The organism is uncultured Phascolarctobacterium sp. (genome assembly GCF_937920985.1).
GTDB lineage: Bacteria > Bacillota > Negativicutes > Acidaminococcales > Acidaminococcaceae > Phascolarctobacterium_A.
Genome location: NZ_CALDXR010000019.1, coordinates 57,672 through 103,274 on the forward strand (window position 1 = coordinate 57,672; position 45,603 = coordinate 103,274).

Sequence of the window (45,603 nt, forward strand, 5' to 3'; positions counted from 1 at the left end):
ATCTATGGCAACTGTCCATGTAAACAAAAAGCCGTCCTTCTTTCGAAGAACGGCCTTAAATTCGTGGTGATCCACCCGAGACTCGAACTCGGGACACCCTGATTAAAAGTCAGGTGCTCTACCAACTGAGCTAGTGGATCATTGGCTGGGGCGGCTGGACTCGAACCAACGCATGCGGGAGTCAAAGTCCCGTGCCTTACCGACTTGGCTACGCCCCAAGCTTATTAGTGGTTATTCAGATTCATCCAAATCTGAAAAGGTGGGGTGACTGGTGGGAGTCGAACCCACGCGTAACGGAGCCACAATCCGCCGTGTTAACCACTTCACCACAGCCACCATCTTGTTTCCAAGCTGAATAGCTTGGCGACGAATAGTATTATACTATATTCCCGGCACTGCGTCAATAGGAAAATTTAATTTTTATAAAAAATTTTACGGCAATCACCGGACATAGTCAAAAATTGCTTTGCAGCAGTTAATTAGCGGCGGGCAATAACTTCAATTTCTACATGAGCGCCTTTAGGCAGAGCTGCTACCTGTACAAAGGAGCGTGCCGGCGGCTCAATCTTAAAGGTTTTTGCATAAACAGCATTAATAGCATCAAAATTCTTGATGTCATCTACAAAAATAGTAGTTTTTACAACATCCATGAATCTGAAGCGTGCTTCCGTCAGGATAGCCTCAATATTGTCTAAAACCTGCTGAGTTTCAGCTTCGATAGAGCTTTGAACCATTTCACCTGTTTCCGGATTGATAGCAATCTGACCGGATACAAACAGAATAGAACCTGCCAATACAGCTTGAGAATAAGGACCTAAAGCTTTGGGTGCATTTGTTGTTGCAATAACTTCCATGATTAAAGTCTCCTTTGCTATTTTTTATTTACGGGCAAAGTATTTTGCTGCCCACTCTATAGCCGAAGGCGTTGCGGCCATACCGCCGCCTGCGGTTTCCTTCAAAGCACAGGGAAGTGCATCCCCCACGCTCTTCATGGCATCAATTGCTTCATCAGCATTAATAAAGCTGCTGATTCCGGCCAACGCCAGCTCTGCTGCCAACAGCGCCTGCAAAGCACAGGCTCCGTTACGTTTAATGCAAGGTACTTCTACCAGGCCTGCCACAGGATCGCAAACAAGGCCCAGCACGTTTTTAAAAACGACTGCTACTGCCGTACCTACCTGCTGCGGTGTGCCGCCCAGCATAGAAACCGCAGCACCTGCTGCCATCGCTGCAGCACTGCCGCATTCTGCCTGACAGCCACCCATAGCACCTGCCAGAGAAGCGCGCTCGTTGATTACCATACCGATACTGCCGGCAACCACCATACCGCGCTGCAAGGTTGCAGCATCCAGTCCGCAGTGCTTTTTCATGGTGAAGAACACTCCCGGAAGTACGCCGCTGGCACCTGCGGTAGGAGCAGCAACTATACGGCCCATAGCCGCGTTGCATTCACCAACTGCTGTAGCATAGATAACGGCGTCCAAAGCCTTCTCGCCCAAAAGATTGACAAAGCCTTCGGCGCCTGCAGCTGCAGCCAGCTTTTTGGCATCACCGCCGGTCAGACCACTGTGCGAGCGGACACCTGATAAACCATGCTCTACTGATTTCTCCATGACGTCCAGCATTTCCTGCATCTTCGCCAATAAATCTTCCTGACTGCATTCCAGCTCGCGCATATTGTAGTCTATGAGAAATTCGTCTAATGGTTGCTGCCATTCAGCAGCCTCTTTAATCCAGCTGTTCAAAGACAGCATTTCTTTTTTCATGCTGCACCCCTTACAAAACACTGGCGATAAAACGCACCGATTCTATCTGCTGCAGCGCGCTGATAAGATTGATAATCTCCTGCGGCACTGCCTCATCACATTCAATAACCATAGATGCCATGCCACCCTTGTCGCTGCGGAACAAGCGCATTGTAGCGATATTTACGCCGGCATTGGCCAATGTACTGGTAACCAGCGCAATAACACCTCTGGTATCAATATGCACTGTCAAAATAGCAGGCAGGCGTCCAGTGAGCTCCACAGGAAAGCCGTCAATTTCCGTAACCTGTACCTGACCGCCGCCAACAGAAGAACCGACGATATCACAACGGGCACCATTTTCTGCAGTCAGCTTGAAAAGTACAGTGTTGGGATGAGCCTTATTGCCCAAATCAATTTTATGATAAGAATATTCTAAGCCATTTTTCTCCGCATAGCTGTCAGCCTGCGGAATGCGTTCATCATCCGGCAGCCAGCCCATCAGGCCGGCAAGCAGCGCCATATCCGTGCCGTGTCCCTTATAGGTTTCGGCAAAGGAGCCATGCAGATAAATTTCTGCCTTTACCGGCTTATCGCCAAGAATACTGGCGGCCAAAAGTCCCAGACGAACAGCACCGGCAGTATGCGAGCTGGAGGGACCTATCATCACCGGTCCGATAATATCCAAAATACTCATAAAGCACCTCTATTCATCACTGGCCAGCGAACGATGCGCCAAACCGACACACAGCTCATTGAGATTCAGCACGCCAACGCCCATATAAATAGCAACACAAAGATGCTCTCCGGCGCGAGCAATACCGATTTTGCCACCGACGTTGAAGCCAAAGGCCTTAACCTTCACCTGTTCCAATGCTTCGTGCGCCGCACCCGCCACAGCACCCGCACCTACATGTGATTCGGTTACAAGTCCCTGACGCTGCGCAGCCACTACGGCGCGCTCGACAATTTTTACAATAGAAGGAATAAATTCACCGCCGAAATCAACAGCTGTCGAACGGATACCATGCTCCGCTAAGCGTTCCTTTACCTTCGTTTCCTCCACGCGACTGGAGGTAAGTGCAATACGCAAGGCAGCACGGCCGATTTCGATGCTGTTGATGCAGCTTTTACCACATTCATGCATGTTAGTCACACCCCTCACAAAACATTTTTCTATCAGCAGGCGCAGAAATTATTCCTCTTCTTCGGGAACCTCTACAACCTCTTTGATTTTATTTTTATCCAGCATTGCTACCAGCAGGAAGGTAATAATGCAGATAGGCCATTCAAAGTAAATTACTTCGTTGGCAAAAAGCGGTTTGATGCCTGCCAGCGGGCTGCCGGGAACAAACCAGAGAGCAATGCCGATAAGGCTCACCAATGTAGTCCAGAAAGCAGAGCTGCGACGGCACAGGCCGGGAGCGAACATCGTAAAGAAGAATACACAGGTCAGGCCGCAGGTCATAGACAAACCGGCAATCATCGTCTTAACAATACCCGCTGCATTGAAGGCAAACCACAGAGTAATCAGGCCGACAGCAAAAACAGACAGACGATTGATGATGACAAATTTATTTTCCGCAACAGCAGGATTAATAAAACGTTTGTAAATATCATTACTGAAGAGCGTAGCCGCACCCAGCAGAATAGTGCAGGCAGTAGATACATCCGCAGCCCACAAAGCAGCCAGAGTTACACCGCCGGCAAGAGGATCCAGAGTCATAACAACCTTAGGCATAGCAAGTGCAGCCTGCGCCACCGGCATTTCCGGATACATTGCCTTGCAGACAACACCCAATACAGCGCAGATGAAGCCTACAGGGAAAATCATCAGGCCGGCCAGAACATAACCGTTGCGGGCAGCCTTGGCATTTTTCGCACCGCAGGCAATCTGTACAGGGCCCTGCGCAGTAATAGTCTGGGTAATCATAACGATAATCCAGCCAAGAATAGTAGCAAAAGCCAGGCCTGCTACCGGACTGCCCATAACCTCGGGGTTAGGCAGCTTACTGAGCACTGCGTCCCAACCACCTACGTTGGATACAGATTGGATTGCAGAGTAGATAATACCGATATAAATCAAGGTAACGCTGACAATATTTGCCAGACCGCTGGACCAAAGACCGCCAATCAGCGTAATGCCGATAAATACCACGGCACTCATAATCATACCGCCATGGAAGGAGAAAATCTCCGGCAACAACGAGGATAAAATCGCACCGCCTGCCATATACTGCAAAGCAGTAATAACGCACATAATGATAACAAGACCGATTGCAGCGATTGCACGGCCTTTAGTATCATAATAGAACTCAAAGAATTCCGGGATAGTAGAAACCTTCATGGAACGCAGCTTACCTGCTGCCAAAAGGCCCATAACCAAAGCACCGATAGACCAGGCGCCGTTATACCAGCCTGCTGCCAGACCAACACTGAAAGCACGCTGAGCTACACCGACTGTAGAAGCAGCGCCGACTGCCAGACCGGTAACGTTGACCGCTACCAGAATTGTGTTCAGCTTACGTCCGGCCAGCAAAAATGCTGTCGAACCAGAATCAGCCTTGTGCTTCACCCACAAGCTGATGCCAAAAAGCAACGCGATGTACACTACGACAATTACCAACTGAATAGACATAAAAACTACACTACCTTTCTTCCATGCTACAAAAGCATAATACTTGTGCTGTAAGAATATAAACCATGCTACCATCCTACAACGTACGATAATTTGTCTTATATTATACCAACTTTTTTTAGTAAATTAAAGCTCCCGTCAAAACTTTTCTGCAGTGGGAAAATTTTTGAAATAAAAATTACGTAAAATCTTTCTTGCGCAAGCGTAAGAAAAAGGATTTTATTTATTTTTGTCGAATTGTCTAATGTATGTTGTAATACAATGGAGGAAAGAAATATGTTTACTTATAAAACCAGCGGAGTCTGCTCCCGCGAGATTCATTTTGATATAGTTGACGGCAAGCTGCACAATGTAAGCTTTGACGGCGGCTGCCCCGGAAATCTGGCTGCTATCGGCAAGCTGGTAGAAGGCCAGGATGCCAAAGCAGTTGCTGATTTGCTCAAGGGCAATGACTGCCGCGGCCGCGGCACCAGCTGCGCCGACCAATTGGCCAAAGCTATCGCCGAGCATCTGTAAATAATATATAAAGATCGTTGTGACGCAGACGGTGCTTTGTCGCAATGTTAAACAAACAGGCGTGAGAGAAAGTGCCGGATGCCAAGCAATATACTAATCGTACGTCTAGGAGCTATTGCGACGCAGACGGTGCTTTATCGCAGTGCCAAACTTATATAGGCGTGGGAGAAAGTGCCGGATGCTAGGCAATGGCGACGACGGCGTACTTCTTGTACGTCTAGGAGCCGTTGTGACGCAGACGGTGCTTTATATCACGCCTGCCAGGAAAGAGGAAAGGAGGAACCCTACTATGTACAAAATTTTAAAAAGTACCGACCAAGGACTGGACGAGCTGGAGCTGGAACATCTGGAAAAGGGCTACTGGCTTGACATAGTGGCTCCTTCTGTAGAAGAGCTGCAGGAAATAGCAGCAGCGACAAAAATCCAGATGGATTTTTTGAGTGCCGCACTGGACGAAGAAGAAAAATCCCGTATCGAAGTGGAAGATGACCAGATTCTGATTTTGGTCGATATTCCTTTTTTACGCAGCAATAAAGATTACGACACGTTGCCTTTAGGCATCGTAGTAACCGAAGAAGGTATTGCCACTATCTGTTTGGAGCCAAACGCCGTAACTGCAGACTTTGGCACGCACAACAGTAAAATGTTCAGCACCTTCAAAAAAACGCGCTTTTTGTTCCAGATTCTTTATAAATCCGCTACTCTCTATCTGAAATATATCCGTATCATCATCCGCCGTACGGATGAGCTGGAAATTCACCTGCGCCAGTCCATGGAAAACAGCGAGCTCTTCAACCTGCTTGATCTGCAGAAGTCCTTAACCTACTTTTCTACCTCTCTGCGCAGCAATTCCATTGTACTGGAAAGATTGCTGCGTCTGCGTAATGCTACGCAATCCCAGCATCTGATAAAGGTGTATGAGGAAGATGAGGATTTGCTGGACGATGTTATTATCGAATATAAGCAGGCTGTAGAGATGGTTGAGATGTATAGCCACATTCTTAACAGCATGATGGAAGTTTTTGCCAGCATCATCAGCAACAACCTGAACCTGGTCATGAAATTTTTGGCATCCGTCACCATTATTTTGGCGATTCCTACACTTATCAGCGGTTTATGGGGCATGAACGTACCTGTTCCCTTTGCAGAAAACCCCTTCGGGTTCCTTATCGTCATCAGTCTGGCGGCATGTATTGCCATCGGCACTGCCTTCCTGCTGTGGAAGAAGAGAATGTTCTGAGGTTAGAAAATGTCTAAAGTTACGCAAGAAAAACTGCTCGCCGGAATTATTTTCGGCGACAATGATAACGAAGAATATATTTACCTGCCCGGCGGAGAGGTTGGCAGCGAAGCGCCTCTTTGCGTGCTGGAACGCGGCGGCAGCCGTGAGGACCTGCCTCTTGAAGAAGCGGCACAGCAGGTTCATCGTCTTGCGCTGCGCCCCTGCGCTCATCCTCTGTGGGGCAAGCGTTCATACTAAATCTTAATGCCGCGAGGAGGAATGCAAGATGTATATCCCTAAACTGCATAAAATCTGGCTTTGTCAAAATGACAAGGGCGGTATCTATATGTATCCCAAAATGGCAAATCGTCACGGCCTGATTGCCGGTGCTACCGGTACAGGCAAAACCGTTACGCTCAAGGTACTGGCAGAAAGCTTCAGTGAAATGGGCGTACCTGTTTTTCTGGCTGATATCAAGGGCGACGTTTCCGGTATGTGCCTGCCCGGTGAGGACAGCGAAGGCTTCCGCAAGCGTTTGAGAAATAAGCTTGGGCTGGAAACAGAATGGAAATTTGCCGGTTATCCGGTACGCTTCTGGGACGTTTACGGCAAGGGAGGCATTCCCGTGCGCGCAACCGTTTCGGAAATGGGACCGGATCTGCTCAGCCGTCTGCTGGAGCTGAACGAAACTCAAAGCGGTGTAATGAATATTGTTTTCCGCGTAGCAGATGACCAAGGCCTGCTACTGTTGGATTTTAAGGATTTGCGCAGCATGGTGCAATACGTCGGTGATAATGCTGCCCAGTTCAAAACAAGCTACGGCAACATCACTCCCGCCAGCATCGGTGCTATCCAAAGAGCTTTGCTGCGTCTGGAGGACCAGGGTGCGGATATCTTCTTCGGTGAACCGGCACTCGATATCAAGGACTGGTTTGCTACGGCAGAAGACGGCCGCGGTGTTATCAACCTGCTGCACGCTACCGAACTGTTCCAACGCCCGCTGCTCTACTCCACCTTCCTGCTGTGGATGCTTTCCGAGCTCTACGAAATGATGCCGGAAGCAGGCGATTTGGATAAACCCAAGATGGTTTTTTTCTTTGACGAAGCACATCTGATTTTTAAGGATGCGCCGCAATCCCTTTTGGATAAGATTGAACAGATTGTCCGCCTCATCCGTTCCAAGGGCATCGGTATTTACTTTATCACCCAACAGCCGACCGACGTACCGGAAAGCGTACTGGCACAGCTCGGCAACAAGCTGCAGCATGCACTGCGCGCCTACACTCCTAAAGAACGCAAGAGCCTTAAAGCTACCGCGCAATCCTTCCGCGCAAACCCGGCATTAGACGCCGAAGCTGCCTTAAGCGAGCTTGGTACAGGCGAGGTGCTTGTTTCCACGTTGGACCCCGAAGGTATTCCTTCTATCGTACAGCGTGCCTATGTTATGCCGCCGCGCAGCTATCTTGGCGTGTGCGACGATGCTAAACGCCAACAGCTGATTAAAAACTGCCCGCTCTACAGCAAATATGCAGAAGCTGTTGACCGCGAATCCGCCTACGAGCTGCTAACACAAAAGGCAGAAGAGGCACATGCGGAAGCCGAAGCGGCAGCGAAGGCTAAAGCTGAAGCCAAGGAAGCAGCGCTGAGAGCAAAAGAAGAAGCCAAGCAGGCCAAGGAAGCAGAACGTGCCGCCAAAGCAGCGGAACGCGAGCGTATGACAGCAGAACGTGCTGCACAAAGAAGCAGCGGCCGCCAACCTAAAGGCATATTGGACAAGGTATTTGACAGCGCCGTCAATTCCGCTACCCGCACAGTCGGCAGCCAAATCGGCAGCAGGCTGGTACGCGGTATTTTAGGAAGTCTTTTCAAAGGTAAATAAAAAATATAGGACTGACGCACAGCCAAGGCGTCAGTCCTTTTAGTTTAGACATAAAAGCTATAATTATTTTTTGATTACCAGAGCCTGCAGCAGCAAATCCTCGGCAGCATCTGCCGGATTGCCGATAGCATGACCTTCGCCGCTGGGACAATGCACCTTGTCACCTGCGTGCAGCGTTATTGCCTGACCGTTATCATTGTAGTCGGCAGTTCCCTGCAACACCACGATAGTTTCACTGTTGCCGTCATGGATATGATAGCCAAGGCTGCAGCCAGGTTTAAGAGTTACCTTAGCGTACATTACTACGCTGTCATTAAGCATGCTTTCGTCAAGATAATGTTCAATAATTACGTCACCATTGCCACCGAAGCGGTTGGCGCAGATATCTGTTTTGCTGTTCGTTATTTTCATAAGCGAATCCCCCTCTTTTTTTACTGCTTCCATTATATGCCTATTTCGTGCTGCAGGCAAATATTTCTCTGCCAGCATACATAAGTTATCTCCTTGACACTTACTGACAAAAACATTATACTTATGCTAACAACTTCATAAACAAAGCTTAGAGTGAGTCTGAAATTTAGCTCATGAAGGGGTACACCACCACGGGTGTAGCTTTTTCATGAGCTTTTTTATTACCCGAAAGGAGAAAATCATGCTTATCAACGGAGAAGAAAAGGCTTTAGCCTGCCCCACCGCTCTCAGCGAGCTGCTTACGCAGCTTGGCTATCGCACTGCGTTTGTTGCCGTAGAACTTAACGGCAATATCATCAAGCAGGCAGACTTTGGCAGTACAACAATTACCGACGCCGATAAATTGGAAATCGTCAGCTTTGTAGGAGGTGGCTGAATGATTAGCAAGGAGGAAATCAATGCCGCACTTGGCAAAGGACTGACACAGGCGCAGCTTGACGCTCTGCATAACGCGCGCGTTGCTGTCGTCGGACTCGGAGGACTCGGCAGCAATATCGCCGTCGCCTTAACCCGTCTTGGCATAGCTCATCTTTATCTTTATGATTTTGACAAGGTAGAGCTCTCCAATCTCAACCGCCAATATTATTTTCTTGACGATATAGGACAATACAAAGCAGACGCCCTTGTGAAGCATTTGCGCCAGATTAACCCCTACGCAGCTTTGCATTCGCAGGTAATCAAGGTAACAGAGGATAACATCCCCACGCTTTTAGGTGACTGTGACATCATCTGCGAAGCGCTTGATGATGCTGCCAGCAAGGCTATGCTCGTGAGCACCGTATTGAGCACCTGGAGCGACATAAAGGTTATCGCCGGCAGCGGCATTGCAGGCTTCGGCAAAGCAGAAGAAATCACCAGTAAAAAAATCACAAAAAATCTTTATCTTTGCGGCGACGGCAGCAGCGATTTTCACGATTTACCGCTCTGCGGCGCGCGCGTCGCACTCTGCGCCATGCAGCAGGCACTGCTTGCCGCACGCATTATTTTAAACTTGGAGGAGAATTAAGATGACTAACGATACATGGACTTTAGGCGGACACGAATTTCATTCCCGTTTTATTTTAGGCAGCGGCAAATATTCGCTGAACTTAATCAAAGCAGCCGTAGAGCAGGCCGGTGCGGAAATCCTTACTCTCGCTCTGCGCCGCGCCAACAGCGGTGCTCTTGCCAACATTCTTGATTATGTGCCGGAAAACGTTACTTTACTGCCCAACACCAGCGGTGCGCGTAATGCCAAAGAAGCAGTGCGCATTGCCCGCCTTGCACGCGAGCTTTGCCACACCGACTTCGTAAAAATCGAAGTAATCAAAGACAGCAAATATCTGCTGCCCGACAACCATGAAACCCTCAAGGCAACAGAAATTCTTGCCAAAGAAGGCTTCATTGTTATGCCCTATATGTACCCTGATCTGCAAAGTGCACGTGACATACGTGATGCCGGTGCTGCCTGCATCATGCCGCTGGGCGCACCGATTGGCAGCAATAAAGGCCTTTGCACCAAGGACTTCATCCAAATTTTAATTAACGAAATCGACCTGCCTATTATCGTCGACGCAGGCATCGGCAAACCGTCACAGGCCTGCGAGGCTATCGAAATGGGCGCAGCGGCAATTATGGCCAACACAGCGATTGCCAGCGCCGGCAACCTTCCGCTTATGGCAAGTGCCTTCCGTGATGCTATCAACGCCGGCCGCAAGGCTTATCTTGCAGGCTGCGGCAGTGTCCGCGACACTGCCAGCGCCAGCTCCCCGCTGACAGGCTTTTTGCATGATTGAGGTGGCCGCATGAAGAACGAAGATAAATTTTTTAACAACAGTATTTATGATGAGCAGGCAGCAGCCTTCAGCGAAAAACAGCTGACCGATCCGATGCAATATCAGGAGGGCATGGAAATCATCGACTCCGATATTTTTGATAAGGTGCAGACTGCCCGTGCCGCTTATGATTACACAAAATATACAGAAGCAGACGTGCGTGCGGCACTCGCTCACAGCGAGCGCACGCCCGAGGACTTTGCCGCCCTGCTTTCGCCTGCCGCTCTGCCGCTTCTGGAGAAAATTGCCCGCGCCGCACAGGTCGAGCGCCAGCGTTACTTCGGCAATAACGTCACCTTTTTCACGCCGCTGTATATCGCCAACTACTGCGAAAATTATTGTATCTACTGCGGCTTCAACAGTCACAATAAAATTCAGCGCGCCTGCCTGAGCAGTGAGCAGATTGCGGCCGAAATGCAAGCTATTGCCGCCACCGGTCAGCAGGAGATTCTTATTCTTACCGGCGAAAGCCGCAAGATGAGCGACGTGCATTACATCGGCGAAGCCTGCAAGCAGGCACGCCAATACTTTAAGGTTGTAGGCGTAGAAATCTATCCTCTCAACAGCGATGAATACGCTTATCTGCATGAATGCGGCGTAGATTACGTAACTGTTTTCCAGGAAACCTATAACAAGGATAAATACGCTCAGCTGCATCTGGCAGGCCATAAGCGCGTTTTCCCCTACCGTTTTTACGCGCAGGAGCGCGCCCTGCGCGGCAAAATGCGCGGCGTCGGCTTCGCCGCTCTGCTCGGTCTCGACGACTTCCGTCGCGATGCCCTCGCTACCGGCCTGCATGCCTACCTGCTGCAAAAGAAATATCCGCATGCGGAAATCGCCTTCTCCTGCCCCCGCCTGCGCCCCATCATCAACAATGACAAAATTAAACCGATGGACGTGCACGAACGCCAGCTGCTGCAAGTTGTCTGTGCCTACCGTCTGTTCATGCCTTTCGCCTCGATTACCGTTTCCAGCCGTGAATGCGCGCGCGTGCGTGATAACCTGATGCTTATTGCCGCCAACAAAATTTCCGCCGGCGTCAACACCGGCATCGGTGCGCACAGCAAAAAGCAGGAGCTGGGTGACGAGCAGTTTGAGATTGATGACAGCAGAAGCCTGCAGGAAATCTACGATGCTCTGCTGAAAATCGGCCTGCAGCCGGTAATGTCGGAGTACGTTTATGTCTGAGCTGCCGCTGATTGCCGTTACGGACAGCGCCACCTGTCCCCGTCCGCTGGCGGAGCAAATTGAGCGTCTGGCAAAGCTTACGGAGCTGCGGCCGCAGGCTGTTATTCTGCGTGCGAAGTTTTTAGACAAAGCAGCCTATCGCACGCTCGCGCTGCAAGCACAGCAAAGCTGCGAAGCTACAGGCATACCGCTTATTTTGCACAGCGATTGGCAGCTGGCACGCGAACTAGGCATAAAAAATTTGCATCTGCCGCTTGCTCTGCTGCGCCAACTGCCAACTTGCGAGCGTGCGCATTTCACCTGGCTTTCTACATCTGTTCACAGCGTAGACGAAGCAATCGAAGCACAAGCGCTTGGTGCTACTGTGCTCATCGCCGGACACATCTACACTACACAGTGCAAGGCAGGCCTTGCGCCGCGCGGCCTTGGCTTTCTGCAGGCTGTCTGCAGCGCTGTAAGCTTGCCGGTTTACGCCATTGGCGGCATAGGCTTAGATGCTGCGCAGCACGCCGAACTCAAAGCGAATGGAGCACGCGGAGCGTGCGTAATGAGCGCGTATATGAGATTGTAATAACGTTTGGTAAAAGTTATGCAAAATCACCCTGCAAAAGTTGACATCGGCCTCCATAACATCTATGATTAAGAGAGGAATTTGTGAGCAACATATTTATTTCTGTCCCAAAGCACAAGAGGAGGCAAAAACGAAATGACTATGAATATCTGGCATGACATTGATCCCAAACGTATCTCTCCTGACGATTTTATTGCAGTTATCGAAATCCCCAAAGGCTGCAAGGTTAAGTACGAGCTGGACAAGGAAACAGGTCTGCTCAAAATGGACCGCATCCTGTACACCGCAACTCACTATCCTGCCAACTACGGCTTTATTCCCCGTACCTACGCAGCAGATAATGACCCGTTGGATGTATTGGTTTTATGCTCCGAAAACGTTGTACCGATGACCTTGATGCGCTGCTACCCCATCGGCGTTATCATCATGGAGGACAGCGGTGATATGGACGAAAAGATCATTGCGATTCCTTTCGGTGACCCGATGTATAATTCCTACAAATCCATCAGCGAGCTGCCGCAGCATATCAGCGATGAAATGATTCACTTCTTCAGCGTGTATAAATCGCTCGAGGGCAAAAGCACCGCTCTTGAAGAGGCACATGATGTAGACAAGGCAAAGGAAATCATCAAGCAGTGCCAACAGCGCTATAAAGATACCTTTTGCTGAAAAATAACCATGTAAAAAAAGGCTATTGCGTAAAATTGCTTACGCAGTAGCCTTTTTAGGTTGGGTTAAAATGGATTTTGCCAAGGCATTACTGTATTCCAGTCATCGCTTTCTTCATATGGTCCTAATTCCCTTCCTTCATGCCTTATCTGTATTCTTTGACCATATTCATTGGTTGCATTCTCATAGATTGATGTATTTCTAGGAATATACTTATAACCGTTAATCCAGATTCCCAAAACATTTCCAGACTCTTCCGCCTGCATTGTTATACGAATATTTGCCGGTAATTCCAATTGCCTTGCTTTAGCACGATTCTCCGAAGAAACAATCCTATCGTAAACAACTTCATAAGAAATTTTTCCATCAAGATTTTTGGCGGTAGGAACTTTTTTACGTGCAAAATTCAGCTTATAATATTCATGCATAATATCATAAGGCAGAAATGTTTTCGTTAAAGCTATAGCTTCAGCTAAAGATACCTGTTTTTCATCTCGCAACTTAGCTAAATCCAGGAAAATGACAAAGACATAATTACTTTTATCTGCACGACTCATGCTTTCTATAGACAGCAAACATTTTTTGCCATTTATACCATATTTTTCATTTGTACTCGTCTTATTAAAATAAACAGCTTCCTCAATGAACTTCTTGCCAAAGGTCAGCATATCATCATAATTGTCTAAAAGCCGCGGATGTTCAGAAGCCGACAATAACTCCCAGCTTTTTTCTAAATACGGTGCTTCCTTAGGTGATTGATGCCAATTTGCAGGTTTCCATTCCGTAAATTTATAGTTATTGTCCAATCGTCCGCCTAACTGATTCAGCAGTATCGCAATGCGTATATTCTTTACTCGGTTGTTTGTATCTGCTTCAAATCTTATCGTTATACTTCCCGGATAGCCATGTACCATATACTTAGATTGATATTTTTCTTTTAAATGATATCTGATATCATAATACCTTTTATTATTTGCAGCACTCAAATAATCTGCACACTTGGTTTCAGCAAGCTCATAATACTCGTCCATGATTTCCCAAGGGATAAATGTTTCCGCTATATCTACTGCTTCATCAATCTTAATATTATTTGTTTCCTGCGCATTAGAAAGATAAATTTGAATATCCCTTACTTTAGCATCGTCATCTTGAGAATCTGTAAATATATTCTCAGGCACTGTTTCAAAACAAAGAACAGTCTTATCATCGTATTTTGAAGAATCTAGCTTAACAATCCGTCCCTGTCCCTCGTAAAATCTTTTCACATCAGCTCTGGAAGAAAATAGTTTAGGATGATTGGCTTTAGTAATTAATTCCTTTACTTCATTTTTTGGAGGCACAACAGATGACGAAACATCTACCTTGTTTGCCAAAAACATACAACTGCTAAATAACATAATAAAGCCAACAAAAACAAACAGCAGATTTCTTAAGCACCCTCCTTTGGCCTGAGGAGGCTCTTCTTCATAATCATTTGTATAATACATCGAATCATCGAAATTAATATTATAGTTATAGATAATATAGTTTCCATCATTTGCAAGAACATATTTTGTTCCGCAATGTCTGCAGGTGTATATATTGTCCTGATAACTAAAATCACTGCTGCCGCAGTTTTCGCAAACCAGTTTTTTTAATTCCATCTCAGCACCTCAAACCTTAGCATATAAGCATCTATCTCTAACTTATTACCATGCCTTACACTATTATTATACAACGTCAAGCATCATAAATCCTCTTCAGAAAATATTTATATGCTACAGCTCTTCCACCCACAAAAAAAGGACTGCCTTTCGCAAATGCGTCCAGCAGCCATAAAATAAGGGAAAGCGTATTTAGTTAAGAAGCAGCGGCTCACGCCAATGCTTCTTTTTTAGTTGCCGCGTACATACTCGCGCGGCACACGCGGGCTCACGTCGCAGATAATTTCATAGCAGATAGTATCTGCCCATTCCGCAACCAGCTCCATTGGCAGCTCACGACCGCCAAACACGATGACCTCACTGCCCAGCTTGACGTCCGGAATATCCGTCACGTCCAGCATCGTCTGGTCCATGCATACGCGTCCGATAATCGGCGCCTTTTTGCCGTTGACCAGCATATACCCGCGGTTAGACAAGCGGCGGCTCACGCCGTCAGCATAACCGATAGGCACAGTAGCAATAACACTAGGTCTCGTCAATGTATAGGTTCTGCCATAGCCGATGGTTTCACCGGGTGGCAGTGTTTTCACAAAAGCAACCTGCGTCTTCACAGTCATAACAGGCTCAAAATCCTTGTAGCAGTCAATCATATGCGCCGGGTGCAGGCCATACAGGGTGATTCCCTGACGCACCATATCCAGCTGATATTCCTGCAGCTCCGTCAGCGCAGCACTGTTGGCGATATGACGGATAGGGATATGCACTCCCTCCGCTTCAATCAGGCGCAGCGCCTCCTGAAAGCGTTCAAATTGATAGGCAGCATACTGCTTATCATCGGCGTCAGCAGTCGCAAAGTGACTGAATACGCCCTCGATATAGATACCGGGCAAGGACGCTGCCAGCTTGGCAAACCTGCCGGCATCACGCACATGCACACCGATACGATGCATACCTGTATCAATCTTAATATGTATTTTAGCCTTCGTATGCAGCTTCAAAGCCGCCGCATTCAAAGCATATAAGCGTTCTTCATCAAATACTGCATGGCTGATATCATAGCGCACACAGATTTCCGCAACCTCCGGCAGCATTGAGCCAAGCACCAGAATCGGTTTTTCAATACCGGCCTCGCGCAGCTTCACGCCCTCCTGCAGGAGAGCTACCGCAAAAAAGTCTGCACCATTACGCGCTGCCTCCTGCGCTACGCGCACAGCGCCATGACCATAGGCATCTGCCTTGACGACAGCACATAATTTGGTTGTCGGCTTCAGATTGGCCTTAGCCATCTGCACGTTATGTGCAATTGCATCTAAATTTATTTCTGCCCACGCACCACGTTGAATATGCACAATGGCATCCTCCTAAGCTTATCGTCCATAAAATAAGCCGCAGGCAAAGCATCGTTGCTGCGGCATCAAACTTACCCTGGAATTTTGTTTAGCATACATTATATTTTACAAAACTCTAGTATTAGCATATAACCAACAGGGGATTTTGTCAATATTTTATTTTTTTATCGAGGTACAGTTTTTAGCATGCGGACAGCCGGAACAGCCGTTACAGCCGCCACGATACTTTTTGCCAAAATAACTGCGCACCGCCAAAATCACCAGTACCACTAACAAACCACCAATAATATAGGTTGCCATCAGTCTGCTCACTTTACAATTATCATTATTCACTATATTAGCCAAGAATTCTAGCTATAGTGTAAACTAAAATTGCCTTTTTTACAAATGAATTCTTTGTGAAAGAGTGACACAGACAGTAAGAATTTTTGCCTGCCTTTATTTTGCTGTAATGGTTGGTCAGGTCTTTGTCCAGATCAATGTCGATGTTACCACTGGCAATGATATTCGCATCAGCAGTCTCTTTATCGATCTGCGCAGTCAAAATCTGCCTGTCAAACTTGCGCACTGCATCATAATAATACTAAGAAACAACGCTACAATAATATATCATTTGTTATACCAAAAGCATATAATAATAGTAAAAGTAAAGTTGCAATATATATGTATATAATTTTTTCTTTAATTACATTATATACTTTATAATCTTCTTCCTCAGCTTTTCCCATAAATATTTTTATCATCGCTCTTCTTTTTATTCCATATAGCATTAATGATAACCCAAGCCCCCACAAAGGAAAAAAATACCTTATAAAGTCGCTAATATCAAAAATATCTAAAATACATCCTATCATAAAGATAACTATCATAAAAGCTCCAGCATTAAGCGAAATAAAATACTTTTTATCACTTATTGATTTGAAATCCAAATTTTTACAGTAGACATTTATAATTCCTATCGTAAAAAAAGCTACCATTGTTGCTAAAATATAACATCCCATTATTTTAACCCCATCTCTTTATCAGTAGTTGCTAAAATATCGTAACCATCAAATATGACGCGGATATAAAATCTCAATTCAATAATATAAAGAATAAATCCACTTTATATTTTAGCTTAATCACTGAAACAATCCACGGAAAAACAAATACACCCAAAATAGTAAATAATATAAATCTTATAGTATTGCTAAATATAAATCTACGTTTCATTAATTCTAATTGATCTTTGCTTATTATGTATTTTTGTTCTAACATCTTTTTAAATTCCACATGGATATTCATCCAAACGTAAGCTAACATTAACAATATTAATTTTATTGGGAAATACTATTTCCATAATGGAACACTAACTGGAACATCGCACATTACAACATATACGAAGTATAAGACTAAATAATAAAATAATAAAATTTTTATTTTCCGCATGATCAATTGTCCTTTTCAACTAAGTCATATAAATTCTTTATATCCATGCCTAATACTAAAGGATCTAATAATACTTCTGCTTTACTACGTTCTATTGAATCAGTTGCAACTTTATTCTCGCAATTTAAATTTATCTTTATTTTACCACTCTCTATTTTTCAGTGCTGAAATAACAACATACTTAAAATCAACTAACTCTTTAGCTTTTTCCTTCTCTTCTGTTGTAATATCTTGAAATAATACCGCCTTTAAGGTCAGTGTTTTCACCTACATTAATCTTAAAGCCATCTTTGCCTGCGTAAATACCGCTTTGGTCTGTAACGCTTTCATATTTACTATCAACATTATCCTTGCTTACATTGCCACTAATTCCAGCAAAATCAGCTTTGATATTCCTCAAGATTATCCATTATTTTTTTAATTATACCATCAAATTGAGAATCAAAGTCTTCCCTCTTTATTTTAAATTCAAAACCACTTACAGTATTACCGAATGATTTAGTTATTCTGTCACGTTCAGGCATTGCAATTTCATATTCTTTCAATTCTTCTCTATAAATGACCTCAATAAGATAGTGCATATTAAAAAAATGATTCCATATTTTATATTTTGTTTTTTTAAATGGATCAACAAATTCTTCTTTATCATATTTGTAATTTTCTAAGCTAAGCATTAGGCATCTAAATACTCTTTCTTTCAATGATTTAATATCAACATTTTCAATAATACTACCCATGCTCCTACTAAATCCAATACTTGTAACATGCAATGTCAAAATAGATATTTCACCTGTGTTTTTTTCTATATATATGTTTAATAATCCTTTCATTTTGCCACCTACTCTACAATAGCGATATTTGTATTATTTTCGGCAATCAGGTCTGCTTTTTCTGCTTCACTAGCTTTATAACCTTACCTACTTAAAGGTAAACCATATAAAAAAGATACTATCTGATCACGACAATCAACAAACAATAAAGAATATACATCTCTACTATCATCAAAAATCAATAAAACCTTACCTTTTTTACATATTGTTTTCTTTGCATTTGACTCTATTATTATCCAACCATTTTTATTGATACTTTCCTTTAACTGTTCAGATATATCTATATTTTTGCAACTCAAAACACAGTTTAAAGTACAATCTCCTAAAATATATCTTTGCGTTTCGAGCTTAACTACCTTTGCTTCAGTCGGCACACTCAAATGAATCAATTGCAAATACATAGCTCTTTCTTTGTTTATTACATCATTGCTGTATTTTAACAAAGCATTTGAATATACCAATACTGCAGCACAAAACAAACTTAAAACTGCTGTTACAATAAACTGTTTCTTCATATTATCCCCCATGTTTACAGAAGCGTTACCATTATATTGTACTTATGAATATCTTTTATGTATTGTATTCTATACTCTAATCTGTTATCTATATATACTCTTGAGGTATCTCCATTTCGCTTGCTCAATTTATATCCGTCGTGCTTATTAAAAATTGCTTCCGAAAGCTCCTCAAATCCCATATTAGAATTAAAGCTCATATTAATCACTGCCACTCTACCACTACTCTTACCAGGATTAAAAGAAATGTAGAAATTACTTATATCACTTTTAGGTAAGTCTAACCTTAAAACCTTTTCAAGAGCAATATCCATATGTGAAATAGCGTAATCCTCCTCTACCAAATTTCTAGTATTTGGGGAAAAAATGCATAAACAAAATACAATTACCTCTGTTAGCAAAATATATACTATCGACTTATGTATTACCATAACCGAACTCCTTTACATCACCATGTAATCGAATAATCAACAATTGCACCTACTGAAAATCCAACCCCAATCATTAATATTTTATAATTATCAGGTGTAATACCATAATAAACACCGTCAAATGCTTCTAACTTTCCGCCAACAGAAACTCCCCTCAATATGTAAAGCCTTTGCTACTGACTAGCGACCTTGTTTCGAAACTATACTACGCTTACATTCAAACCACAGGAAGTTGTACGTTCACCAATCACAAGCTCTCACCTGCGATAGAACTATTTCTGAAATTTTTTTAAGAATGATGGAGTAAGCAAAAATGCCAACAACAGCTTTTGACAAAGACAAAGACAAATTATAGCCGCTTTTGCAGTCTTCATATCAACATTAAGGATACCCTATTGGGAGCGGAATAGTACTTTTAGTTTGTAACCAAAAAACTTAAGTTTACTCCATATACATCACGTATTAAGAGTAATATATATGGTGCTATAAATACAAAAAAAACTGCAATCAACATAAAAATCAAGGTGTTTTGATAAACAAACTTTTTTCCTAAATGTTCAAACTTGATTTTATCTTTATCTCTATAATACATCATTTTTTTAGCATCATTAAAAATTTTAGTCCATAAAAATGCCATAAATATAAGCAATAACTTTATTGGAAAATATGCTTTCCACGCCTCTTCATTTATACCACACTCTTTATTCGGTAAGATTATATATATAAGATAGAATATAGAATAGAATATCATGTAGTTCTTTATGTAGCGACTAGTTATCTGTTTCATGATTTTGTTTTAACTCCTCTATGGTTTTTACATCCATTAAAATTCCTATATCATTTAACATCTCTTTTACTCTTATTCTTTCAAAATCATCTGTAATTACTTTATCCCAATTTATATTATCAACTCTCCCTTTCTTAATTGCAATAGCGAAGGAACTAGCATCGCCATATATACTAATTACTTTAGCTGTTATATCTAATTTATTATAAAAATTATTTCCTAAATTATCTTTAATAACATTATATTTTTGGCTATCGTTATCAATCAGATCATGTTAGCTATAGGAAAATATCGCTGCCACAATGGAATATTAATCATATCATTGTAATAAAACCCAAGAATCATTATAAACAGAAAATATATTATTACTCTTCTCATTTGTTTAAGATACCACCTGCTGTTTTTATATAAAATAATAGACCTGCATAATCTAATGTATCTTTCAATTTTTCTTGTTCAAAGTTGATTGTTACTTATATTAGTAGTATTGCCAAAGACATCTTCTCTCTTTAAAGTAACAGTATGATTTTCAAGAGATATTTCTTTGATAAGGCATTAATGTACCTATACTATTTTCTTCATATTGTGCTGGAAATTACCTCGCCTTCTAAATCAGTATTTTTTCCAATGCCAAAGCCACCTTTACCTGCGTAAATACCGCTTTGGTCTGTAACGCTTTCATATTTGCTATCAACATTATCCTTGCTAACATTGCCACTAATTCCAACAAATTTAGCTTTGATATTCCTCAAGATTATCCATTATTTTTTTAATTATACTATCAAATTGAGAATCAAAGTCTTCCCTCTTTATTTTAAATTCAAAACCACTTACTGCACTTCCGAAAGACTTGGTAGCTTTTTTCCTTTGAAGCATTTTTATATAATATTCTTGGTTTTCTTCTATATAAGTCACCTCAACAATATAGTGCATATTAAAAAAACGATTCCATGTTTTGTATTTTGTGAGTTTAAATGGATCAAGATTTTCTTTATCTTCACTTTTATATTCAGCTAAACTGAATTTTATGCATTTAATTACTGTCTCCTTTAAAGATTCATTGCTGATATTATCGATAATTTTTCCTATGCTTCTGCTAAACCCAATAGTAGTAACGTGATATATCAAAATAGATATTTCACCTGTGTTTTTTTCTATATATATGTTTAATAATCCTTTCATTTTGCCACCTACTCTACAATAGCGATATTTGTATTATTTTCGGCAGCAAGGTCGGCTTTTCCTGCTTCACTGGCTACGTTGCCACCTTTTATATTAATATCGTTACCACTTGCAATGCTGGTAGCAAAAGTATTTTCCCTATTGCTAAAATCACTGCGGTATACTACAATAAGTCTAAATTAAAACAGAAAGCAGGGTTCACTATGCAATTACCGGAAAAAAAATACATTGCCTCCTTTGATATTGACGCACAAAACACCTTCACCCCGGTCTGCCCCGACGAGCTGCCGGTTTCCGAAGGCGACACCATCGCTCCCGAGCTGAACGCCCAGGCGCAATTCGCCAGCCTGCGCCTCGCTTCCCGCGACGCGCACAGCCGTTGCGCGCTCTGGATCAGCGACGCTGAGCACGCTCCGCTCACTCCCATCAGCGGCTATCCCGATCTTGATATCCGTTGGCCGGCACACGCTATTATCGGCACCAAAGGCTTTGACTTCATCGACGGCCTCGATGAAGCGGCTTATGATTATCAGGTGTTCAAGGGCATTGAAGCAGATAAGCATCCCTACGGCGCCTGCTACCATGACCTGAAGGACACTCTTTCCACCGGTGCCATCGAATATCTGCGCTGCCATGGTATTACCACCGTTATCTGCGGCGGTCTGGCAACCGATTATTGTGTAAAAAACACTGTACTGCAGCTGAAGGCTGCTGGCTTCGATGTTATCCTGAACAAGGCTGCCTGCCGCGGCATTGCTCCCGAAACCATCGCAAGCGCTATGCAGGAAATGGCTGCTGCCGAAGTAAAATTCGTAGAATGCGCCAAGGAATTAGCTGAATAAGAAACTTACAAAAAATGCTGCTGGCTTATGCCCGCAGCATTTTTGTTTTAACGTAATACTATTCAATTTCACGCAGTGCGTGTGAGCGACCGGTCAGCGAACGTGCGCCCTTTTCCGTAACCACATAGGTATTTTCCGTGCCTACCAGGCCTAAGCCCGGCAAAGCAATTTTAGGCTCTACGGCAAAGGTCATGCCGGGCTCCAGCGGCTGCTTAAAGCCTTTGGCTATAGCCGGCGCTTCATCCATCACCAGACCAATGCTGTGACCCAAGAATTTACCGCCGTTCATAAACGCATCACCGTAGACATTATCAAACTTTTCCATAGTGCGCAAATACAGGTTTTCAATCGGCTCACCAGGAACCATCATGGACACTACCTCTTGCTCCAGCTCCAGGCAACGCTCCTGTGCCGCCAAAAGCCTTGCACATTGCTCATCCTTTTGCAGACTGCCGAAATAATATACAACAGTCTTATCCGTATGATAACCATCAAAGCCGCAGGGAACATCAAGATAAACCAATCGACCGGACTGCAGCTTGCGGAAAGCATTGCCTATGGATTGCACCGCTATACAGGTGCCACCGGTACCGCCGGGGCCGTCAAAGCCGGTGCGTACTAAACCGCTCTTGCCAAAAGAAGCCAAACCGACAACCTCCTCGCCCAAGGACTGGTTAAAGCGCGCCGTTCCGTGTGAACCGCGCTGCACCATCTCGCTATAAAGCTCAATGGCCAGCTGCGCTTCACTGATGCCTGCATGAATCAGCTTCGGAGCAACAACGTCCAGCACTGTTTCGTGAATAGCGCCGGAGTGTTCCATCTGCTTCAGCTCATAAGCACTCTTGCGCAGACGCAGCTCCTGCAGCACTGCGTCAAAGGAGCCAACCTCTTCAAAAGCAAAATACTTATGCAGCATGCGCTCCCAATCAAGGGTAGCCTTCTTCGTTTCTACATACATAATGCGTGGCGCACTGCCATAATAGGCAGCAGCCTCACGAAAGCTGTGCATCGGACGGATATCGCTGAAATGCGATTCATTCACTGCGCGCTCATAATTACGGCGCACCCAGAAAATTGCATCCTGCGGACGAATCAGCAGCACGCCCTCCTGCATCGTACCCGTAAAATAATACATTGCAATCTTATGATTGACTGCAGCCATCTCCCAACCGGGATGCATTTCATCCATCAGGTGGCGAAACTTCTCCATACGCGCCTCCAGCTCACTGGCAGGCACAGGACGAATAGCATCAGTCAATACAGCAGTCTGCTCCAAAACAGCCATAGCAATACTCCTTTCGTTATCAAAGCAAAGTATTTATACGTTATTAACCAAGATATTGCAAAATTTCCTTAGCATGCTGTAAAATAATATCCGGCTTAATAGAACCATTTTCCACATCTTCCATGGTTGCCTCACCGGTCAGCACCATCACAGAAAGAATATCGTTGTTCAGGCCAAAGGCAATATCTGTCGCCAGGCGGTCACCCACCATAGCAATTTCCTCTTTTTTATAACCGGTTTTATCCAAAACCACATCTACCATATACTTATAAGGCTTACCGAAAATCAGCTGCGGCTTTTTGCCGGTAGCAGTTTTAATCAGCTCCAGCATTGCACCGGTATCAGGAATGAACTCGCCGCCTTCAATCGGACAGCGTACATCAGGATGCGTTGCAACATACGGCACACCCTTGTCAATCAGGCGGCAGGCGGTAGTAAGGCGGTCATAGGTAAGTGTCTGGTCAAAGCCGACAACTACATAATCGGCGCCCTCCTCCAGCGTATTCGTCAGCGTAAAGCCTGCTTCCTCAATCGTTGCCAACAGCTGCGGCGTTCCCAGCACAAACAGCTTCGCACCGGGTTTGTTCTTCTGCATCCAGTTGGTCAGTGCGTCTGATGAAATCAGGATATTCTCACGCGTAACCGGCACGCCCAGTCCATTCATTTTCTGCACATAATGCTCGTGGCTGCGGGAAGAATTATTCGTCAGCAGATAATATTCCTTGCCTGCTGCCTTTAATTTATCAAAAAAGCCTTCCATACCAGGAATCAGTTCGTTGCCCAAATTAATTGTTCCGTCCATATCAAAAAGAAAACATTTAATTTTCGCTAAGCGAGCGTAATCATAAGTCATGCCTTATCCTCCAAACTTAAATATAATAATATTATAAAGCATTTGCCTTTTTTGTGCTACAATAGACAAGGAAGAAAATCTGAAGCTCAAAAGGATGTTGACAGACATGAAAAATGATTGACAAAAAAATCTTTAGATTACTTCTGACCTATGTGCTGCTTGCTGATAGCTAATTACGGCAAATCTAGAAAAATATGCATTTTCTACAGAAAAACATCCTGAAAATCTGCATTTTTCTCTCTGAAATACCATGAAAATCTGCATTTTTGTTGAAGGTATGTAATAATACTGTTATAATAAAAGCATAAACTTATGCTTTGAGGAGGATGAAAATGCTTAAGCGGAAGTTTTTGGATGCACTTGTACAGTGGAAAGAAAATAAACAGCAAGAATGTTTATTAGTCAAAGGTGCACGCCAAATAGGTAAAACTTATATCATAGATTATTTTGGACGGAAGCATTATCGTAGTTATATTTATATAAATTTTATCGAGATGCCAAAGTTCAAAGAAATATTTTTGGGTGATTTGTCAGCAGATGAGATATATAAAAGAATTTCTTTGCTGCTTCCTGAAAGCCGCTTTCTTGAGCATGAAACATTGATTTTTTTAGATGAAATCCAAGCATGTCCTGAGGCAAGAACGGCATTGAAATTTTTAGCGCTGGATAATCGTTATGATGTTATTGCTTCTGGTTCACTTTTAGGTATCAGCTATAAAGAGGTCGACTCTATTCCTGTTGGCTATGAGAAGCAGATTACAATGTATGCTCTGGACTTTGAGGAATATTTATGGGCCTTGGGTTACACTGATGAGAAAATAGCGATTTTGCAAGATTATTTTTTGCTGAAAGAAGCAGTACCGCCTGCTGTACATGAGCAGATGTTAAAGCTGTTGCGTGAGTACATGGCGGTAGGCGGTATGCCTGCTGTAGTTAATAAGTTTGTCGAAACGCAGCATTTTGGCCTTGTACAGCAAGAACAGGAGAAAATACTTGCCAGTTATCAGGAGGACGTTTCTAAATATGCCAGCAATACAGAGAAGCCTAAGGTAAAAAATTGCTATTTTTCTATTCCTAAGCAGTTGGCTAAAGAAAATAAAAAATTTCAGTTCTCTGTTGTAGAGAAAAAGGGAACGGCTCGTAAATTCGAAAACAGCATTGAGTGGCTACGGGATGCAAATCTTGTTTATTTGTGTTATAACGTTAGTACGCCTGCTTTTCCTTTAGCTGCTTATGAAAAAGAGGATATGTATAAGTTGTATTTAGCAGATATTGGCCTGCTCATATCTATGTATGGGTATGATATGAAAAAGGCTATTATTGATGATACGCTTACCGGAGCGGCTAAGGGAGGTATTTATGAAAATCTCATTGCTGATATGTTGGTAAAGGGAGGACATAAGCTAAACTATTTCCGATCTCAAAATGGTGAAACAGAAATAGAGTTTCTTATTACTAAGGAGGCGCAGATTATTCCTGTGGAAGTGAAGGCTAATAGGGGGTCTACCGTATCGTTGAATAGAATCTTAGAGCAGACACAGATTCCTTATGGCTATAAGCTTATTTCCGGGAATGTTGGCGTTAATGACAAAAAAATAGTATTGCCATTGTATATGGCTATGTTTTTATAAGCTGTTGCATTTTTTGTTTACCCACAAACTGTGATAAAAAGCCAATTTAAAGATATTATAGGGAGTTAAACCATGAAATATACAACAATTATTTTCGATCTTGACGGTACCTTACTCAACACATTGGCAGATTTAGCTGCCGCTACCAACTATGCTTTAGCAGAGCACAAGCTGCCAAAGCGCACCACAGACGAGGTGCGCCTGTTTGTCGGCAATGGCATCCGCAAGCTGATTGAGCGTGCAGTACCGGCTGACACACCTGCAGAGCTGCAGGAGGAGGTCTTTGCCAGCTTCAACAGATACTATAAGCAGCACTGCGCCGACAGCACCCGCCCCTATGACGGCGTGCCGCAGCTTTTGCAGCAGCTGCGCGCTGCAGGCTGCCGCACCGCCATTGTTTCCAACAAAGCGAATTACGGCGTACAGGCGCTGGCTAAGCAATATTTTGACGGCCAGCTCGACGCTGCCTGCGGCGAGCGCGCCGGCATCGCCAAAAAGCCTGCGCCGGATATGCTGCTGGCAATCATGCAGCAATTAAACGCTAAGCCTGCAAGCACTATCTATATCGGTGATTCGGATACCGACATTGCCACAGCAAGCAATGCAGGCGTAGCCTGCATCGGCGCCTGCTGGGGCTTCAGAGGCCGCGCCTTTTTAGAAGCGCACGGTGCCAAGCTGCTGGCTGAAAACGTGAGCGATATCTGGGAGCTTATAAAGTAAAAGAGACTGCCGCAAGGCAGTCTCTTTTACTTTATAACTAATTTACGCCAAGCAATCATCCATAAATTTAATCAGACCAGCTTCTACTTCATCGCGCAAGCACAGCTCATTGTGAATCTCATGACGGAAGCCCGGATATGGCTTTACAGAAACCTTATGTCCGGTTTTTGCCAGCAGATTTGCTACATGATACAAGCCCTCGCCGTAATTACCGCAAGGATCCTGATCACCGGCAATCAGATAGCTGGGAATATTTTGCGGCACCTTGGCAGCCCACTCATCATTTTCAATATAATGATACAGCTGCACGAAATCATAGCACAGCTCCAGCGTAGTATCAAAGGTATTGAACATATCGCCTGCATGGTCCTCAACAATGCGTGGATCTGTTGCAATCCAGTCTGCCGGACCGTTGGGATTTTCCACTCTGTCCGTCATCCCGCAGAAAACACGCTCAAACCAGACCCCGCAGGGTTGATACGGATCTGCCTCATAGGCAGCCTTGAATTCCGCATTAACATAGGCATCCTCACAGCCCTGCCACTGCGAGCAGACACCGCACAGCATCATACCTTTGATATCCTCACCGTAGATTGACGCATAAGCACGCGCCAGCATAGAACCCCAGCTATGGCCGAAAACGAAATACGGCAGCTCAGGATAAGCCTCTTTAGCAATATCATGCAAAGCCTTTTCATCCTTCAGGTAAGTCATATAGCCACCGGAATGCGGGTCACCCAAGGTGCCTCCGTCATAGCCGGTTTTACCGTGACCGAGATGGTCATCAGCAAACACTACAAAGCCTGCTTCGTTAAATTTGCTAATCATATGCAGATAGCGGCGTGAATGCTCACCATAGCCGTGAATCAGCTGTACAATAGCTTTCGGTTGACCTAAAGGACTGTAGGACCAGGCCTTGATGGTATCTCTGCCGTTGGCAGAAGGGAAGGAAATTTCTCTGATAGACATAATGCGGACCTCCTCGCCTGTAATTATTTATAATATTAAGATAATAATAACACCTGCATTTGCTGCTGTAAAGCAATAATAGCGCATAGAAGCATGTTTTACGTATTTTTTACAATCTGCTGCAACCATAGTTTCAACCAACGCCTACAAAAAACCACTACAACAATCCTGTCATAGTAGCTCACAAAAATCTATTTTTAATTTTACTGCTCAGCTATCTGCCGCAGATAGCAGCAATTGCCAGCCTTTACCTGTTTTTCAGCACATAGAACGGATCAATATTCTGCCCATCTGCCAGCACCTCGTAATGTACATGGGGACCGGTGCTATAGCCTGTACTGCCGACAAAGCCGATGATTTCGCCTTTAATGACCTTCTGTCCTGCAGCAACAGCAATGCCGCTCATATGTCCATAGGCTGTTTCATAGCCATTGCCATGATTGATACGCACATAGCGTCCGTAGCCGCCATTCCAGCCTGCCTGCTCAATCGTACCGGCAGCAGTCGCATAAATCGGCGTGCCAAAATCAACCGCTATATCCAGACCAGGATGCCAATCATAACCGCCCTCAATCGGACCGGTGCGCACACCGTAATTACTGCTGATAGTGCCGCCGTCTGTAGGCCATTTATCAGGGAAGGATGACATACCGCCACCGGAACCTTCAACCTCACTCAAAAGCTCACTGACAGATTTTTTTGTGCCATCAAGCATTTTTTGGATATTCGCATTCTGGGCTGTCAGCACAGCCATAGTACCATTGATATCCATTTTAGCAGGACCGCCCTTGCCTGTATAAGACGTACTGGCAGACGTTTCCTTGGCTGCTGTCGAATCCACCATACTGGTACTCTCGCCCAGCTTACTGCTGTCTACATCACGGATAATAGCACGACGCAGCTTTTTCTCCAGATTAGAGATTTCTGCCATATCGCGCAGCATTTTTTCATTGTCCTGCAAAAGCTTCTGCAGCTTTGTCTGCTGCTCAGCCTTATTTTGCTTATAAGCAGCATAATCAGCTGCTTCGCTGCGATAATCTGCCAGCTGATGATATAAATAGCCGGCTCCGCCGACCGCTCCAACCAGCACCAAGGCAGCAACAGCAACGCCAGCCTTGAGCTTAGCATACGAAAAACTTACTACCTTGCCATTAGGCAAGCGCAGCTCACAATTCCTTTCCTCCATTATTTTTATTACCTCACTTGAAAAGACCAAAGCGTTGGCCTACTGCCAACAATCTACGTCCCACAAAGGGCACGTTGTCCAAATCCTCTTTATTCAGACCACCGCAGGCCAGCAACGCCAGCGCGTAGACAGGTACAGCCGCCACCATAGCAAACAGTACGCACCACATACCCATGCTTTCCGTCAACATCAGCACGCCGTAAATTGCAGCGCCCATCACGCCAGAAGCAAAACAAGGGCGGATAATGCTGCCAACAGAGAAGCTATAGCCTGTCAGCTTATAAATAAAGCCCATATTGATAATCGCTGCCACGGCGAAATCTGCCACCGTCGCCATCGAAGCACCACGGATGCCCAGCTCCGGCACAGCAGTAAGATACCAGCTCATAGCAATTTTTACAATGCAGGCAATAATCATATTGATTACAGGGATTGCTGTGCGGCCCAGGCCTTGCAGAATACCTGTACTGATCTGATGCATACCTAAGAACAGAATACCGATACTCATCGTCTGAATCGCAGGTGCCGCACCGGGAGCGTTGTACACAAGCGCCGCAACCTTTTCTGCCAGACAATACAAGCCCATAAAGCAGGGGAAAGTGATAATCATCGCTACACGGAAGGCGATACGGATTTTATCACGAATTGCATCAAAGCTGCCCAACGCACGAGATTCGGAAATAGACGGCACCAGACTGATGGTCATTGCCGCAGTAAAAATTGTTGCCAGATTAACCAGTGGCACTGCCATGCCGGTCAGATAACCGAACAGCTCTGTCGCATGATGAATATCAAAGCCGGCTGCTTCCAAGCGCTGCGGTACAATCAGAAGGTCCAGGTTGGCACCAATCGGAAGCATCAGGCTGGTCAGCGATACAGGCAACGCCAGCTTCAGCAGACGCTTGATAATATGTCCGGCGCTTTCTACCGGCGCACTGTCATCCTGCTCCGCCATTTCCTTTTGCAGGTGCTGCTTCAGGCGACGATAGAACCACATCAGCACCAAAAGTGCACAGAACGCGCCTACGCCGGCGCCCATGCTGGCACCGCCTGCAGCGAACGCCAGACCGTACGGCATAAAGAGGTCGGCAAAAATGAGCATGGTAATAACACGCGTCAGCTGCTCGACAATCTCACTGACCGCCGTCGGCGTCATAATCTGCCAGCCCTGCAGGTAACCGCGGAAGCTTGCCAGAAAGGTTACAAAGAAAACAGCCGGAGCCAAAGCAATAATAGAATAATAAGCACGGCTGTCACGGATGATATGGTTATTAATCAACCAGTCCGCACCGAAAAACAGCGAGGACGAAAACAAAAGGCCACTTAACAGCAGCACTCGCAACGAAACATTAAAGACTCGCTTTGCACCGCGATAGTCCTTATTCGCCAGCTTTTCAGACGTGATGATGGAAATAGCCACCGGCACACCGGCACTCGATACAGTAATTGCCATCAGATAGATGGGAAAGCCCATCTGATACAGGCCAATGCCTTCGCCACCCAATACACGTGACAAAATAATCCAGTTTAAGGAACCGATAACCTTGACCACAATACTGGAAGCTGTAAGGATTAAGGTTCCCTTTAAAAATTTGCTATTAGAAGCTTTATTATCTGCGCTCATAAAATCCCCTTGTTTATAGATAGATATACATTATAATTATCCTCTTTTCCGCGCGAATTTACAAGTACTTTTAACAGATTTGTCATAAACACATCACTGCTTTTTGCTTGCATAACTATCTTTATATGCTAAAATTAAGTTAAGAGCAAAATTATGTTGTAAAAGGAGTGATACAAGATGAAATCCACACATGCTTTATTAGCTTTCGGCGCTGCAATCTGCCTGGCTGCTACCTGCAGCCTGAGCGCTTATGCTTCTCCGCTCAAAAATTATGATGCAGGCAAGGTAGCTATTGATGCAGGCATTACGTTGCCTTCCAGTCTCAAGGGTGACAACTACAAATTCAGCAAGTCCAACAGCACCTATCTTGGCGCAACTGTTGGTCTCGGTCAAAATACTGCCTTAAATTACAAATGGAACAACTACAAGGCTGACGAAGCGAAAACCCGCGCCCAGCAATTCAACCTTATGTACAAGGTGCTGCCGGGTATTTCCGCTTACGCAGGTTATCTGAATGCTGATACCTCCGGTTATGTTGGCGGCAAAACCAAAAACTCCGGCCAGGTTGGCCTGCAGGCAGCCTATGATATTCCCGCACTCTTCACCGTTTGGGGTAATGTAGGCTACGGCAACAGAAACAGCGGCTACGAAATCGGCATCAGCAAGCCTATCCTGAACAATCTGGAAGTAAACGCTTCCTACTATAATCAGACATTTGATGATGCCTTCGGCGAAGACCTCGACATGAAGGCTAAAGGTGTTAACCTGGGCTTAACTCTCAAATTTTAATTTGTCAGCTACGGCTAACTAAATTAAAATGAAAACTAACGGATAATTATTATTGACAACTCTTACAGCTTGTGTTATTATATAAGTGTCAAGGGCACACAAGTTGTGCAAGTAAAAAATAAAATTAAGCAATGCAATATAAAATCATGGAGGGAAATAATATGAAAAAATTTGTATGTCAAGTATGTGGTTATGTATATGAAGGCGAAGCTGCTCCGGCAAAATGCCCGCAATGTGGTGCTCCCGCTTCCAAATTCCAGGAAATGGCTGCTGAAATGGGCTGGGCTGCTGAACACGTTGTAGGTATCGCTTCCGACGTTCCTGAAGATATCAAAGCTGACCTGCGTGCTAACTTCAACGGCGAATGCTCCGAAGTTGGTATGTACCTGGCTATGAGCCGCGTAGCTTTCCGCGAAGGCTATCCGGAAATCGGCCTGTACTGGGAAAAAGCTGCTTTCGAAGAAGCTGAACATGCTGCTAAATTTGCAGAACTGCTGGGCGAAGTTGTAACCGACTCCACCAAAAAGAACCTGGAAATGCGTGTAGAAGCTGAAAACGGTGCAACCGCTGGTAAAACCGACCTGGCTAAACGCGCTAAAGCTCTGAACTTGGATGCTATCCATGACACCGTTCATGAAATGGCTCGTGACGAAGCTCGCCATGGCAAAGCTTTCGCTGGCCTGCTGAAAAGATACTTCGGCAAATAATTAACCAATAAAAATTAATAAGACTTAATAAGGCTCCCGCTGGCAATCCAAATAGATTGCGGCGGGAGTTTTTGTGCGTTCAAGTCCCTCTTTTTTATCTTTTCCTGAATTATTTCACTCTTCTTCTATGTTCTATGCATTTTCTTATGTTTTTCGCACTTACAAAGCCTTTAATATCTTTATAATTTGCTTCAGATATGATATTATATAAAGGTTAGGAAACATCTTTAATGACACTCATTATCACGTTCCTAAAGGTGGTTAATTATATGCTTAATAAAACTAATTTTCATTATCCTGCAATGCTGCGTGTAGCGGACAAACGCTGTGTAATTATCGGCGGCGGCACTGTTGCCGCCCGTAAGCTTGCCACGCTTTTGGATGCCGGTGCCAATGTAACCGTTGTCGCTCCCATCTTCTGCGACGATGTGCAAGAGCTTGCCTCTGCGCAAGGCTGCACGCTCATCAAGGATTACTACAAACCTGAATATCTGCAGAACGCCTTTGTGGTTATTGCCGCCACAGATAATAAGGTCGTCAACAGGCAGATTTCAGACGCTGCTCCCTGCCTTATCAACAATATTACTGAACCGGAGCTGAGTAATTTCACTGTCCCCTCAGCTATCAGCGAAGGTGATATTACCATAGCGCTGGCAACAGGCGGTATGCCTGCCTTCACACGCTTGCTGAAAAAGCAGCTGGAGCATATCCTGACACCGGAGCTGGCTAACTTCAACAGCTTCCTGCTGCTGCAGAGAGAAGAAGTAAAGAGTATCGACAGCACGCCAGAGGAACGGACACAATTCTGGCGCAGTGTTTTAAAACAGGATTTACTAAATTTAGTTATAGCAGGTAAGCCTGCTCAAGCAAAGGAGAAGGTATTAGATGCAGTTAACAGTTTTAGGACTCAATCACAGAACCGCCCCCGTTGAGATCCGTGAACGTTTTAATTTTTCCAATGACAGGGTGGCAAGTATTCTGCGCCGTCTGCGCAATTACGATAATATTCCCGAAGCCATGCTGCTTTCCACCTGCAACCGCACCGAGCTGTACATGGTGATTGAAAATCCGCATGAAGCAATCCCCTTTATCAAATCATTGCTCAAGCATTTGGCAGGTGAACATTATCAAAGTGAATATTTTTATAATCTGAACGGTACGAACTGCGTAAAGCATCTGTTCCGCGTAGCATCCAGTCTGGACTCCCTGATTGTCGGTGAAGGCCAGATTCTCAGCCAGATTAAAAATGCTTATCAGATTGCCCGCAATAACGGTATGACAGATACGATTCTCAATACCATTATGAATAAGGCTATTGCCGTCGGCAAGCGCGTGCGTACCGAAACAAAAATTGCCTACAGCAGCGTATCTGTTTCCAGTGCAGCTGTTGACCTGGCCATCAAAATTTTAGGCGACTTGAGCAAGGCGCAGATTTTGGTAGTCGGTGCCGGTCATATGAGTGAGCTTACTGCACAGCATCTGTTGGACAAGGGTGCGCAGACTATTTGCGTCAGCAACCGTCACTACGAAAGAGCGCAGGATCTGGCAGGCAAATTCCACGGCACGGCTATTCCCTACCGTGCCATGTTCGAGCATGCCGCTGATGCCGATATTATCATTACCTCTACCGGTGCGCCGCATTACGTGCTTACCGTAGAAAATTTAGGACCGCTGCTGCCCAAGCGCAACGGCAGACCGCTGATTCTGATTGATATTGCCGTTCCGCGTGACGTCGACCCCAGACTGGCCGATGTTGCCGGCGTAACTATTTATAACATTGACGATCTGGAAGGCGTTGTTGATACCAATAAAAACTTCCGTGAAAAGGAAGCTCACGTTGCTGAACAGATTATCAGCGAAGAAATCGGTGCCCTCAAGGAGCGCCTGCGTTATTACACCATGCGCCCCGTTATGGTACAGCTGCATGATAAAATGAATTTCCTGCGCCAGAAGGTTTTGAAGAAGGCCTTCATTAAAATGCCGGAGCTTACCGACCATGAAAAGCGCATTATTGACCTAATGACTCAACGTCTGGAGCATAAATTTCTGCGCGAGCCTATGAAAGCTATGAATGCTGTAGCAGGTACTTCTGAAGAAGAACGCTATAAAAAAATGATGTGTGATTTATTTTTATTGAACGAAACCGGAGAGGAGTTTGGTGATGAAAGCAAAATTGACGATTGGGACTAGACAAAGTCTTTTAGCGCTTTGGCAAAGTAATCATATTGCAGCCTTACTGCGCAAGGAATATCCTGAATGTGAGGTTGTACTGAAAAAAATTGTCACCAAAGGCGACCGTATTTTAGACGTACCCCTGGCGCAAATCGGCGGCAAGGGCTTGTTTACCAAAGAAATTGAAGAGGATCTTTTAGACGGCACTGTTGACTTGGCAGTACATAGCCTGAAGGATATGCCTACCGTTCTGCCGGAAGGCCTGTGCCTGACAGCAATTACCGAGCGTGCCAACGTCGGCGATGCTTTTGTCAGCAACAAATACGGCAGCTTCGAAGAGCTGCCGCTCGGCGCTGTAGTCGGCACCAGCAGCCTGCGCCGCAAGGCGCAGCTGTTAGCTAAGCGTCCGGATTTGGAAATCCGTGACCTGCGCGGCAACGTTGATACCCGCCTGCGTAAGCTGGACGAAGGACTGTATGATGCTATTATTCTGGCAGCTGCAGGCCTGGAGCGTCTGGGCCATGGCGACCGCATCTCCAGCCTGATTCCTGCTGATGTCTGCCTGCCGGCTGTAGGCCAGGGCGCATTGGCAATCGAAGCACGTACCGAGGATAAGGACGTACGCGATATGCTGAGCTTCTTAAACGACCTGAACACCAAGCAGGCTACCGACGCTGAACGTGCCTTCTTAGGCTTACTGGAAGGCGGCTGTCAGGTTCCTATCGGTGTACATGCCGACGTTGAAGGTGAAAACATTCGCATTGAAGCAATCATTGCTGCTTTAGACGGCAGCACTATTCTGCGTGATACAATTAACGGCAAAGCTGATGATGCTGTCAGCCTCGGCCAACAGCTGGGCAAAAAAATGCTGGCTGCCGGTGGTCAGGAAATTCTGGCCGCAATTCTTTAAGGAGAGTGACATCATGACGAAACAAGGTAAAGTATATTTAATCGGTGCAGGCCCCGGCGACCCGGGACTTTTGGGACTCAAGGCTAAGGAATGCCTGCAGACTGCTGACGCTGTTGTTTATGACCGCCTGGCAGATCCGCGTATTCTGGCCTTCGCCCGCAAGGACGCAGAAATGGTTTATGTTGGCAAAGCCAGCGCTAACCACACCATGCGCCAGCCCGATATCAACAAGCTGCTGGTAAAGCTGGCTGCTGAGGGCAAGGTTGTAGCACGTTTAAAGGGTGGCGACCCCTTTGTATTCGGTCGCGGTGGCGAAGAAGCCATCGAACTGCGTGAAGCAGGCCTGCCGTTTGAATTCGTTCCCGGCGTAACCAGTGCTATTGCCGTTGCTGAATATGCAGGCATTCCTGTTACCCATCGCCATGTAGCAACCTCCTTCGCTGTTATTACCGGCCACGAGGATCCTACTAAAGGCGAATCCACCATCCATTGGAAGGGCCTGGCAACCTCTGTTGACACCCTCGTCTTCCTCATGGGCGTAGAAAACATTGAAAAAATCAGCCGCGAGCTCATCGCTAACGGCCGCAGTGCCGACTGCCCGGCTGCCGTTATCCGTTGGGGCACTCATCCTGAACAGCGCACTCTTATTACCACCTTGGGCAGAGCTGCCGCTGACGTTAAGGCAACCGGTATGAAACCGCCTGCTATCTTCCTCGTCGGCGAGGTTGTACGCCTGCGTGAGCAGCTGCAATGGTTCGATAACAAACCGCTCTTCGGCAAAACTGTTATCGTTACCCGCGCACGTGCACAAGCCAGCGCTCTCACCAAAAAGCTGGAAGCACAAGGCGCTAAAGTTATCGAAGCTCCGGCAATCAAAATTGTTCCGGCGGCAGATTACACTCCGCTGGACAACGCTATTGCCAGCATCAATGACTACAAATGGCTCGTCTTCACCAGCGCTAACGGCGTAGACTACTTCTTTGAGCGTCTTGGAGCAGCTAAGAAGGATGCCCGCGCCCTGGCTAACGTTAAGCTTGCCGCTATTGGCAGCGCCACCGCCAAGGCTCTGGCAGAGCACGGCCTCACCGCCGACCTCATTCCTTCCGCTTACAAAGCAGAAGAGCTGGCTGAAGCACTGGCAGGCGAAATCACCGCCGGTGACAAAATCCTGCTGGCACGCGCTAAGGTTGCACGCGAAGTATTGCCAGAATCCCTGCGTAAAATCGGCGCTATCGTTGACGTTGTAACTGCTTACGAAACCGTTGCCGACTGCGAAACCAAGGACGAGCTCATCGAAGCCCTTGAAAGCGGCGAAGCAAGCATCGTAACCTTCACTAGCAGCAGCACCGTAACTAACCTGCTCGAGGTTCTCGGTGACAAGAAGGAGCTGCTGAACAAGGCTGCTCTGGCTGCTATCGGCCCCGTAACTGCTGATACTCTGAAAAAGCATGGCTATACTCCGGCTATCAATGCCGCTGAATATACAATCGACGGCCTCATGACCGCTATCACAAATTTTTATAATAAATAAGGAAGTGTATCAAGATGAGTATTACCGGTTTTCCTGTATACCGTCCGCGCCGCACACGCGCTACTGAAAATCTGCGTGCAATGATCCGTGAAACCGAGGTTTCCGTAAAGGACTTAATCTATCCGCTTTTCGTCGTTCCCGGTGAAAACGTTAAACATGAAATTGAATCTCTGCCAGGCAACTACCATTGGTCTATCGACCGCGTTATGGAATGCGTTGACGAGGTTGTAGAGCTTGGTATTCCCGCTGTCCTGCTCTTCGGCGTACCGTCCTTCAAGGACGCTGTCGGCAGCAGCGGCTGGGATATGAACGAGCCTGTACAGCAGGCCTGCAAGCTGATTAAGGAAAAATATCCTGAGCTGGTTATCATTACCGACGTCTGCCTGTGCGAATACACCGAGCATGGTCATTGCGGCGTGCTGCAAAACGGCTGCACCGTCAACAACGATGAAACTCTGCCGCTGCTGGCTAAGGTTGCTGTTTCCCACGCTCAGGCCGGTGCTGACATGATTGCTCCATCCAACATGATGGACGGTTATGTTAAAGCTATCCGCGAAGCACTTGATGCTGCAGGCTTCAACCATATTCCTATTATGGCTTATTCCGCAAAATTTGCTTCCGCATACTATGGCCCCTTCCGTGCTGCAGCAGACTCTGCTCCATCCGCAGGTGACCGCAAAGGCTACCAGATGGACCCCGCCAACAGTGACGAGGCTCTGCGCGAAGTTGCTCTGGATATTGAAGAAGGCGCAGATATCGTTATGGTTAAACCGGCGCTGGCCTTCCTCGACATTGTACAACGTGTACACGAAACCTTTAACCGTCCGCTGTGTGTTTATAATGTCAGCGGCGAATATGCTATGGTTAAGGCTGCAGCTGAAAAAGGCTGGATTGACGAAAAACGTATCGTTATGGAAACCATGCTGGGCTTCAAGCGTGCCGGTGCTAAAATGATTATTACCTACCATGCGCTTGACGTAGCAAAATGGCTGCAAGGCAAATAAGGAGATATAACAATGGAACATACAAAATCTCAGGCTGCTTTTGAAGAAGCACGCCAATATATCCCCGGCGGCGTTAACAGCCCCGTGCGCTCCTTCCGCAGTGTCGGCGGTGTACCGCCGTTCATCTCCGGCGGCAAGGGCAGCAAAATCTATGACATCGACGGCAACGAATACATCGACTACGTTATGTCCTATGGTCCGCTGCTCATGGGCCATGTACCTGACTGCGTAACCGACGCTATCAAGGCTGCTGCTGAAAAGGGCACCTCCTACGGCGCTCCGACAGTTGCCGAAACCGAGCTGGCAAAATTAGTCTGCCGCCTCGTTCCGTCTATGGATATGGTCCGCATGGTCAACAGCGGTACCGAAGCAACCATGAGCGCTCTGCGCTTAGCACGTGCCTACACCGGCCGTGATTGCATCATCAAATTCATCGGCTGCTACCATGGTCATCATGACAGCCTGCTTGTAAAAGCAGGCAGCGGCGGCGCTACCTTCGGCGTACCCGACAGCCCGGGCGTACCTAAAGCAGTAGCGGCAACCACTATTACCGTACCGTTCAATGACCTGCCCGCTCTGGAAAAGGTTTTTGCTGAGCGCGGCGAAGAAATCGCCTGCGTTATTATGGAACCGACTCCGGGCAACATGGGCCTGGTACTTCCGCATGAAGGCTTCCTGGAAGGCGTACGTGCCATCACTAAAAAGTATGGCGCTCTCCTCATCTGCGATGAGGTTATGAGCGGCTTCCGCAGCGCTCAGGGCGGCAGCCAGTCCCTTTATGACATCGACCCAGATATCACCTGCCTCGGCAAGGTAATCGGCGGCGGTCTGCCTGTTGCTGCTTACGGCGGCAAACGCGAAATCATGCAAATGGTTTCTCCTGCAGGCCCGATGTATCAGGCAGGTACCTTAAGCGGTAACCCGCTGGCTATGGCTGCAGGTATTGCTGCACTCACCTACATGGAGCAGAACGATGTCTGCAACCGTGCAGAAAGCCTTTGCGCTATTCTGACCGGCGGTTTGGAAAAGGCCGCAGCTAAGGCCGGTGTACCTGTACAGATTCATCGTCTCGGCAGCATGTTTACCGTCTTCTTCAGCGATAAACCGGTAACTGATTTTGACAGCGCTGCAGCCAGCGATTTGGAAGCCTTCAAGATTTACTTCCACTCCATGCTGGAACAGGGCATCTATCTGCCTCCTTCTCAGTTCGAAACAAACTTTGTTTCCGTTGCTCATAGTCCCGAAGATTTACAAAAGACTATCGACGCAGCAGAAGTTGCTTTCGCTAAGGTTGCTAAAGCAAGAAAATAATAGCTAAAGCATAAAAATAAGCGTGCAGGCTTGCACATGCTGACATTCGTCAGCTGCAAACCTGCACGCTTTTAGTTTTAAATTTTAAAATCTCATCTTAGCCGCGAATCAGCTTAATCGAAGGCACTGCTGCTCTGACAAATTTCCACAGCAGTACGGAAATACTGCAATCCATAACAGAATGCAAAACTGTACCTGCACCGACCAGCACAATAACGCTCATTACAAAGCCATTGGACAGCTGCTCCGGCGTAAACATATAGCCGCTGAAGAAAAAGGGCGCTACCACCAGCACCTCACCCACAGCATGCAATACAGCAAGTCCCAGATTCAGACTGATACCAGCTACCAAGCTTTCCATAATATCAGGATAACGCTTAATGATATAAGCACCAACCAGAGCAAAAATAAGATGGGTTGCCGCACGCGCAGCAATAATCAGAGGTGTAGTTACAAAAAAGCCCATCGTTGTACCTAAGCAGACAGCTGCTGCCACCTTAGGCGAAATAAACATTGCCAAAAAAATTGCTACATGCGCACCCAAGGTAAAGGACATCGGCCCGATAATCACCTTCGGCATAACCATAGGAATAACAAGACCTATAGCGCACAGTACGCCAGCGAGAACAAGTTGATAAATATTTTTATGTTCCAAGAGTATTTCCTCCTCTCACGTATTAGCTAGTGATTATAGCACTATTTATGATAACTTGCAAGTACTATGTATCATTGATTTTTTTAAAATCAAGTTATTCACTTTTCCTGCCAAATTTATCCCGATAATTTCCCACTTATCCCCAGCTTTTCACAAAAGTTATCCACAGTGTGCATAACTTTTGTGGATTGGTGGATAAAAGCTGTACATTTTCTTTATATCTATCTCACTGACAATAAATACTTCCGCCTCCTGCCTATTATTCCACGTGTACAGCCTTCGCTATTTGACTTATTGGCAATAATAGCATATAATTTAAGTAGGTTTACAGATAATTACCCAGTTCAACTCAAAGGTGGAGAAATAATGAAAATATCAACTAAAGGACGCTATGCCCTGCGTATGATGCTGGATCTGGCAGAGCATCAGCAGGATGGCTTTGTTGCCCTCAAGGACATTGCCGCAAGACAAAACATTTCCAAAAAATATCTGGAGCAGATTGTTCCTATTCTGAATAAATCAAATTTCCTACAGGCCAACCGTGGCTTTCAGGGTGGATACCGTCTAGTCAACGCACCGCGTGAGTATACTGTCGGCAGCATCCTGCGCCTGACAGAAGGCAACCTTACGCCAGTAGCCTGTCTGGACTTTAACCCTGTAGGCTGCGAACGCCGCGATGAATGCATCACGCTGCCGCTATGGCAGGGACTGAGCAAGGTTATTGCGGATTACCTGGATAACATCACCCTGCAGGATATCCTTGACAATTACAAAGCGCGCAGCATTGATAATTATTCAATTTAATGCTTAACCGCCGGTTATATAACGTCGGCGGTTTTTTGCGCTCTAAATTAAAGAAAGCAGTCCGCGCAGACTGCTTTCTTTTGGTTAGGAAATGGGATGTGATATGTATTTTATCTGCTTATTCAGCAAATAACGGAGTGGAGAGATAACGCTCGCCGGTATCAGGCAGCAACGCTACGATAACCTTGCCCTTGTTTTCCGGGCGTTTTGCCAGCAGCGTTGCCGCATAAACAGCAGCACCGGAGGAAATGCCTACCAGCATGCCTTCCTTATGGGCAATAGCACGACCGGTTTTGAAGGCATCCTCGTTTTCAACAGCAATGATTTCATCATAAACCTTAGTATCCAAAGTGTCAGGAACGAAGCCTGCACCAATGCCCTGAATTTTATGCGGACCGGCAACACCTTTGGAAAGTACCGGGGAACCTGCAGGCTCTACAGCAACAACCTTCACATTTGGATTTTGGGATTTCAGGTATTCGCCTACACCGGAAACAGTACCACCGGTACCTACACCGGCAACAAAGATATCAACCTTGCCTTCGGTATCCTGCCAGATTTCCGGACCGGTAGAGGCTCTGTGGGTTGCAGGGTTAGCAGGATTGGTGAACTGACTGGGGATAAAGCTGTTCGGAGTGCTTTCTGCCAGCTCCTGAGCTTTGGCAATCGCACCCTTCATACCCTTAGCACCGTCAGTCAGTACCAGCTGTGCGCCATAAGCCTTCAGCAGGTTACGACGTTCAACACTCATGGTTTCAGGCATAGTCAAAATGATTTTGTAACCGCGGGCAGCAGCTACGGATGCCAGACCGATACCGGTGTTGCCGCTGGTTGGCTCAATAATAGTAGCCCCCGGCTTCAAAGCACCTTTAGCCTCTGCATCATCAATCATTGCTTTGGCAATTCTATCTTTGACGCTGCCAGCGGGATTGAAGTATTCCAGTTTGCCCAGAATCTTTGCTTCCAACTTGTTTTCAGCTTCGTAGTTTTTCAGCTCCAGCAGCGGAGTGCCGCCAATCAAATCAGTAATGCTAGTATAAATTGCCATAATAAATCGCTCCTTTGTCTTCATCTAATCAGTATATTATCGTTGTATAGTTTTTCTTTCTTATATTAACAGGTAACCAGAGTCAACATCGTGTATCAAAATGCAAGCTTTTCATTAGTATAATCCCTCATTTTCTCTGTTTTGTAATCTCTAGTAATCATAGTTGATTTATAGGTATTATTATACTGATTTTTTTCTGCCTGTCAACAAAAAGAATTAAAATTTTCTTCGCTTGACAAAAAAGCAGTCGTACTGTACCATATGAAACATATTAAGACAGTAGGAATTAAATTTTACTCAAAATACGCCCCAAAAAGACGCTGACTCTGTAAATATCGCGCCAGTAAGCGTATAATAGAAAAGTAAAAGCAGGATTTCCGCTATTGAAGGAGAATGTTTTACTATTATGAAGCAATTTATCTATGCAGATAATGCAGCTACAACTAAAATGAGTGACGTTGCCGTCAAGGCAATGCTGCCCTATCTTCAGGAAATATATGCCAATGCATCCAGTGTGCACCTTTTAGGACAGCAAAGCGCCGCTGCGCTTTTCCGCGCGCGCCAGCAGGTAGCGCAGGTACTGAACTGTGCGCCGAAGGAGCTTTTCTTTACCTCCGGCGGCAGCGAAGCCGATAACCAGGCGCTTATCAGCGCTGCGGCTATTGGCAAAAAGCATGGCAAATGCCACATCGTTTCCACTGCTATGGAGCATCACGCTATTTTGCATACGCTTGAAGCGTTGGAAGCGCAAGGCTTTACAGTGACGCTGCTGCGCCCGCAGGCTGACGGTATCGTCACCGCCGCGCAGGTAGCAAAAGCTATTACAGATACCACCTGCCTAGTTTCCGTCATGTACGCCAACAATGAAACCGGTGCCATCCAGCCTATCCGCGAAATCGGTGCTCTCTGCCACAAGCGCGGCGTACTTTTCCATACCGACGCTGTGCAGGCAGCAGGCCATCTTGCTATCGACGTACAACACGATAATATCGATATGCTTTCGCTTTCCGCACACAAATTCCATGGACCTAAAGGCATTGGTCTTTTATTTGCCAAAAGCAGCATTCAGCTTACAAGTCTTATCCGTGGCGGCGGACAAGAGCGCGGCAAACGCGCCGGTACGGAAAATCTTCCCGGCATCATCGGACTTGCCGCAGCGCTCAAGGACGCGCAGGAAAATATGCAGCAAAACACTGCTTATATCACAGGCCTGCGCGATGCTCTGCGCAACGGCTTAGATAAAATTGACGGCGCCAGCTTTAACGGCAACCGCGAGCACTGCCTGCCCGGTACAATCAACTACAGCTTTCAGGGAGTAAACGGCGAAGCTTTGCTTTCACTGCTTTCCAATGAAGGTATCTGCTGCTCGTCCGGCTCCGCCTGCTCCGCAGGCTCGCTCGAACCCAGCCATGTACTGCTCGCCCTCGGCCTGAGCCACGAAATGGCGCAAAGCGCCCTGCGCTTTTCGCTGTGCGAATACAATACCATGGACGAAGTCCAAACAATTATAACTAAAGTCACAGAAGCGGTAAACCGCTTACGGAGGTAAAAATATGCTGTCAACAGCTGCCAATTTAATAAACAAGCTCACCTGTGAGCACAATCTGAGCGACGCAGAGCTGTTGACGCTGATAACAAGCACTGAATCTGACATCAACAAGCTGCTCGCCTGCGAAGCTGATAAAATCCGCCGGCAGTATTATGGCGACAAGGTCTATATCCGCGGTCTGATTGAATTCACCAATTACTGTAAAAATAACTGCTACTACTGCGGTATCCGCGCCGGCAACAGCTGTGCGGAGCGCTACCGTCTGACGCAGAAGGAAATCCTGACCTGCTGCGCTGAAGGCTATAGGCTCGGCTTCCGCACCTTTGTGCTGCAGGGTGGCGAGGATGCATATTATACAGACGACAAAATCTGCGCCATTGTCAGCGCCATCCGCCAGCAGCATCCGGACTGCGCCATTACACTTTCCATCGGCGAAAAAAGCCGTGCCAGCTATCAGACATACTTCGATGCAGGCGCCAACCGTTATCTGCTGCGCCACGAAACTGCGGATGCGGAGCATTACGCTAAGCTGCATCCTGCCAGCATGAGCCTGGAAAACCGCAAGCGCTGCCTGTTTGACCTCAAGGAAATCGGTTATCAGGTTGGCTCCGGCTTCATGGTCGGTTCCCCCTACCAAACGCCGCAAAACCTTGTCTGCGACCTGCGCTTTCTGCAAAAGCTGCAGCCTGATATGATTGGCATAGGTCCTTACATTACGCATGAACACACACCGTTCAAGGATATGATAAGCGGCACGCTGGAGCAGACGTTGCGCCTGCTTTCTATCCTGCGCCTACTCTTCCCTTACGCACTACTGCCATCGACAACAGCGCTCGGTACCATCCATCCCAATGGACGCGAGCTGGGACTGCAGGCCGGCGGCAATGTCGTAATGCCTAACCTTTCACCGGTAGGAGTACGCAAAAAATACGAGCTGTACGCCAACAAAATCTGCACCGGCGAGGAGGCAGCCCAATGCCGCGGCTGTCTGGAGGCACGCGTAAAAATGGCAGGCTATAACATAGTAACCGACAGAGGCGATGTACGCCGCACTTTAGATAAATCAGAAGGAGAAAATTTATGAACAAGAAAGCACTAATCGCCATGAGCGGTGGCGTTGATTCCAGCGTTTCCGCATTGATGATGCTGGAGCAGGGCTACGAATGCACCGGCGTAACCATGAAGCTCTTTGCCAACGAGGATATCGGCGTTTCCAAAGCTAACAGCTGCTGCTCTATCGATGACGTAGCAGATGCCCACAGCGTAGCTGCCAGCCTTGGTATGCCTTACTACGTTTTCAACTTTGCCGACCGCTTTGAGCGCGATGTTATCGACCGTTTCGTTGACGCTTACGTTAACGGCAGAACGCCTAACCCCTGCATTGACTGCAACCGCTATCTGAAATTCGACCAGCTCTTTGTACGTGCACAGGAGCTTGGCTGTGATTACGTTGTCACCGGCCACTATGCACAAATCAGCTATGACGAAGCAAAGGGACGCTACCTGCTGCGCAAGGCTGTTGACCCTCTGAAGGACCAGAGCTATGTGCTTTATTCACTCACACAGGAGCAGCTGGCACACGCTATGTTCCCTCTCGGAGGTCTGCATAAGACACAGGTGCGTGAAATTGCCGAAAAGCATGGCTTCGTCAACGCTCAAAAGCATGACAGCCAGGATATCTGCTTTATCCAGACCGGCACCTACGCTGATTTCATCGAAGCACGCTTGGGACGAAAATTCAAGCCCGGCAACTTCGTAGATGAAGCAGGCAACGTGCTTGGCAGACATAAAGGCATTATCCATTACACCGTAGGCCAGCGCAAAGGCCTAGGCCTGGCGCTGCCGCAGCCTATGTACGTTAAAGAGATTGACACCAAGAACAACGCTGTTATCCTTACGACAAACGAGGGATTGTTCACCAAAAATGTTACAGCCAAGAATATCAACCTCATTGACTGCGACGCTATCACCGAACCGCGCCGCGTGAAAGCACGCATCCGCTACCACCAGCAGGAGCAGTGGGCAACCGTTACCCAGCCTGATGCAGATACGTTGCAGCTCGTTTTCGACGAGCCTCAGCGCGCTATCACCAAAGGCCAGTCTGTTGTTATGTATGACGGTGACGTAGTTGTCGGCGGCGGCACAATCGTGTAATACCCTGCAAATTAAAAGCATCAGTTGCTACAATAATTGTAGCAACTGATGCTCTTTTATTATACTCGTTCTGAATGAGTAATAATTTTACCAGTTGTCAGCAAAACCTTTTTAAGTATGATTAATATTTTCTTTATATATACATTGTTAACACTGACTCTATATGATAGAATATAAACAGGCAGATATAAAGCGAAACAATATTTTTCTACCGCTCTAAAATAAGTTTGCCAGAAGTAAGGAGGAATAATATGAAATCATTAAAAGGCACCAAAACCGAAAAGAACCTGTTGGAGGCATTTGCTGGCGAATCCATGGCACGCAACAAATACACCTGGTTTGGTATTGTAGCCCGCAAAGCAGGCTATGATCAAATCGCTGAATTATTTGAGAAAACCGCTAATAATGAAAAAGCTCACGCTTATATGTGGTTCAAGGAATTAGACCAGTTAGGCGATACTGCAGCTAACCTTTTAGCAGCAGCTGAAGGCGAAAACCATGAATGGACCGATATGTATGTAAAAATGGCACAAGAAGCTGAGGAAGAAGGTTTCCCTGAAATCGCAGCAAAAATGCGCGGTGTTGCAGCTATCGAAAAACGTCATGAAGAACGCTATCGTAAACTCTTACAAAACATCGAAGAAATGAAGGTTTTCAGCAAAGACAGCGGCCTGACCATTTGGGAATGCCGCAACTGTGGTCATATTGTAGTCGGCCCCAGCGCTCCGGAAGTTTGCCCTGTCTGCGCTCATCCGCAAGGTTTCTTTGAAGTACATATGGATAACTTCTAAGCTTATACATCTCCCCAAACGCATAAGAGAAAGTAGAAAAGTGTAGCGTAAAATTTACGTTGCACTTTTTCTTTATTTTCGTTTCAAAGCCAATACGCAATTGAAACGCAAATTTTTACGTTGCATTCTTGTTGCAAATCGAGTAGGAGACTGCTCATTATTTGAGCAGTCGACCTCTCACACCACCGTG

At 45.9% G+C, this 45,603-nt stretch carries 49 protein-coding genes and 3 tRNA genes; 26 read left to right on the forward strand and 26 right to left on the reverse strand.

The genetic code is table 11. The features are described 5' to 3' along the window. Window positions 1-64: 64 nt before the first annotated feature. The 8 genes from Q0612_RS03245 to Q0612_RS03280 all read right to left on the reverse strand — a co-directional run bounded on the left by Q0612_RS03245 (window position 65) and on the right by Q0612_RS03280 (window position 4,383). Window positions 65-140 (reverse strand) — tRNA-Lys (locus Q0612_RS03245). 2 nt (window positions 141-142) lie between these two features. Beyond that, a tRNA-Gln gene (locus tag Q0612_RS03250) sits at window positions 143-218 on the reverse strand. Between the two features lie 42 nt (window positions 219-260). Next, window positions 261-336 (reverse strand) — tRNA-His (locus Q0612_RS03255). A 143-nt stretch (window positions 337-479) separates the two neighbouring features. Continuing rightward, window positions 480-857, reverse strand: a complete 378-nt coding sequence (locus Q0612_RS03260; RefSeq protein ID WP_040564457.1) for a RidA family protein — start codon at window positions 855-857, stop codon at window positions 480-482. 21 nt (window positions 858-878) lie between these two features. Then, complete coding sequence (sdaAA, locus tag Q0612_RS03265; protein ID WP_298880691.1) at window positions 879-1,766, reverse strand: L-serine ammonia-lyase, iron-sulfur-dependent, subunit alpha; 888 nt, start codon at window positions 1,764-1,766, stop codon at window positions 879-881. A gap of 10 nt (window positions 1,767-1,776) precedes the next feature. Then, complete coding sequence (gene sdaAB / locus Q0612_RS03270) at window positions 1,777-2,442, reverse strand: L-serine ammonia-lyase, iron-sulfur-dependent subunit beta (RefSeq protein WP_298880694.1); 666 nt, start codon at window positions 2,440-2,442, stop codon at window positions 1,777-1,779. Window positions 2,443-2,451: 9 nt separating this feature from the next. Continuing rightward, window positions 2,452-2,892, reverse strand: coding sequence for a HutP family protein (locus Q0612_RS03275; protein WP_009144430.1), 441 nt, complete (start codon window positions 2,890-2,892; stop codon window positions 2,452-2,454). A 48-nt stretch (window positions 2,893-2,940) separates the two neighbouring features. Next, entirely contained in the window at window positions 2,941-4,383 is a 1,443-nt protein-coding gene (locus Q0612_RS03280; protein WP_298880702.1) for a sodium:solute symporter family protein, read from the reverse strand. Between the two features lie 276 nt (window positions 4,384-4,659). Here Q0612_RS03280 and Q0612_RS03285 point away from each other — a divergent pair, with 276 nt between their 5' ends. From Q0612_RS03285 to Q0612_RS03300, 4 genes are all read left to right on the forward strand, one after another. After that, window positions 4,660-4,899 (forward strand): TIGR03905 family TSCPD domain-containing protein, encoded by a 240-nt coding sequence (locus Q0612_RS03285; RefSeq protein ID WP_293821939.1) that lies wholly within the window; start codon window positions 4,660-4,662, stop codon window positions 4,897-4,899. 289 nt (window positions 4,900-5,188) lie between these two features. Beyond that, window positions 5,189-6,139, forward strand: a complete 951-nt coding sequence (locus tag Q0612_RS03290; RefSeq protein WP_021720430.1) for a magnesium transporter CorA family protein — start codon at window positions 5,189-5,191, stop codon at window positions 6,137-6,139. 9 nt (window positions 6,140-6,148) lie between these two features. Further along, a complete protein-coding gene (locus Q0612_RS03295; protein WP_210685092.1) occupies window positions 6,149-6,379 on the forward strand; it encodes a hypothetical protein in 231 nt (76 codons plus the stop codon). Window positions 6,380-6,407: 28 nt separating this feature from the next. Next, on the forward strand, window positions 6,408-8,000 hold the full coding sequence (locus tag Q0612_RS03300) for a helicase HerA-like domain-containing protein (protein WP_298880708.1): 1,593 nt from the start codon (window positions 6,408-6,410) through the stop codon (window positions 7,998-8,000). Between the two features lie 63 nt (window positions 8,001-8,063). On the opposite strand, the gene Q0612_RS03305 is transcribed toward Q0612_RS03300, so the two are convergent. Continuing rightward, entirely contained in the window at window positions 8,064-8,411 is a 348-nt protein-coding gene (locus tag Q0612_RS03305; protein WP_298880713.1) for a cupin domain-containing protein, read from the reverse strand. A gap of 241 nt (window positions 8,412-8,652) precedes the next feature. Between Q0612_RS03305 and thiS the strand changes: the two genes are divergently transcribed. The 6 genes from thiS (at window position 8,653) to Q0612_RS03335 (ending at window position 12,713) form a co-directional block, all read left to right on the forward strand. Beyond that, a complete protein-coding gene (gene thiS, locus Q0612_RS03310) occupies window positions 8,653-8,847 on the forward strand; it encodes a sulfur carrier protein ThiS (RefSeq protein WP_298880715.1) in 195 nt (64 codons plus the stop codon). Further along, window positions 8,848-9,477 (forward strand): sulfur carrier protein ThiS adenylyltransferase ThiF, encoded by a 630-nt coding sequence (gene thiF, locus Q0612_RS03315; protein WP_298880717.1) that lies wholly within the window; start codon window positions 8,848-8,850, stop codon window positions 9,475-9,477. A 1-nt stretch (window position 9,478) separates the two neighbouring features. Next, entirely contained in the window at window positions 9,479-10,246 is a 768-nt protein-coding gene (locus Q0612_RS03320) for a thiazole synthase (protein WP_298880720.1), read from the forward strand. Between the two features lie 9 nt (window positions 10,247-10,255). Then, a complete protein-coding gene (gene thiH / locus Q0612_RS03325; protein ID WP_298880722.1) occupies window positions 10,256-11,473 on the forward strand; it encodes a 2-iminoacetate synthase ThiH in 1,218 nt (405 codons plus the stop codon). Beyond that, complete coding sequence (locus Q0612_RS03330; protein WP_298880724.1) at window positions 11,466-12,044, forward strand: thiamine phosphate synthase; 579 nt, start codon at window positions 11,466-11,468, stop codon at window positions 12,042-12,044. Before thiH ends, Q0612_RS03330 begins: the two co-directional genes overlap by 8 nt. 141 nt (window positions 12,045-12,185) lie before the next feature. Further along, complete coding sequence (locus Q0612_RS03335) at window positions 12,186-12,713, forward strand: inorganic diphosphatase (protein WP_040564460.1); 528 nt, start codon at window positions 12,186-12,188, stop codon at window positions 12,711-12,713. 65 nt (window positions 12,714-12,778) lie between these two features. Here Q0612_RS03335 and Q0612_RS03340 read toward each other — a convergent pair whose 3' ends face one another. The 10 genes from Q0612_RS03340 to Q0612_RS03385 all read right to left on the reverse strand — a co-directional run bounded on the left by Q0612_RS03340 (window position 12,779) and on the right by Q0612_RS03385 (window position 20,878). Continuing rightward, window positions 12,779-14,356 (reverse strand): TFIIB-type zinc finger domain-containing protein, encoded by a 1,578-nt coding sequence (locus Q0612_RS03340; RefSeq protein WP_298880730.1) that lies wholly within the window; start codon window positions 14,354-14,356, stop codon window positions 12,779-12,781. A gap of 230 nt (window positions 14,357-14,586) precedes the next feature. Next, on the reverse strand, window positions 14,587-15,705 hold the full coding sequence (gene alr, locus Q0612_RS03345; RefSeq protein ID WP_293693842.1) for an alanine racemase: 1,119 nt from the start codon (window positions 15,703-15,705) through the stop codon (window positions 14,587-14,589). A 156-nt stretch (window positions 15,706-15,861) separates the two neighbouring features. Then, entirely contained in the window at window positions 15,862-16,005 is a 144-nt protein-coding gene (locus tag Q0612_RS03350) for a FeoB-associated Cys-rich membrane protein (protein WP_298880735.1), read from the reverse strand. 296 nt (window positions 16,006-16,301) lie between these two features. Further along, window positions 16,302-16,706: a hypothetical protein gene (locus Q0612_RS03355; protein ID WP_298880738.1), complete on the reverse strand. Its 405-nt coding sequence runs from the start codon at window positions 16,704-16,706 to the stop codon at window positions 16,302-16,304. 626 nt (window positions 16,707-17,332) lie between these two features. Continuing rightward, entirely contained in the window at window positions 17,333-17,533 is a 201-nt protein-coding gene (locus Q0612_RS03360; protein WP_298880740.1) for a hypothetical protein, read from the reverse strand. Beyond that, window positions 17,514-17,963 carry a hypothetical protein gene (locus Q0612_RS03365; RefSeq protein WP_293722231.1) on the reverse strand — a complete coding sequence of 150 codons (450 nt, stop codon included), beginning with the start codon at window positions 17,961-17,963 and terminating at the stop codon, window positions 17,514-17,516. The genes Q0612_RS03360 and Q0612_RS03365 overlap by 20 nt, the downstream gene beginning before the upstream one ends. 83 nt (window positions 17,964-18,046) lie before the next feature. After that, window positions 18,047-18,478: a hypothetical protein gene (locus tag Q0612_RS03370; protein WP_298880745.1), complete on the reverse strand. Its 432-nt coding sequence runs from the start codon at window positions 18,476-18,478 to the stop codon at window positions 18,047-18,049. 14 nt (window positions 18,479-18,492) lie between these two features. Continuing rightward, on the reverse strand, window positions 18,493-18,909 hold the full coding sequence (locus tag Q0612_RS03375) for a hypothetical protein (RefSeq protein ID WP_298880747.1): 417 nt from the start codon (window positions 18,907-18,909) through the stop codon (window positions 18,493-18,495). A gap of 415 nt (window positions 18,910-19,324) precedes the next feature. Further along, a complete protein-coding gene (locus tag Q0612_RS03380; protein WP_293722225.1) occupies window positions 19,325-19,696 on the reverse strand; it encodes a hypothetical protein in 372 nt (123 codons plus the stop codon). A 732-nt stretch (window positions 19,697-20,428) separates the two neighbouring features. Further along, window positions 20,429-20,878: a hypothetical protein gene (locus tag Q0612_RS03385; RefSeq protein ID WP_298880750.1), complete on the reverse strand. Its 450-nt coding sequence runs from the start codon at window positions 20,876-20,878 to the stop codon at window positions 20,429-20,431. A gap of 203 nt (window positions 20,879-21,081) precedes the next feature. Between Q0612_RS03385 and Q0612_RS03390 the strand changes: the two genes are divergently transcribed. Further along, a complete protein-coding gene (locus tag Q0612_RS03390) occupies window positions 21,082-21,720 on the forward strand; it encodes an isochorismatase family protein (RefSeq protein ID WP_298880752.1) in 639 nt (212 codons plus the stop codon). Window positions 21,721-21,778: 58 nt separating this feature from the next. Here Q0612_RS03390 and Q0612_RS03395 read toward each other — a convergent pair whose 3' ends face one another. Together Q0612_RS03395 and Q0612_RS03400 are read right to left on the reverse strand one after the other, a co-directional pair. Beyond that, window positions 21,779-23,005 carry a M24 family metallopeptidase gene (locus Q0612_RS03395; protein WP_298880755.1) on the reverse strand — a complete coding sequence of 409 codons (1,227 nt, stop codon included), beginning with the start codon at window positions 23,003-23,005 and terminating at the stop codon, window positions 21,779-21,781. A 43-nt stretch (window positions 23,006-23,048) separates the two neighbouring features. Beyond that, entirely contained in the window at window positions 23,049-23,858 is an 810-nt protein-coding gene (locus Q0612_RS03400; RefSeq protein WP_298880758.1) for an HAD-IIA family hydrolase, read from the reverse strand. Window positions 23,859-24,190: 332 nt separating this feature from the next. Here Q0612_RS03400 and Q0612_RS03405 point away from each other — a divergent pair, with 332 nt between their 5' ends. Together Q0612_RS03405 and Q0612_RS03410 are read left to right on the forward strand one after the other, a co-directional pair. Further along, window positions 24,191-25,489 carry an ATP-binding protein gene (locus Q0612_RS03405; protein WP_298880761.1) on the forward strand — a complete coding sequence of 433 codons (1,299 nt, stop codon included), beginning with the start codon at window positions 24,191-24,193 and terminating at the stop codon, window positions 25,487-25,489. 72 nt (window positions 25,490-25,561) lie between these two features. Then, a complete protein-coding gene (locus tag Q0612_RS03410; RefSeq protein WP_298880764.1) occupies window positions 25,562-26,209 on the forward strand; it encodes an HAD family hydrolase in 648 nt (215 codons plus the stop codon). Window positions 26,210-26,251: 42 nt separating this feature from the next. On the opposite strand, the gene Q0612_RS03415 is transcribed toward Q0612_RS03410, so the two are convergent. The 3 genes from Q0612_RS03415 to Q0612_RS03425 form a co-directional block, all read right to left on the reverse strand. Beyond that, entirely contained in the window at window positions 26,252-27,178 is a 927-nt protein-coding gene (locus Q0612_RS03415; RefSeq protein WP_298880768.1) for an alpha/beta hydrolase, read from the reverse strand. 247 nt (window positions 27,179-27,425) lie between these two features. Further along, window positions 27,426-28,364 (reverse strand): peptidoglycan DD-metalloendopeptidase family protein, encoded by a 939-nt coding sequence (locus tag Q0612_RS03420; RefSeq protein WP_298880770.1) that lies wholly within the window; start codon window positions 28,362-28,364, stop codon window positions 27,426-27,428. 13 nt (window positions 28,365-28,377) lie between these two features. Next, window positions 28,378-29,988, reverse strand: a complete 1,611-nt coding sequence (locus Q0612_RS03425) for a polysaccharide biosynthesis protein (protein WP_298880773.1) — start codon at window positions 29,986-29,988, stop codon at window positions 28,378-28,380. Window positions 29,989-30,165: 177 nt separating this feature from the next. Here Q0612_RS03425 and Q0612_RS03430 point away from each other — a divergent pair, with 177 nt between their 5' ends. The 8 genes from Q0612_RS03430 to hemL all read left to right on the forward strand — a co-directional run bounded on the left by Q0612_RS03430 (window position 30,166) and on the right by hemL (window position 38,412). Beyond that, window positions 30,166-30,777: a hypothetical protein gene (locus tag Q0612_RS03430; protein ID WP_298880776.1), complete on the forward strand. Its 612-nt coding sequence runs from the start codon at window positions 30,166-30,168 to the stop codon at window positions 30,775-30,777. 161 nt (window positions 30,778-30,938) lie between these two features. Continuing rightward, entirely contained in the window at window positions 30,939-31,484 is a 546-nt protein-coding gene (locus Q0612_RS03435) for an NADH peroxidase (RefSeq protein ID WP_021720205.1), read from the forward strand. Window positions 31,485-31,753: 269 nt separating this feature from the next. Next, window positions 31,754-32,416 carry a bifunctional precorrin-2 dehydrogenase/sirohydrochlorin ferrochelatase gene (locus Q0612_RS03440; protein WP_298880780.1) on the forward strand — a complete coding sequence of 221 codons (663 nt, stop codon included), beginning with the start codon at window positions 31,754-31,756 and terminating at the stop codon, window positions 32,414-32,416. Beyond that, entirely contained in the window at window positions 32,370-33,674 is a 1,305-nt protein-coding gene (gene hemA, locus Q0612_RS03445) for a glutamyl-tRNA reductase (protein WP_293828946.1), read from the forward strand. Before Q0612_RS03440 ends, hemA begins: the two co-directional genes overlap by 47 nt. Next, the gene (hemC, locus tag Q0612_RS03450; RefSeq protein ID WP_298880783.1) at window positions 33,646-34,566 is read left to right on the forward strand and encodes a hydroxymethylbilane synthase; all 921 of its coding nucleotides are present in this window, start codon (window positions 33,646-33,648) and stop codon (window positions 34,564-34,566) included. The genes hemA and hemC overlap by 29 nt, the downstream gene beginning before the upstream one ends. A gap of 13 nt (window positions 34,567-34,579) precedes the next feature. Next, complete coding sequence (cobA, locus tag Q0612_RS03455; RefSeq protein ID WP_298880785.1) at window positions 34,580-36,097, forward strand: uroporphyrinogen-III C-methyltransferase; 1,518 nt, start codon at window positions 34,580-34,582, stop codon at window positions 36,095-36,097. A 14-nt stretch (window positions 36,098-36,111) separates the two neighbouring features. Then, complete coding sequence (gene hemB, locus Q0612_RS03460; RefSeq protein ID WP_298880787.1) at window positions 36,112-37,101, forward strand: porphobilinogen synthase; 990 nt, start codon at window positions 36,112-36,114, stop codon at window positions 37,099-37,101. A gap of 12 nt (window positions 37,102-37,113) precedes the next feature. Next, entirely contained in the window at window positions 37,114-38,412 is a 1,299-nt protein-coding gene (gene hemL / locus Q0612_RS03465; RefSeq protein WP_298880789.1) for a glutamate-1-semialdehyde 2,1-aminomutase, read from the forward strand. A gap of 97 nt (window positions 38,413-38,509) precedes the next feature. On the opposite strand, the gene Q0612_RS03470 is transcribed toward hemL, so the two are convergent. Continuing rightward, window positions 38,510-39,067 carry a hypothetical protein gene (locus tag Q0612_RS03470; protein ID WP_298880793.1) on the reverse strand — a complete coding sequence of 186 codons (558 nt, stop codon included), beginning with the start codon at window positions 39,065-39,067 and terminating at the stop codon, window positions 38,510-38,512. Window positions 39,068-39,433: 366 nt separating this feature from the next. Here Q0612_RS03470 and Q0612_RS03475 point away from each other — a divergent pair, with 366 nt between their 5' ends. Continuing rightward, entirely contained in the window at window positions 39,434-39,871 is a 438-nt protein-coding gene (locus Q0612_RS03475) for an Rrf2 family transcriptional regulator (protein ID WP_293828952.1), read from the forward strand. Between the two features lie 118 nt (window positions 39,872-39,989). Here the strand turns inward: Q0612_RS03475 and cysK are convergent, their stop codons facing one another. After that, window positions 39,990-40,919, reverse strand: a complete 930-nt coding sequence (cysK, locus tag Q0612_RS03480; RefSeq protein WP_367181685.1) for a cysteine synthase A — start codon at window positions 40,917-40,919, stop codon at window positions 39,990-39,992. 406 nt (window positions 40,920-41,325) lie between these two features. Between cysK and Q0612_RS03485 the strand changes: the two genes are divergently transcribed. The 4 genes from Q0612_RS03485 to rbr all read left to right on the forward strand — a co-directional run bounded on the left by Q0612_RS03485 (window position 41,326) and on the right by rbr (window position 45,413). Then, complete coding sequence (locus tag Q0612_RS03485) at window positions 41,326-42,468, forward strand: cysteine desulfurase family protein (RefSeq protein ID WP_298880795.1); 1,143 nt, start codon at window positions 41,326-41,328, stop codon at window positions 42,466-42,468. A 4-nt stretch (window positions 42,469-42,472) separates the two neighbouring features. Continuing rightward, complete coding sequence (hydE, locus tag Q0612_RS03490; protein ID WP_298880798.1) at window positions 42,473-43,552, forward strand: [FeFe] hydrogenase H-cluster radical SAM maturase HydE; 1,080 nt, start codon at window positions 42,473-42,475, stop codon at window positions 43,550-43,552. Next, window positions 43,549-44,622 carry a tRNA 2-thiouridine(34) synthase MnmA gene (gene mnmA, locus Q0612_RS03495; RefSeq protein WP_298880802.1) on the forward strand — a complete coding sequence of 358 codons (1,074 nt, stop codon included), beginning with the start codon at window positions 43,549-43,551 and terminating at the stop codon, window positions 44,620-44,622. The genes hydE and mnmA overlap by 4 nt, the downstream gene beginning before the upstream one ends. A 251-nt stretch (window positions 44,623-44,873) precedes the next feature. Next, a complete protein-coding gene (rbr, locus tag Q0612_RS03500; protein WP_009146377.1) occupies window positions 44,874-45,413 on the forward strand; it encodes a rubrerythrin in 540 nt (179 codons plus the stop codon). The last annotated feature ends 190 nt before the right edge of the window (window positions 45,414-45,603 follow it).

What these genes read in the sequence shown, in the direction of transcription:
- Q0612_RS03440 (WP_298880780.1), top strand. Translation starts at nt 31,754, where the DNA reads ATGCTTAATAAAACTAATTTTCATTATCCTGCAATGCTGCGTGTAGCG.
- sdaAA (WP_298880691.1), bottom strand. Translation starts at nt 1,766, where the DNA reads ATGAAAAAAGAAATGCTGTCTTTGAACAGCTGGATTAAAGAGGCTGCT.
- hemC (WP_298880783.1), top strand. Translation starts at nt 33,646, where the DNA reads ATGAAAGCAAAATTGACGATTGGGACTAGACAAAGTCTTTTAGCGCTT.
- hemB (WP_298880787.1), top strand. Translation starts at nt 36,112, where the DNA reads ATGAGTATTACCGGTTTTCCTGTATACCGTCCGCGCCGCACACGCGCT.
- thiF (WP_298880717.1), top strand. Translation starts at nt 8,848, where the DNA reads ATGATTAGCAAGGAGGAAATCAATGCCGCACTTGGCAAAGGACTGACA.
- Q0612_RS03380 (WP_293722225.1), bottom strand. Translation starts at nt 19,696, where the DNA reads ATGAAACAGATAACTAGTCGCTACATAAAGAACTACATGATATTCTAT.
- Q0612_RS03275 (WP_009144430.1), bottom strand. Translation starts at nt 2,892, where the DNA reads ATGCATGAATGTGGTAAAAGCTGCATCAACAGCATCGAAATCGGCCGT.
- Q0612_RS03290 (WP_021720430.1), top strand. Translation starts at nt 5,189, where the DNA reads ATGTACAAAATTTTAAAAAGTACCGACCAAGGACTGGACGAGCTGGAG.
- Q0612_RS03375 (WP_298880747.1), bottom strand. Translation starts at nt 18,909, where the DNA reads ATGGTAATACATAAGTCGATAGTATATATTTTGCTAACAGAGGTAATT.
- Q0612_RS03330 (WP_298880724.1), top strand. Translation starts at nt 11,466, where the DNA reads ATGTCTGAGCTGCCGCTGATTGCCGTTACGGACAGCGCCACCTGTCCC.
- Q0612_RS03370 (WP_298880745.1), bottom strand. Translation starts at nt 18,478, where the DNA reads ATGAAGAAACAGTTTATTGTAACAGCAGTTTTAAGTTTGTTTTGTGCT.
- hemA (WP_293828946.1), top strand. Translation starts at nt 32,370, where the DNA reads ATGCAGTTAACAGTTTTAGGACTCAATCACAGAACCGCCCCCGTTGAG.
- Q0612_RS03335 (WP_040564460.1), top strand. Translation starts at nt 12,186, where the DNA reads ATGAATATCTGGCATGACATTGATCCCAAACGTATCTCTCCTGACGAT.
- hydE (WP_298880798.1), top strand. Translation starts at nt 42,473, where the DNA reads ATGCTGTCAACAGCTGCCAATTTAATAAACAAGCTCACCTGTGAGCAC.
- Q0612_RS03300 (WP_298880708.1), top strand. Translation starts at nt 6,408, where the DNA reads ATGTATATCCCTAAACTGCATAAAATCTGGCTTTGTCAAAATGACAAG.
- Q0612_RS03485 (WP_298880795.1), top strand. Translation starts at nt 41,326, where the DNA reads ATGAAGCAATTTATCTATGCAGATAATGCAGCTACAACTAAAATGAGT.
- Q0612_RS03285 (WP_293821939.1), top strand. Translation starts at nt 4,660, where the DNA reads ATGTTTACTTATAAAACCAGCGGAGTCTGCTCCCGCGAGATTCATTTT.
- sdaAB (WP_298880694.1), bottom strand. Translation starts at nt 2,442, where the DNA reads ATGAGTATTTTGGATATTATCGGACCGGTGATGATAGGTCCCTCCAGC.
- Q0612_RS03350 (WP_298880735.1), bottom strand. Translation starts at nt 16,005, where the DNA reads ATGGCAACCTATATTATTGGTGGTTTGTTAGTGGTACTGGTGATTTTG.
- rbr (WP_009146377.1), top strand. Translation starts at nt 44,874, where the DNA reads ATGAAATCATTAAAAGGCACCAAAACCGAAAAGAACCTGTTGGAGGCA.
- Q0612_RS03320 (WP_298880720.1), top strand. Translation starts at nt 9,479, where the DNA reads ATGACTAACGATACATGGACTTTAGGCGGACACGAATTTCATTCCCGT.
- Q0612_RS03430 (WP_298880776.1), top strand. Translation starts at nt 30,166, where the DNA reads ATGAAATCCACACATGCTTTATTAGCTTTCGGCGCTGCAATCTGCCTG.
- Q0612_RS03475 (WP_293828952.1), top strand. Translation starts at nt 39,434, where the DNA reads ATGAAAATATCAACTAAAGGACGCTATGCCCTGCGTATGATGCTGGAT.
- Q0612_RS03405 (WP_298880761.1), top strand. Translation starts at nt 24,191, where the DNA reads ATGCTTAAGCGGAAGTTTTTGGATGCACTTGTACAGTGGAAAGAAAAT.
- thiS (WP_298880715.1), top strand. Translation starts at nt 8,653, where the DNA reads ATGCTTATCAACGGAGAAGAAAAGGCTTTAGCCTGCCCCACCGCTCTC.
- Q0612_RS03280 (WP_298880702.1), bottom strand. Translation starts at nt 4,383, where the DNA reads ATGTCTATTCAGTTGGTAATTGTCGTAGTGTACATCGCGTTGCTTTTT.
- Q0612_RS03390 (WP_298880752.1), top strand. Translation starts at nt 21,082, where the DNA reads ATGCAATTACCGGAAAAAAAATACATTGCCTCCTTTGATATTGACGCA.
- cobA (WP_298880785.1), top strand. Translation starts at nt 34,580, where the DNA reads ATGACGAAACAAGGTAAAGTATATTTAATCGGTGCAGGCCCCGGCGAC.
- mnmA (WP_298880802.1), top strand. Translation starts at nt 43,549, where the DNA reads ATGAACAAGAAAGCACTAATCGCCATGAGCGGTGGCGTTGATTCCAGC.
- Q0612_RS03385 (WP_298880750.1), bottom strand. Translation starts at nt 20,878, where the DNA reads ATGAAAGGATTATTAAACATATATATAGAAAAAAACACAGGTGAAATA.
- hemL (WP_298880789.1), top strand. Translation starts at nt 37,114, where the DNA reads ATGGAACATACAAAATCTCAGGCTGCTTTTGAAGAAGCACGCCAATAT.
- Q0612_RS03435 (WP_021720205.1), top strand. Translation starts at nt 30,939, where the DNA reads ATGAAAAAATTTGTATGTCAAGTATGTGGTTATGTATATGAAGGCGAA.
- cysK (WP_367181685.1), bottom strand. Translation starts at nt 40,919, where the DNA reads ATGGCAATTTATACTAGCATTACTGATTTGATTGGCGGCACTCCGCTG.
- Q0612_RS03365 (WP_293722231.1), bottom strand. Translation starts at nt 17,963, where the DNA reads ATGAAAGGATTATTAAACATATATATAGAAAAAAACACAGGTGAAATA.
- Q0612_RS03410 (WP_298880764.1), top strand. Translation starts at nt 25,562, where the DNA reads ATGAAATATACAACAATTATTTTCGATCTTGACGGTACCTTACTCAAC.
- Q0612_RS03420 (WP_298880770.1), bottom strand. Translation starts at nt 28,364, where the DNA reads ATGGAGGAAAGGAATTGTGAGCTGCGCTTGCCTAATGGCAAGGTAGTA.
- Q0612_RS03415 (WP_298880768.1), bottom strand. Translation starts at nt 27,178, where the DNA reads ATGTCTATCAGAGAAATTTCCTTCCCTTCTGCCAACGGCAGAGATACC.
- thiH (WP_298880722.1), top strand. Translation starts at nt 10,256, where the DNA reads ATGAAGAACGAAGATAAATTTTTTAACAACAGTATTTATGATGAGCAG.
- Q0612_RS03355 (WP_298880738.1), bottom strand. Translation starts at nt 16,706, where the DNA reads ATGGGATGTTATATTTTAGCAACAATGGTAGCTTTTTTTACGATAGGA.
- Q0612_RS03395 (WP_298880755.1), bottom strand. Translation starts at nt 23,005, where the DNA reads ATGGCTGTTTTGGAGCAGACTGCTGTATTGACTGATGCTATTCGTCCT.
- Q0612_RS03295 (WP_210685092.1), top strand. Translation starts at nt 6,149, where the DNA reads ATGTCTAAAGTTACGCAAGAAAAACTGCTCGCCGGAATTATTTTCGGC.
- Q0612_RS03425 (WP_298880773.1), bottom strand. Translation starts at nt 29,988, where the DNA reads ATGAGCGCAGATAATAAAGCTTCTAATAGCAAATTTTTAAAGGGAACC.
- Q0612_RS03340 (WP_298880730.1), bottom strand. Translation starts at nt 14,356, where the DNA reads ATGGAATTAAAAAAACTGGTTTGCGAAAACTGCGGCAGCAGTGATTTT.
- Q0612_RS03400 (WP_298880758.1), bottom strand. Translation starts at nt 23,858, where the DNA reads ATGACTTATGATTACGCTCGCTTAGCGAAAATTAAATGTTTTCTTTTT.
- Q0612_RS03305 (WP_298880713.1), bottom strand. Translation starts at nt 8,411, where the DNA reads ATGAAAATAACGAACAGCAAAACAGATATCTGCGCCAACCGCTTCGGT.